The organism is Aliiroseovarius sp. B-4 (genome assembly GCF_056857795.1).
The window spans coordinates 113451-171121 of sequence record NZ_JBSXNV010000041.1 but is presented as its reverse complement, the minus strand read 5'-3'; the positions used below and the strand labels follow the sequence as shown (position 1 = coordinate 171121).

General features: G+C 60.2%; 50 protein-coding genes (2 of these 50 cut by a window edge). 30 read left to right on the top strand and 20 right to left on the bottom strand.

Annotation, left to right across the window (positions count from 1 at the left end; translation table 11 throughout):
* Nucleotides 1-3020, top strand: the 3' portion of a protein-coding gene (locus tag AC13C8_RS16245; RefSeq protein WP_482848334.1) for a hypothetical protein. The gene continues 781 nt to the left of window position 1, outside the view; 3020 of the gene's 3801 nt are visible here — the last part of the coding sequence; the start codon falls outside the window, past its left edge; the stop codon is at nt 3018-3020.
* The gene (locus tag AC13C8_RS16240) at nt 3020-6388 is read left to right on the top strand and encodes a beta propeller repeat protein (RefSeq protein WP_482848331.1); all 3369 of its coding nucleotides are present in this window, start codon (nt 3020-3022) and stop codon (nt 6386-6388) included. Before AC13C8_RS16245 ends, AC13C8_RS16240 begins: the two co-directional genes overlap by 1 nt.
* A gap of 320 nt (nt 6389-6708) precedes the next feature.
* On the opposite strand, the gene AC13C8_RS16235 is transcribed toward AC13C8_RS16240, so the two are convergent.
* A complete protein-coding gene (locus AC13C8_RS16235) occupies nt 6709-7323 on the bottom strand; it encodes a TetR/AcrR family transcriptional regulator (RefSeq protein ID WP_482848330.1) in 615 nt (204 codons plus the stop codon).
* A 111-nt stretch (nt 7324-7434) separates the two neighbouring features.
* Here AC13C8_RS16235 and AC13C8_RS16230 point away from each other — a divergent pair, with 111 nt between their 5' ends.
* The 4 genes from AC13C8_RS16230 to AC13C8_RS16215 all read left to right on the top strand — a co-directional run bounded on the left by AC13C8_RS16230 (nt 7435) and on the right by AC13C8_RS16215 (nt 11421).
* Nucleotides 7435-8286, top strand: coding sequence for a DUF6920 family protein (locus tag AC13C8_RS16230; protein ID WP_091429615.1), 852 nt, complete (start codon nt 7435-7437; stop codon nt 8284-8286).
* Between the two features lie 89 nt (nt 8287-8375).
* Nucleotides 8376-9008 (top strand): LysE family translocator, encoded by a 633-nt coding sequence (locus AC13C8_RS16225; protein ID WP_482848327.1) that lies wholly within the window; start codon nt 8376-8378, stop codon nt 9006-9008.
* Between the two features lie 285 nt (nt 9009-9293).
* Entirely contained in the window at nt 9294-9710 is a 417-nt protein-coding gene (locus AC13C8_RS16220; RefSeq protein ID WP_091429618.1) for a universal stress protein, read from the top strand.
* A gap of 43 nt (nt 9711-9753) precedes the next feature.
* Nucleotides 9754-11421 (top strand): BCCT family transporter, encoded by a 1668-nt coding sequence (locus AC13C8_RS16215; protein WP_091429620.1) that lies wholly within the window; start codon nt 9754-9756, stop codon nt 11419-11421.
* Nucleotides 11422-11485: 64 nt separating this feature from the next.
* Here AC13C8_RS16215 and AC13C8_RS16210 read toward each other — a convergent pair whose 3' ends face one another.
* Genes AC13C8_RS16210 through AC13C8_RS16195 form a run of 4 tightly spaced genes read right to left on the bottom strand, consistent with a single transcriptional unit; the run spans nt 11486 to nt 15705 of the window.
* On the bottom strand, nt 11486-12268 hold the full coding sequence (locus AC13C8_RS16210) for a dimethylarginine dimethylaminohydrolase family protein (protein WP_482848325.1): 783 nt from the start codon (nt 12266-12268) through the stop codon (nt 11486-11488).
* 16 nt (nt 12269-12284) lie between these two features.
* The gene (locus tag AC13C8_RS16205) at nt 12285-13877 is read right to left on the bottom strand and encodes a 5-guanidino-2-oxopentanoate decarboxylase (RefSeq protein ID WP_482848324.1); all 1593 of its coding nucleotides are present in this window, start codon (nt 13875-13877) and stop codon (nt 12285-12287) included.
* Nucleotides 13874-15061, bottom strand: a complete 1188-nt coding sequence (locus tag AC13C8_RS16200) for a pyridoxal phosphate-dependent aminotransferase (RefSeq protein WP_091429625.1) — start codon at nt 15059-15061, stop codon at nt 13874-13876. Before AC13C8_RS16200 ends, AC13C8_RS16205 begins: the two co-directional genes overlap by 4 nt.
* Nucleotides 15058-15705, bottom strand: coding sequence for a TetR/AcrR family transcriptional regulator (locus AC13C8_RS16195; protein WP_482848321.1), 648 nt, complete (start codon nt 15703-15705; stop codon nt 15058-15060). Before AC13C8_RS16195 ends, AC13C8_RS16200 begins: the two co-directional genes overlap by 4 nt.
* 89 nt (nt 15706-15794) lie before the next feature.
* Here AC13C8_RS16195 and AC13C8_RS16190 point away from each other — a divergent pair, with 89 nt between their 5' ends.
* From AC13C8_RS16190 to AC13C8_RS16175, 4 genes are read left to right on the top strand one after another with little or no spacing between them, the layout of a single operon-like run.
* The gene (locus tag AC13C8_RS16190; protein WP_091432176.1) at nt 15795-16589 is read left to right on the top strand and encodes an ABC transporter ATP-binding protein; all 795 of its coding nucleotides are present in this window, start codon (nt 15795-15797) and stop codon (nt 16587-16589) included.
* A gap of 32 nt (nt 16590-16621) precedes the next feature.
* On the top strand, nt 16622-17395 hold the full coding sequence (locus AC13C8_RS16185; protein ID WP_091429629.1) for a transporter substrate-binding domain-containing protein: 774 nt from the start codon (nt 16622-16624) through the stop codon (nt 17393-17395).
* Between the two features lie 8 nt (nt 17396-17403).
* The gene (locus AC13C8_RS16180) at nt 17404-18156 is read left to right on the top strand and encodes an ABC transporter permease (RefSeq protein WP_091429631.1); all 753 of its coding nucleotides are present in this window, start codon (nt 17404-17406) and stop codon (nt 18154-18156) included.
* Nucleotides 18153-18929, top strand: a complete 777-nt coding sequence (locus AC13C8_RS16175; RefSeq protein ID WP_091429632.1) for an ABC transporter permease — start codon at nt 18153-18155, stop codon at nt 18927-18929. The genes AC13C8_RS16180 and AC13C8_RS16175 overlap by 4 nt, the downstream gene beginning before the upstream one ends.
* On the opposite strand, the gene AC13C8_RS16170 is transcribed toward AC13C8_RS16175, so the two are convergent.
* The 4 genes from AC13C8_RS16170 to AC13C8_RS16155 all read right to left on the bottom strand — a co-directional run bounded on the left by AC13C8_RS16170 (nt 18926) and on the right by AC13C8_RS16155 (nt 22761).
* On the bottom strand, nt 18926-19840 hold the full coding sequence (locus AC13C8_RS16170) for an alpha/beta hydrolase family protein (RefSeq protein WP_143064305.1): 915 nt from the start codon (nt 19838-19840) through the stop codon (nt 18926-18928). The genes AC13C8_RS16175 and AC13C8_RS16170 overlap by 4 nt on opposite strands.
* Nucleotides 19841-19902: 62 nt before the next feature.
* Complete coding sequence (locus AC13C8_RS16165) at nt 19903-20922, bottom strand: TRAP transporter substrate-binding protein (protein WP_482848319.1); 1020 nt, start codon at nt 20920-20922, stop codon at nt 19903-19905.
* Between the two features lie 13 nt (nt 20923-20935).
* Complete coding sequence (locus tag AC13C8_RS16160; RefSeq protein WP_482848317.1) at nt 20936-22249, bottom strand: TRAP transporter large permease; 1314 nt, start codon at nt 22247-22249, stop codon at nt 20936-20938.
* Nucleotides 22246-22761, bottom strand: a complete 516-nt coding sequence (locus AC13C8_RS16155; protein ID WP_091429637.1) for a TRAP transporter small permease subunit — start codon at nt 22759-22761, stop codon at nt 22246-22248. Before AC13C8_RS16155 ends, AC13C8_RS16160 begins: the two co-directional genes overlap by 4 nt.
* A 261-nt stretch (nt 22762-23022) precedes the next feature.
* Here AC13C8_RS16155 and AC13C8_RS16150 point away from each other — a divergent pair, with 261 nt between their 5' ends.
* From AC13C8_RS16150 to AC13C8_RS16140, 3 genes are all read left to right on the top strand, one after another.
* Nucleotides 23023-24597, top strand: coding sequence for an inorganic phosphate transporter (locus AC13C8_RS16150; protein WP_482848315.1), 1575 nt, complete (start codon nt 23023-23025; stop codon nt 24595-24597).
* Between the two features lie 16 nt (nt 24598-24613).
* Nucleotides 24614-26446, top strand: a complete 1833-nt coding sequence (locus AC13C8_RS16145; protein WP_245744680.1) for a Na/Pi cotransporter family protein — start codon at nt 24614-24616, stop codon at nt 26444-26446.
* Between the two features lie 69 nt (nt 26447-26515).
* Nucleotides 26516-26770: a hypothetical protein gene (locus AC13C8_RS16140; RefSeq protein ID WP_482848314.1), complete on the top strand. Its 255-nt coding sequence runs from the start codon at nt 26516-26518 to the stop codon at nt 26768-26770.
* A gap of 54 nt (nt 26771-26824) precedes the next feature.
* Here AC13C8_RS16140 and AC13C8_RS16135 read toward each other — a convergent pair whose 3' ends face one another.
* Nucleotides 26825-27727 carry a LysR substrate-binding domain-containing protein gene (locus AC13C8_RS16135; protein WP_091429642.1) on the bottom strand — a complete coding sequence of 301 codons (903 nt, stop codon included), beginning with the start codon at nt 27725-27727 and terminating at the stop codon, nt 26825-26827.
* Nucleotides 27728-27969: 242 nt separating this feature from the next.
* On the opposite strand from AC13C8_RS16135, the gene ugpB reads away from it, so the two are divergent.
* From ugpB to ugpC, 4 genes are read left to right on the top strand one after another with little or no spacing between them, the layout of a single operon-like run.
* Nucleotides 27970-29238: a sn-glycerol-3-phosphate ABC transporter substrate-binding protein UgpB gene (gene ugpB, locus AC13C8_RS16130; RefSeq protein WP_482848637.1), complete on the top strand. Its 1269-nt coding sequence runs from the start codon at nt 27970-27972 to the stop codon at nt 29236-29238.
* 57 nt (nt 29239-29295) lie between these two features.
* Entirely contained in the window at nt 29296-30177 is an 882-nt protein-coding gene (gene ugpA, locus AC13C8_RS16125; protein ID WP_091432181.1) for a sn-glycerol-3-phosphate ABC transporter permease UgpA, read from the top strand.
* Between the two features lie 20 nt (nt 30178-30197).
* Nucleotides 30198-31034 (top strand): sn-glycerol-3-phosphate ABC transporter permease UgpE, encoded by an 837-nt coding sequence (ugpE, locus tag AC13C8_RS16120; RefSeq protein WP_091432182.1) that lies wholly within the window; start codon nt 30198-30200, stop codon nt 31032-31034.
* A gap of 3 nt (nt 31035-31037) precedes the next feature.
* Nucleotides 31038-32093, top strand: a complete 1056-nt coding sequence (gene ugpC / locus AC13C8_RS16115) for a sn-glycerol-3-phosphate ABC transporter ATP-binding protein UgpC (RefSeq protein ID WP_482848312.1) — start codon at nt 31038-31040, stop codon at nt 32091-32093.
* A gap of 4 nt (nt 32094-32097) precedes the next feature.
* On the opposite strand, the gene AC13C8_RS16110 is transcribed toward ugpC, so the two are convergent.
* Both AC13C8_RS16110 and AC13C8_RS16105 read right to left on the bottom strand, forming a co-directional pair.
* Nucleotides 32098-33774, bottom strand: coding sequence for a beta-N-acetylhexosaminidase (locus AC13C8_RS16110; RefSeq protein WP_482848310.1), 1677 nt, complete (start codon nt 33772-33774; stop codon nt 32098-32100).
* A gap of 103 nt (nt 33775-33877) precedes the next feature.
* The gene (locus AC13C8_RS16105; protein ID WP_482848309.1) at nt 33878-34633 is read right to left on the bottom strand and encodes a GntR family transcriptional regulator; all 756 of its coding nucleotides are present in this window, start codon (nt 34631-34633) and stop codon (nt 33878-33880) included.
* Nucleotides 34634-34854: 221 nt separating this feature from the next.
* On the opposite strand from AC13C8_RS16105, the gene AC13C8_RS16100 reads away from it, so the two are divergent.
* The 11 genes from AC13C8_RS16100 to AC13C8_RS16050 all read left to right on the top strand — a co-directional run bounded on the left by AC13C8_RS16100 (nt 34855) and on the right by AC13C8_RS16050 (nt 46125).
* On the top strand, nt 34855-35787 hold the full coding sequence (locus tag AC13C8_RS16100) for a carbohydrate ABC transporter permease (protein WP_091429652.1): 933 nt from the start codon (nt 34855-34857) through the stop codon (nt 35785-35787).
* Nucleotides 35788-36630, top strand: a complete 843-nt coding sequence (locus AC13C8_RS16095; RefSeq protein WP_091429653.1) for a carbohydrate ABC transporter permease — start codon at nt 35788-35790, stop codon at nt 36628-36630. It abuts the gene before it with no gap.
* Nucleotides 36631-36652: 22 nt separating this feature from the next.
* Entirely contained in the window at nt 36653-37858 is a 1206-nt protein-coding gene (locus tag AC13C8_RS16090) for an ABC transporter substrate-binding protein (protein ID WP_091429655.1), read from the top strand.
* A gap of 77 nt (nt 37859-37935) precedes the next feature.
* The gene (locus AC13C8_RS16085; RefSeq protein WP_091429656.1) at nt 37936-39036 is read left to right on the top strand and encodes an ABC transporter ATP-binding protein; all 1101 of its coding nucleotides are present in this window, start codon (nt 37936-37938) and stop codon (nt 39034-39036) included.
* Nucleotides 39033-40169 (top strand): Gfo/Idh/MocA family protein, encoded by a 1137-nt coding sequence (locus AC13C8_RS16080; protein WP_482848307.1) that lies wholly within the window; start codon nt 39033-39035, stop codon nt 40167-40169. The genes AC13C8_RS16085 and AC13C8_RS16080 overlap by 4 nt, the downstream gene beginning before the upstream one ends.
* Complete coding sequence (locus tag AC13C8_RS16075) at nt 40166-41170, top strand: SIS domain-containing protein (RefSeq protein WP_482848306.1); 1005 nt, start codon at nt 40166-40168, stop codon at nt 41168-41170. The genes AC13C8_RS16080 and AC13C8_RS16075 overlap by 4 nt, the downstream gene beginning before the upstream one ends.
* Entirely contained in the window at nt 41167-42219 is a 1053-nt protein-coding gene (locus AC13C8_RS16070; RefSeq protein WP_482848305.1) for an SIS domain-containing protein, read from the top strand. The genes AC13C8_RS16075 and AC13C8_RS16070 overlap by 4 nt, the downstream gene beginning before the upstream one ends.
* Nucleotides 42216-43127: an ROK family protein gene (locus AC13C8_RS16065; protein ID WP_091429679.1), complete on the top strand. Its 912-nt coding sequence runs from the start codon at nt 42216-42218 to the stop codon at nt 43125-43127. Before AC13C8_RS16070 ends, AC13C8_RS16065 begins: the two co-directional genes overlap by 4 nt.
* Nucleotides 43120-44361 carry a class II D-tagatose-bisphosphate aldolase non-catalytic subunit gene (locus tag AC13C8_RS16060; RefSeq protein WP_482848303.1) on the top strand — a complete coding sequence of 414 codons (1242 nt, stop codon included), beginning with the start codon at nt 43120-43122 and terminating at the stop codon, nt 44359-44361. The genes AC13C8_RS16065 and AC13C8_RS16060 overlap by 8 nt, the downstream gene beginning before the upstream one ends.
* Nucleotides 44358-45497: an N-acetylglucosamine-6-phosphate deacetylase gene (gene nagA / locus AC13C8_RS16055; protein ID WP_482848301.1), complete on the top strand. Its 1140-nt coding sequence runs from the start codon at nt 44358-44360 to the stop codon at nt 45495-45497. Before AC13C8_RS16060 ends, nagA begins: the two co-directional genes overlap by 4 nt.
* Nucleotides 45498-45642: 145 nt before the next feature.
* Nucleotides 45643-46125 (top strand): fasciclin domain-containing protein, encoded by a 483-nt coding sequence (locus AC13C8_RS16050; RefSeq protein WP_482848299.1) that lies wholly within the window; start codon nt 45643-45645, stop codon nt 46123-46125.
* 65 nt (nt 46126-46190) lie between these two features.
* On the opposite strand, the gene AC13C8_RS16045 is transcribed toward AC13C8_RS16050, so the two are convergent.
* Entirely contained in the window at nt 46191-46634 is a 444-nt protein-coding gene (locus AC13C8_RS16045; RefSeq protein ID WP_482848297.1) for a hypothetical protein, read from the bottom strand.
* 289 nt (nt 46635-46923) lie between these two features.
* Here AC13C8_RS16045 and AC13C8_RS16040 point away from each other — a divergent pair, with 289 nt between their 5' ends.
* The gene (locus tag AC13C8_RS16040) at nt 46924-48807 is read left to right on the top strand and encodes an SLC13 family permease (protein ID WP_091429688.1); all 1884 of its coding nucleotides are present in this window, start codon (nt 46924-46926) and stop codon (nt 48805-48807) included.
* 4 nt (nt 48808-48811) lie between these two features.
* On the opposite strand, the gene AC13C8_RS16035 is transcribed toward AC13C8_RS16040, so the two are convergent.
* The 5 genes from AC13C8_RS16035 to bcoG form a co-directional block, all read right to left on the bottom strand.
* Nucleotides 48812-49597, bottom strand: a complete 786-nt coding sequence (locus tag AC13C8_RS16035; protein ID WP_482848296.1) for a carnitinyl-CoA dehydratase — start codon at nt 49595-49597, stop codon at nt 48812-48814.
* Nucleotides 49598-51628 (bottom strand): acetate--CoA ligase family protein, encoded by a 2031-nt coding sequence (locus AC13C8_RS16030; RefSeq protein WP_482848294.1) that lies wholly within the window; start codon nt 51626-51628, stop codon nt 49598-49600.
* A 271-nt stretch (nt 51629-51899) separates the two neighbouring features.
* Nucleotides 51900-53060, bottom strand: coding sequence for an acyl-CoA dehydrogenase family protein (locus AC13C8_RS16025; RefSeq protein WP_482848293.1), 1161 nt, complete (start codon nt 53058-53060; stop codon nt 51900-51902).
* Nucleotides 53060-54454 carry a carnitine 3-dehydrogenase gene (locus AC13C8_RS16020; RefSeq protein WP_482848292.1) on the bottom strand — a complete coding sequence of 465 codons (1395 nt, stop codon included), beginning with the start codon at nt 54452-54454 and terminating at the stop codon, nt 53060-53062. The genes AC13C8_RS16025 and AC13C8_RS16020 overlap by 1 nt, the downstream gene beginning before the upstream one ends.
* Nucleotides 54451-55362 carry a 3-dehydrocarnitine:acetyl-CoA trimethylamine transferase BcoG gene (gene bcoG / locus AC13C8_RS16015; RefSeq protein WP_482848290.1) on the bottom strand — a complete coding sequence of 304 codons (912 nt, stop codon included), beginning with the start codon at nt 55360-55362 and terminating at the stop codon, nt 54451-54453. The genes AC13C8_RS16020 and bcoG overlap by 4 nt, the downstream gene beginning before the upstream one ends.
* Nucleotides 55363-55442: 80 nt before the next feature.
* Here bcoG and AC13C8_RS16010 point away from each other — a divergent pair, with 80 nt between their 5' ends.
* Nucleotides 55443-56417, top strand: coding sequence for a GlxA family transcriptional regulator (locus tag AC13C8_RS16010; protein WP_482848288.1), 975 nt, complete (start codon nt 55443-55445; stop codon nt 56415-56417).
* Here AC13C8_RS16010 and AC13C8_RS16005 read toward each other — a convergent pair.
* Both AC13C8_RS16005 and AC13C8_RS16000 read right to left on the bottom strand, forming a co-directional pair.
* Nucleotides 56392-57048 (bottom strand): NnrU family protein, encoded by a 657-nt coding sequence (locus AC13C8_RS16005; RefSeq protein ID WP_482848287.1) that lies wholly within the window; start codon nt 57046-57048, stop codon nt 56392-56394. The two genes, AC13C8_RS16010 and AC13C8_RS16005, sit on opposite strands and share 26 nt — an antisense overlap.
* A gap of 39 nt (nt 57049-57087) precedes the next feature.
* Nucleotides 57088-57671, bottom strand: partial view of a glucokinase gene (locus AC13C8_RS16000; protein ID WP_482848286.1) — the 3' portion only. The gene runs 376 nt beyond the window's last position; only the last 584 of its 960 coding nucleotides appear in the window; its start codon lies beyond the right edge, outside the window; its stop codon occupies nt 57088-57090.

Sequence of the window (57671 nt, the reverse complement as noted above, 5' to 3'; positions counted from 1 at the left end):
TCAACAGTGACACCGGCGGGCAGACGGCGGTTACAGAACAGGCGATGCTTTACCAAGCAGAGCTGACCAATTTCGGGGTAGAAAGCGCCACCCGCTTTTCACTGGTCGATACCGGTTCGCTCGCAAGCTCAACTGCGCTTTCTGGCGCTCAGGGAGCCGAGGTGTTCTTGCCCGAGGGCGGCCGGTTTGTGGCGGTGGAACCCAAACATATCTACTCCACTTTGTTGAACGGGATCGTTCATGGTGTGCCAGTCACAGGCCCGGTGCCCGCCGATCAGCGCCCCGATCCCCGCCGGGTTCGTGCAGCCCTTGGCCCGCAGGTGGAAGACAGTATCGCCGCACTGACGGCGGCAGCGATGGAGGGCGATGATCTTGACGCCCGGGCCGAAACCGAGCGGTTGATCGCGGCATTAACCAATGATCAGGTTGCGAAACTGGGCGAACGCAATGGCGCGGTCGAGATCGAAGAACGCGAACATGCCGCCCGGTTCGAGGCCGAGCGCGGGCGGGACTATTCGATCGAAAAGATCATAGATCGTGGCGGGCCGGAGAACCTGATCGCCGGTCGCGCGGCGCGCAATCGGGCCGGCAATACGGAACGTCAGGAAACCGAACGCACGCTGGCGACCGAACTGACGTGGTCGGCCACCAAACCCGGTGTCGTCAGTGTCGTGCCGGACCATCTTGGGTTCACTTCGAATTATTTCGAACGCGACGGCCGCGCACAGGCCGAACCGAAAGTGCGCAGCGTGCGCCGCCCCGGCCCGCGCTATTTCCGGGCTTTGGAACCTGTGGTGGCGATCCGCGATGCCAAACGCTCGCGTCGCCATCAAGAGGACGGTGTGGCGTCGCCCGACGGGACATTGACCTGCCGATGGCCGAGCCAGATACCAATTGTCATTCCAGGCGGCATATCGGGCCGTCAACATTTGGGACCCTTCCCGCATGGCGCGCTGCCGGACGAGGTCGTCAGGCTGGCGCAGAATGCTGTGATCACTGATCCGTTCACAACACCGTGGCTTGCTGAACAGGCCGCGCCGACAAGCCCGTTTCCACAAAGCGTTCTGGCCGCGAGGCTGCGGGGCGAAGTGGCGCTGCGTTATTCGCGCGACGGGCTTTACGACGGGACCGTGCCGGGTTTTTCCGCGCCGACCCGGACCGGCGAGGCGTCCGTGCCCGGCCCGATGGAGGCCGCTTTGGGCGATCAACTGCGCCGCCATTCCTTGCTGGACGGCGTGGATGCGGCGCCGTTGGGTGTGACCGTCTGGGCGCAGCCCTGGTCGCCGATCTGGTTGGAATGGGAAGTCGAGCTTGATCTGACTGATCGGCTGACAGGTTGGGCGCTGGGCCAGGTCGATTACGATGCGGCCCCACCGCCGGGCGGCTCCACCAGGGTCATTTCAGGCCGCAGCCCCATCAACAATGGCGCTGCCGAAAGCCTGACAGCGACCGTCACGAATTGGATGACCGCCGAGGATTTGCGCGATATCGACGATGAAGGGCAGCTTGACGAAGACGGCGAAAAAGAGGTGCGCGCGGTCTACAAGCACCTGACGAATGCTGATGTGATCTCGGCCACGTTAAGCGGTATTCACGAAGCCTTGTTGGGCTTGCCAGAAGCACCGGATGGGCAGGTCGAGCAACCAGATACAAAGATCGCACCGATTGATCTGCCACAGCTTTTGTTCTCGGGCCGGATCAGGATCAACACAGCGCGTTTGGTGGATGCGTTCGGCAGAGTGCTCGATGTGGAGCCGGGCAGGGTGGTGCATCCTGCGGCCTTGGTCCAACCCGGTCCGTGGTTGGAACTTCCCCCCCGTTTGACGCGGCCCGCGCGGATTGCGTTCCGGTTGGCCGATCCAGCGGATGGTGCAGCCCTGCCGCGAGAGGCGACGATCAATCAGGAACGCCCTGACCTGATGGTGAATCCGGTGGCCGGGTTCCTGTTGCCCGATCTGATTGACGAGGCGCTGGAAGTCTTTGATGCCGCTGGCACGCCCTTGGGGCAGTTGCAGCATGAACCCATCGGCGGTGGTGTCGTATGGGAGATCGCACCGGGACGCGAAGGGCCGGCAGATGCCGGACCGCTTTTTGACCTTCGCCCTGCCGCGCAGCCCCTGGGCCGGTTCGCGGCGGCGATGATCGAAGCCGATGCGCGCACCCGGGGTGGCACGGCGCTCAGCGCCAAGCGTGAAACGGCGCTTTCGGCTTTTCTGCGGGCGGTTGATACGACGCTTTGGTCGATTGACACATTCGCCTCGCTTGGCACGCCGCATATTGCAGGGTTGGTCGGTCGACCGATGGCGGTGGTGCGGGCGACGATCCGGATGCAGATCTATGACGATCTCGATCTCTTGGATCTGTCTGCGCCCGGCGCCCGTGACGCGCGCAAGGCGGTTTATGACGACCTGGCAGATCGCGCCTTTCATGCGCGTCTTGGCGAATTCACCCGCGATGATGACGGGGTATATGGCTATTTTATCAACGACGACTATCGACGCTTCCATGTGGTTGACAAGATAGTCAAAACCCGCGCGCTGGAAAGTGGACGGCGCAGGGGCCAGTTCGCTTCGTTGGGCGCATCGCGCATTCCCGCGCCGGACCCGATCGATCACCCCTATCTGGTCGGCGAGGATGAGTTCCCCATTCATCTGGGCGAGGTCATCCGACTGACGATCCTGATGCATCCGGCGGGCAAGGTGCACCTGACTTCGGGCATTGTGCCGCGAAAATCGCTGCAACTCGCGCGTGATTGGGTGGATCCGGGGCTGGGACGGATGGCACCGTCGGCCCGGATCGGCCCGGTGCTGATCGACCCTGACAAGGTGCGCCTGCCAAAGATCGCCAGTTTTGGAGAAGATCAGATCTGGACCCGACGCGACACGCCGTTTTCCTGGAAGGACGACCCCATTCTGGCGGCAACGCAAGCCGCGCTTCTGCCGGATGCGCCGGCGGCGATCGAAGAGGGATATGTGCGCATAGCCACCGCACCGATCCCCGGCAACGAGGAGGAGAGCTGATGCGATACAACTGGCCGGGTCGCGGACGCGCTGGCATCGACTTCGCCGCTCGTCGTCACGATTTCAATGCCTTCACCGACATCCATGCGCCAGAGGGATTGTTTGACGAAATCTTTGGCAATCGCGCGGATTATCTGCGCGTTCTCGAAGATCTGGGCGCTTTTACCGACGCCAATCGCTGGATTCCGCTTGGACCGACGGGAATGATCAATGGGCAAGCGACCGGCAACCCTGTCGTGGCCGGACGCGTCCGGGATCTGCAAGTCTCGCCAGATGGCAGCCGGGCCTATGCCGGTTCAGCCAATGGTGGGGTGTGGGTGACACTCGATGCCGGGCAAAGCTGGGCACCGCTTGGCAGTTGGGGGGTGAACCCCAGCGCGGCTTCGGGCACGGGCGGGCGTGTGCAATCGTTGACCATCGGCGCGCTTGATGTCGAGTTCGGCGCGACGCCGGATGACGATGTGATCTATGCCGCGACCGGCGAACTAAGGGCCATCACCGGGCGAACCCATGCTGATGATCATGCAGGAGTCGGCATATTGCGGCTTGATGGCACGCTTTCCAGTGCCTTGGGAAGCGTGGGATCAATCCCCTGGCTGCGCGAGGGGACCGCGCTGCGGGGCGCAGGCGTATTCAGGCTGACCCATGAGCCAGGCGTGTCGCTGTCGTTCGACCCCACTGGCAGCAATGTGATGATCGCGGCAGCGTCGTCCGGGTTGTATTTTCGCGATGGCCCGTTTGTGGCAGATGCAGCTTGGGACCGGATCGAACGCGCGCCCTTCGACTTTGATGCCGACACCTGGCCGCATGTTTCGGATGTGTTGTGGACCGGATCGACCCCGAAACGCATCTTTGCAGCCCTGACCCACAACGAGACCGGCAAGACGGCTGTGTATGTCACCGAAGGCGGCCCGGACAGCAATTACAGCAAGATCAGTTTGAATGGCGTACGACGCGGGGCGCGGCTGAGCATGGCCGTCGCGCCGTCCAACCCGGATGTGGTCTATGTGCTTGGCACCGGTGCACATAACCGCGCACGGCTGTGGCGGATCGAAGGCACCGGCCCCGCACGTGTCGTCGATGATGTCCCGCCCGGTCTGTTTGGCAAGCCGAAGATGGATGGCACCACTGTGAAGGTGGACGGCAATTCATCGCATTATAACAACTCTGTGGCGGTCGATCCGACGAATGAGAACATCGTCTATGTCGCCGGATCGACGATCCGGGTCAGCAATGTCTCGAACGCGAACATGCACAAGCTGACGATCAGCGGCACCCATGCCGCAAACGACTACAGCACGGATTTCAACACCGGTAACAACCTCGCGGCCGAGACAGACGCGACCTTTTTCGGCAACATGGCACATGCAGACGTTCACGCAATCCGGCCCGTCGGAAGCGAGGTCTGGATCGGGTGCGATGGCGGGGTTTTTGTGGATCGCGGTTCTGGCATGGTGTCGCTGAACTATGGGCTTGCCATTTCGGAACCCGGTTTTCTGGCGTGCCATCCCGACGTGCCAGGTGCGCTTATTGCAGGCACGCAGGACAATGGCCGGATTGAAAAGGTTGGCGGATCGCTCTGGCGGCTTTGGCGCAAGGGCGATGGCGGGGGCGTTGCGTATCACACGACCAACCCGGCCTACTATCTTGGCCAATATACCGAAGCCTCATGGCGGGAAAATCAGGGACGGTTCACGCGACCCGTCTTTCGGACCACGGTTGCTGCGGGCAGCGCTCCGCCTGAAAGCGAAACCAAAGAGAACGACGCCTCGCTGTTTTACAGCGGAATCGCTGCGGTGGCAGGCGAGGTGGATGAAACCCGCATCGCCATCGGCACGACGCGCGTGTGGTTTTCGCCCGATTGGAACCCGGCAAATGCAGACAATACATGGGTAACACTGCCATCGGGTGAAGATGCCCGCACGCCGGGATCGGAAAATGACGGGCAGGACAAGTTTGGCGACGATGAAATGGCGGTGACGATCCGCTGGGCACAGCGCGGCGACGCGACCAATGATTTCGACGGTGCGCGGCTTTTGATCCTGACCAACAAGAACATCTACCAATACAGCTTTGATAAGGCCGAGGACAAATGGACCGCTCACCGGTTCACCGAAAAGAAGATGAAGAACCGGATCCGCAAGAACGAAGATATCGAGACCGGTCCATCGGAAAAGCTGCCCTATATCGGCAAATGGACCGATGTCTTTTCCCATGACCGGACGCGCGGCAGCCACGGCTCGTTTTACGTCGCGACGACGTCCAAATCGAAGATGACAGATACGGGCGAGGTTGGGGAAGCAGACCGGATGGACACGCTGTGGTGGTTTGACGGCGAAGAGACCTGGCATCCCACCGGATTGCGCAATCAAGGGCTTGATCCGCTGGCTGGAACCTCGGGCACCAAAGCCCCACAGTTTGCGGTTGTGGTCCATCCTGACGATCCGAATATCGTTTTTGTCGGGGGAAGTGCAGGTGTGTGGCGCGGTGTATTGAGCTTTTCAGGCGACACGCCAAGTTGGAACTGGACCGGAGAACTGAACGGTCTGCCGCAGGCCGTCGTGCAGGATCTGGTGATTTTCCGAGAGGGGGATCTGAGGCTTCTGCGTGCCGCATTGGAAAGCCGGGGGATCTGGGAGTTGAATATCTCGGACTCGTCAACGTCAGTGGGCAATACCTACCTGCGCGTGACCAACCTTGACACCCGGCAGGCCGAGATTGATGCCGCGCCGATTGACCCGTTGAGTTCCACCAGCCCCCCTGCGACCTTCACGCTGGATATGAGCCCGGACATATATGTGCATGGTTCAGCGGCGCCGCCGCCCTGGGGCATGGGGGTCTTGCCCAATGAAGCGCAGATGTTCGATCGAACCGAGCGTGAGCGCACGCCGTTCAGGCTGAATTTTCGCCGTTCGCCCGGCACTTATCCGACCTATGTCATGGTGCATCACCGGGACACCGATCCATTGGCGGGCAATCAGGTCACGGTGGTCCTGCTGCGTCTTGCCAATGCGCCAGTTGATTTGACCACGGTGCCAATCGATACGCCGTGGCGTCAGGCTGTGTTGGCTTTGATGGACGGGTCGTCAAACACGCCGCCCGCGGGCTGGGCTTTGGCCGAACCAGGAGCACCCCGACGCAATCTAACCGGGCCGATTGAAGCCCGCGTGCCGCGTGCGGTGGAGTTCGCTGTCGATCTGTCCCACCCGGTGACGGACGCATCGGGACAAGATGACGAGTTGCTGGTGGCAATTGTAAACTCGACCCGAGATCCGCTTTCGCTGGCACAGCTCAATCGCAACAATCTGGCGATGCTTATTCGCCGCAGCCGCAAGGTGGCAGCGCGAAGATTCCGCCGCCGCAGTTGATCTGGCGCTTTTCGTGACAAGTCCGATCCAGCGATGACCTGACTGACGGCGACAACAAAATCGCCTGTTGCCGTCAGGTGCAGATTGCATATCCCGGTCACGAAGACATCATTTCAAAAAAAGTGAAACGGACAAGGCGCTGATACTCTCTGCGTGGCAATCCGATTGGTGCAGGCGGGCAGGCGAGGGCGGGTAGCAACCTTCTCAACCCAGAATCTAGCGGGAAAAAAGAGCTTATGTTGAAGCGTCGTCCCGCGACGCAGCTTCTTCCTGGTGCCATTGCGCAGCCGACCAAACAGTTTGTAAGCTCGCGACCATCATCATCCCGTGGCACCGTACAGCCGACTTGTCAGGTCAAAGGCGCGTTCAGCTCGCTGGGCGATCGCGGTCCGATCCAATACATCCATCCGGCCCAGTGCTTGCCGCAGTTGCACCTCTCCGAACAGTAAGCTGATATAGCTTTCGGCGGCATCGGCGGGATCGGTGTCATCGCGAAACCGGCCCGCAGCGACCAATTGCATCATGATGGCGGTGATCAAGGCCACCATCTCGTGGCGCGCGGCACTGTCAATTGCTTCGCCCAGAAGGCCAGTTTCGTCTGCATCTGCGATGGCTGCCCGGTTCATGATAATCGCCTTCTCGCCGGTGGTGAACGCCAGCAGCAGGGGGCCAAGGGCGCGCAGGGTGTCCTGTGGGTCGGAATGATTGTCCAGCGCATCCCGAAGCAGGTCTTTGACGTTTCGCGCGTTTTCTTCGATCAGGCTTTGAAACAGCGTTTGCTTGTTGCCATACCAGGCATAGAGCGTCTGGTTTGACGCCGCTGCTCGCTTGGCAATCTGCAACATACTGGTGCTGCGATAGCCCTTCTCGGCGAGAACGTCGAAGGCGGCGGCTTCGATCTGGCGCCGTCTTTCATCTTGTTTATCCGGAGTCATGGTGTGCTTTCTCGATCTGTCTTGACAGTAAATGTACATATGTATACTCCACAGTCAATGGCAGTACATAAGTGTACGATTGAAGCAGAAAACATCATAGTGGAGACCCTCATGAAGCCCCTCAAAATTCTTGCAATAGGTGCCGCTGCCGTAATCGCGGCAACCGCCAGCGTCGTCATCTATTCCTCGGCACAGACCGAAGCCGATATTGCCGCGTTTCAGTCCAGAATCGCAGATATTGGGGCAACCATTCCGGCTGTGGCATTCGACGCGGCGCAAATCGCCGACCTGCCCGAACCGGTGCAGCGCTATTTCGAGTTCGTCTTCACTGGACCCGTTCCGGTTTTCACAGCGGTCCAATTGAAAGCCGAAGGGAAGTTCCGCCGCCCGTTGACGGAGGGTTTCAACGATGCAACCGCTGAACAAGTGATTGCCGTGGGAACGCCAGCTTTGATGTTTTCCGCGACAACGCCTGTTCTGCCGGGGGTCCGGGCGCGGGCTTACGACTTCTTCGCAAAGGGACAAATGGAAATGAAGGCAAAGATCCTGTCCACCCTTACGGTCGTGGACGAACGCGAAACGCCTGAGTTGAACCGTATCTCGCTGCGCCGGTGGTTGCTGGAAAGTGCGCTTTTCCCGCAGGCTCTGCTGCCCGGGGGGCCGGTGACGTGGGATGCGATTGACAGGTCCAGCGCGCGGGCAACCGTGACCGCCGATGGCCTGTCCGCTTCGATGGTTGCGCATTTCGATGATGAGGGTCGCCTGACCCAAATGGCGGCCGAAGAGGATGGCGATCTGACAACGCCCTATCACGGTTCTGGCGAACACGTCACGCGAGGGGACTATAGGCCCGTAGGCAATCTGATGGTCCCCCATACGTTCACGATCTCCCGTTCGGCGGATGGTGCGCTTTATCCGTTCTTTGAAGGCCGGATCACAGATATCCGGTTTCTGACAGAGTAGGAGGCAGCCGTGACCAAATATGACCTTTACTTGATCATACGTGACCCTTTCGCCGTCGCCATAGTGACGATCGAAGAAATGGGCTCCCAATGGACCTGACACTTCTGGCTTTTGCAACCGTGGTGGTGATCGCAATCGCGACGCCGGGGCCAACTGTCCTTCTTGCCCTGTCCAACGGTTCGCGATACGGCGTGCTGATCGCTTTTTTTGGCATGGGGGGTGCGATCCTGTCCGATCTCGTGCTGATCGGTGCCGTGTCTCTCGGTCTCGGCGCACTGCTGGCAACCTCTCAGTTCTGGTTCAGCGTTTTGAAATGGCTGGGCGTGGCTTATCTGGTGTTTCTTGGTGTCAGTATTCTGCGCCGCAGGGGCAGGGCGGGTTCGAAAGCTGCCCGCATGGATGTATTTACACGCGTCGATCCGACATCCGTATTCCTGCGCAGCTTTCTGGTGGCCGTGACCAATCCTAAGGGCTATCTGTTTTTTACCGCGTTTCTTCCGCAGTTCGTTGATCCGTCAGCAGCCATATTGCCGCAATATGCCCTGCTGACGGCCATCTTCATAGCGATCGATTTCGCGGTGATGGCGGCCTATGCGGCTCTTGGTGCAACGACCGCACGAGCTCTGCGCGCCGATGGTTTGCGCTGGATTGAACGTCTCTGTGGATCAACCTTTCTGGCCCTCGCCGCTGGTCTGGCTCTCTATCGGCGCAACGGTGGTTGAACAACAATTACAGACCAGTGCTGTTCTTTGATGAGGGCAAGATGTTCATGCCGAATTGGTCGTCAACAGCACCGACCGGAACGCTTTCTGAGTGAATGAAAAATGGCATCTGGTGCTGCGGGTTGATTGGTTTTGCCATGGATGCAAGACTGTTCACGTCACTCTGGTCCACTCGACCTGCCTATCTTGAAAGTCGAGCGCACCCAGACGAGGACGGCCAGTTTCCGAATTGGCGCCACCCGGCAACAAGCGGCGACATGATGGCCGTCGGACACAGGAGGGAAGATGTTTAACAAGATTGTTTCACCAGTCGACCTTGCCCATGCAGGGAAACTTGAAAAAGCGATGGCTGTGACGGGCGATTTGGCCCGGTCGTATGGGGCCGAGGTCTGTTTTGTCGGTGTGACGGGGGCAACGCCCAGCGAATTGGCCCGGACCCCCGATGAATATCGCAAACAACTGGAGGCCTTTGCCGCTGAGCAGGGCACAAAATTTGGCGTGTCAACTTCAAGCCACGTGATCGTAAGCCACGACCCTGCGGTTCAGATGAATCAGGAACTTGAAGACGCCGTTACCGAAATTGGTGCCGATTTGGTCGTTATGGCGACACATCCGCCGGGCGTCAGCGACTACTTTTGGTCAGGCCACGGGGCGCATCTGGCAGCCCACAGCAAGGCTTCTGTGATGCTGATCCGTGGCTGATCGCGCGATAACAAGCGCCAAATAAAAACAGAAAGGACGCCGAATGGTCGACCAATCACCCAACACGGAGGAGCTTGAGGGCATACCAACGCCCGATGGCACCACCCAACTTATCGAAACCGAATACGAAATAGGAGAGGACAACGTCGAAGGCAGTGTCGGGCCCTTTGGGTTTGACATTCACAACCCGGTCTTCCTGATCTCGGGGTTGTCGATCGTGGCCTTCGTGTTCTACACGCTGGCCCTGCCTGAACAATCAAACACTTTGTTCAGCTGGCTTTTCGGGGCAGTCACGAAAGGTTTTGACTGGTTCTTTATCAGTGCGGCGAACATCTTTGTGCTGTTTTGTCTGGTGCTGATCGTCACCCCATGGGGCAATGTGCGCCTTGGGGGCACCGAAGCCACGCCCGATTACACCTATGTCGGCTGGTTGGCGATGCTGTTTGCCGCCGGGATGGGCATCGGGCTTATGTTCTATGGTGTGTCCGAACCGATGAGCCATTTCTCATCCTCGCTGGGCGGAACCGCGTCTGAAAATGGCGTGCGCACCGATTGGGCACCGCTGGGTGGCGCCGCGGGGGATCAGGACGCCTCAGTGCGCCTTGGTATGGCTGCGACGATTTTCCATTGGGGTCTGCACCCTTGGGCGATCTATGCCATCGTGGCGCTGTCGCTGGCACTGTTTTCCTATAACAAGGGTCTGCCTCTGACGATCCGGTCGGCGTTCTATCCGATCTTTGGTGATGCGGTTTGGGGCTGGGTCGGCCATATCATCGACACGCTGGCCGTGTTTGCCACGCTGTTTGGTCTGGCAACGTCGCTGGGCTTTGGCGCGACACAGGCGAATGCGGGCCTGAACGAGTTGTTCGGCCTGCCCGTCGGGTCTACAACCGAGGTGGTCCTGATCTCGGTCATCACCGCGATTGCGCTGGTGTCGGTGCTGCGCGGTCTGGATGGCGGCGTGAAAGTGCTGTCCGAGATCAACATGGGTCTCGCCTTCCTTTTGTTGATCTTCGTGCTGCTGGTCGGCCCGACAGTCTTTCTGGTGAAGCTGTTCTTCAGCTCATTGGGGGCCTATCTGCAATATCTTCCGGCCCTGTCCAACCCGGTCGGGCGCGAAGACGTGAACTTCATGCAAGGCTGGACGTCCTTCTATTGGGCGTGGTGGATCAGCTGGTCGCCCTTTGTCGGCATGTTCATCGCCCGCGTCAGCCGTGGCCGAACCGTGCGCGAGTTCATCGTCTGCGTTCTGTTGGTCCCGTCGATGATCAGTGTGTTCTGGATGACTGTCTTCGGTGGCACGGCGCTGTTCCAGGTGATCAATGATGGTTACACCGTGGCGCAGGACGCCGCTCTGGAACTGAAGCTGTTCAAGATGCTGGATGTTATGCCCTTGGCAAGTTTCACGTCCTTGGTTGGCATTGTTCTTGTGGTGGTGTTCTTTGTCACCTCATCGGACAGTGGGTCGCTGGTGATCGACACGATCACGGCAGGTGGCAAGATCGACGCCCCGGTGCCGCAGCGGGCCTTCTGGTGCATCTTTGAAGGGGCGGTGGCCATCGTGCTTCTGCTCAGCGCGGGCGGGCTGCAATCCTTGCAATCCATGGTGATTTCCACCGGACTGCCTTTCACATTGGTCTTGTTGCTGATGTGTATCGCGATCGCCAAGGGCTTGGCATCGGAACGACGTTCGATCAAAGACGCGAATTAAGGAAACGTCAAAGACCGCCTCGCCCGGGGCGGTCTTTTTCGTTTGGCTGCGGTGCACGCCGTGTTCAGAACCGCAGCGACAGACACGACATGCCACCGTCCAGTTTGGCGCATTCCGAGTTGTTAATCTCAACCACGTCATAACCGGCATTGCCCAGCATCGCGGCAGTGCGCGGAAAGCCCGCAGGCATCAGCACAAACTGATTGAACCTGATGCTGTTGGCCGCAGCTTCTTCGCCGTCTTCCACATGCAAAACCCTGTAGCCGTCAAAGCAATCCGAGGCGGCCAGACGCTTGGTGGACAGGATCGTCTCACCATCCAGAAGCGAACAATCGGTTTTGAAATGCAGGACACCGGGCGGCGTGAACACCTCTCGCAGACTGTGCCCCCAATCGCTGACAATCCCGGACAACTCAGCGACCCCGGCAGCATCCGTCCGGTCAGAGCGCCCCACAAGAATTTCGCGCCCCGTGACCAGAATATCCCCGCCCTCGATATGACCCGGCCCGGCGATTCCGCGCACATCGCCATAAAACTCGCGCAGGGCAGGGGCCATATGGGGCACTTCGCCCATGCGGCTGGGCGCGCCGGGTCGCATCAGGACAGCGCCTTGGGGCAGGCAAAGCGCCGTATCCTCGACAAAGACCGCATCTGGGAAGTCCTCCAGCGGTGGCAGCTCGATCACCTCGACTCCGGTCTTTTTCAACGTCGCGACATAATGGGCGTGATCCTTCAGCATCTGATCCAGATCGGGCGTGCCAATGTCCTCGGCGCGCAAACCGTCGGTGATGCTGGCGGATGGGCGGCGGGTGATGGCGCGGGAAAACTCAAAGGTCGGGTCGGTCATGTTTGATCTCGCTTGTTCAAAGGGATTGCGCAGAGTTGGGCGCGTGAATGTCGATCAGGGTCGGACCGCGTGCATTGCGTGCTGCGCGCAATGTGCCTGCGAGGTCGCCGGGATCGCAGCGCCAGAATGGCATCCCGCAGGATCGGGCGACGTGCTCAAAGTCAGGCGGAGTCGGGTCACAGCCCACCACCGTCACGTCGGCGTCCTGCATCGATGTCGCAATCTCCTGATACCCATGGTTGTTCCAGATCACGAAACTGATGGGCAGGTTTTCATCCACCGCGCACATCAGCTCGGGCAGGCTGAACTGCGCGCCACCATCGCCGGTGATGCAAATAACCGGGGCGGTCGGGTCTGCCAACGCGGCCCCGATCGCCGCCGGAATCCCGTAACCCAGCGCGCCGAACCCGGTTGCGGCGTTGAACCAGCCGCCGGGTCGGTCGTGGTCGTAATAGAGGTTCCCGGCATAGATCGGCTGTGCTGAATCTCCGACAAGGATCGCAGCAGGGATAGTGTCCCGGATCGTGTTCAGAACGCTATTTAACGCCTGCATCTCCGGGCCGATTTCGGCAAAGGCAGCGCACCGGGTTTGATCGGCGCGTGCGGCCCCGTTCCGGTCAACGTCAAAGTCCTTAAGATGCGTGTTCAACACCGTCAGCGCTTGGGTGGCGTCGCCAAGGATCGAGATTTCGGCGGGATGGCGGGCCAGTTGATCGGGGCACAGGTCGATGCGGATCAGGCGGTGCAGCTTGGGCATCTGCCCGGTGGCATACATGTCGTAATCGGTCGGCCCAAGCTCGGTGCCGATGGCCAGAACCATATCGGACGCGTCGATCAGATCGCGCACCGCGCCAAGGCTCGGGCTGGCAGGAACGCCCAACGGATGAGCGTGCAGGACACCGCGCGCATTTACGGTTTGGACGACGGGCGCATCAAGTTTCTCAGCCAGCTCGCGCAACGCCAGTGCCGCCGCTCGCGCGCCACCGCCCGCCAGAATGACAGGGTTGCGGGCAGTGCGCAAAAGATCAGCCGCGCGCGCAATCTGATCTGCGTCCAACGCACGCGGGGGCGCCGGAGATGGGGCAGGGGTGTCTGTTGTCATGTCCTGCCCAGCCACGTCCAGCGGGATTTCGATATGAGCCGGTCCAGGCCGCGCGGTCTGGAATGCAGCGAAGGCCTTATCCACGGCGTCAGCAAGCGCGCCCGGTGTCTCGACCCGTTCAGACACCAAAGCGACGGTGCGCGCCAAGGCTTGCTGATCGGGCAACTCGTGCAAATGACCCAAACCCTTGCCAAGCCCGGGGAGGGCATTCACGCCCGACACCACCAGCATTGGCACACTGTCGGCGCGCGCTTGGCCCATCGCAGTCAGCGTGTTGGTCAGCCCCGGCCCGGTGATCACGAAGGCCACGCCGGGTTTGCCCGACACCCGTGCGTAGCCATCGGCCATGAACCCGGCGCCTTGTTCGTGGCGAGGGGTGATATGACGAATACCCGAAGCCGCCAGCCCGCGATACAGCTCGATCGTATGCACACCGGGGATGCCGAAGACGCAGGTGATGCCACGGTTTTCCAGATCGGCGACAAGGGCTTCTCCGACACGGGTCATGCGGTTTCCAGTTGCAGTTGGGTGGCGTGTTGGATGATCCGTGTGCAGGCTGTGTCGAACGCGTCGTCATCGACGGTCAGCGCGATGCGCACCCACCCTTCCAGCGTGGTGCCAAAAGACGACCCCGGCATCACGGCGACACCCGCATGATCCAGCAAATGCAACGCATAGTCATGGCCGTTCAACCCGGTCGAGGACACATCGATCAGCGCAAACATGCCGGCTTGCGGTTGGTGCACTTTCAGATTGCAGCCTTGGCTTAGCCGGTGCTCAAGATGACGGGCGCGTGCGGCGAAACGGGTGCGCATCCCGTCCGCCACTTCCGATCCGTCGCACACGGCTTGCTCGGTCATGTCCGCGATGAAAGGCTGGTTGCCGAACAGCATGGTTTCCGACAGCGGCAACAGCGCCTCGGTAAAGGCTTGGGGGCCGATACACCAACCGCTGCGAAACCCCGGTGCCGCGTGCGATTTCGAGATCGAAGACACCACGATCACCCGATCCTCAAGATGCGGGCGTGACAGGGGCGAGATGAAGGTTTCACCGTCGAAGATCAGGTCTTCATACACCTCGTCCGAGATGATCCACAGGTCATGCTCCAGGGCCAGCTTGCCAATCGCGTCAATGTCGTCGGCGGTCAGGATCGACCCGGTGGGGTTGTGTGGCGTCGTCAGCAGGATGGCACGGGTTCTGGGTGTGATACGGGCGGCAAGGTCATCTGCGGCCAGCCGAAACCCGTTTTCGGGGTGCAGTGGCACAGGCACCATATCGGCACCGCTGGCGCGGATCACGCCTTCATAGGTTGCATACATCGGATCGCCCACCAAAACGTCGCACCCGGTGTCGGCAATGCCCATAAACACGGCAAACAGCGCGGTTTGCGTGCCGGGAAAGCACATCACCTGATCGGCGTTGATCGCGCGGCCCGTTCGTTGCGAATAACGCTCGGACAGGGCGGCCCGCAACTTCGGCTCCCCCCGCCCATCGGAATACCCCGTGCGACCGGCGTGCATCGCCGCCGTTGCCGCTTCGATCAAAGCCGGCGGGGTGGGGACGTCCGGTTCGCCAATTGTCAGTTCGATGATGTCACGTCCCTGCGCGCGCAGGGCTTTCGCCTTGACGTGAACCTCCCACTTCGCGCCACCCAATCCTGCGAGGCGCTGGATGATATCTGCATGTCTCATGACGGGTTTCCTGTTTCCTGCAAATCAATTCCGATGATCGCGCCGACCGATTGCAGCCCGATTTTGGGCAGCTCTCCCGGTTCAAACGCATTTGGCAGCGCGCCGCCTTCCATCCACAGCCCGTCAATCACCGCGTTACAGGCAATCGCCAGATGTCTCAACCGGGCGGGGGGTGCGACCATTTCCGCCTCGGCCAATGCGTCGGCAATCAACCCTTCCAGCCGGTCGCGGAAATCGTGATAGGTCTGTTCGTGGATCTGCCGCATCCGGGGGTCTTCGCGCACCTTGTTCAGAAAACTCGCCCACAGGGACACAGAGGCCGGATCGACCACCGGTGGGTTCAAACCCGCCGCCACGAAGGCCGCCAACCGCACACTGGCCGTCGCGCCATCGGGCACGTTTGGCGCGGCGGTCAGATTTGTCATATGGCTCATGTGAAACGCATAGGCGGCGGATATCAGGTCTTCCTTTGACGAGAAATAGTGCCGGATCAGACCCTGCGTGACATCCGCCCGTTCCGCGATGGCGCGCACTGTCGCCCCTCGCACGCCCCGCTCGGCGATCAGGGCAAGGGCGGCCAGGATCAACGCTTCTTTGCGTTGCTCGGCAGGTTCGCGCCTGAACTTGGGATGGCTCTGTGTCACCTGAGATCTCAGTCTTGCTAATTATACGCTTGCATAATTGCGGAAATCGCGGCTTACTACAAGCCGGAAATTGGGGGGCGATGATGGCGATGCCGGATATGACGGCCAGAGAAGTACAGGCACCAGCCGAAGACACCGAGGCCATTCGGGTGACGGATCTGCACAAGTCCTTTGGGACGCTTGAGGTGCTGAAAGGTGTTTCGCTGACTGCCCACAAGGGCGATGTCGTGGCGATTATCGGCGGCAGCGGGTCGGGCAAATCTACCTTCCTGCGCTGTATCAACTTTCTGGAAACCCCAAGCTCCGGTCAGATTGTCATCAGTGGGGAAGAGGTCGTGATGCGTCCCGACGGCACCCCCGTCAAGCGGCGCCAGATCGAACGTATCCGCACGCGTCTGGGCATGGTGTTTCAGGCCTTCAACCTGTGGACCCACCGCACGCTTCTGGAAAACGTGATCGAAGTGCCGGTGCATGTGTTGAAAGTGCCGCGCGACAAGGCGATTGAACGCGCGAAAGAGCTGCTGGAGCGGGTCGGGCTGGGCGACAAGGCGGACACCTTCCCGTCATACCTGTCCGGTGGGCAGCAACAGCGGGCCGCGATTGCCCGCGCGCTGGCCGTCGATCCAAGTGTTATGCTGTTTGACGAACCCACCAGCGCGCTGGACCCGGAACTGGTCGGCGAGGTTCTGACTGTGATCCGCGATCTGGCGGCCGAAGGGCGCACCATGCTTCTGGTCACGCACGAGATGAAGTTTGCCCGCGAAGTGGCAACGCATGTCGTGTATCTTTTTGAAGGACGGATTGAAGAGGAAGGCCCCCCGGCCGAAGTCTTCGGCAATCCGAAATCCGCACGGCTGCAACAATTCCTGAAAACAGTCGGCTAACAACCATGAAACCAACCAACGGGAGACGACACATGAAACTCAAGACATTGCTGGCCGCTGGCCTGGCCTCGACCTTGCTGGCCGCTGGTGCTGCATCCGCCCAAGAGGTCAAGATCGGCATCGCCGCAGAACCCTATCCGCCCTTCGCCTCGCTTGATGCGTCCGGCAACTGGGTCGGCTGGGAAGTCGAAATCATCGGTGCGGTTTGCGCTGCCGCCGAGCTGGATTGCGTGATCACACCCGTGGCGTGGGACGGGATCATCCCGTCGCTGACCGGACAGCAGATCGACGCAATCATGGCGTCCATGTCGATCACCGAAGAACGCATGAAAACCATTGATTTCAGCGATCCTTACTACAACACGCCTGCCGTGATCGTGGCGGACAAGTCGATGGACATCGAGCCGACACCGGAATCGCTTGCCGGCAAGATCGTTGGTATTCAGGCGTCGACCATCCACCAGACCTATGCCAACACCTATTTCGGGGATGCCGCCGAAATCCGGGTCTATCAGACCCAGGACGAGGCCAATCAGGATCTTGTTGCAGGCCGGATTGATGCCACGCAGGCTGACAGCATTGCCATGGCGGATTTCGTGAACTCTGACGCCGGTCAATGCTGTGAAATCAAAGGCGCGGTTGCCAATGATGAAGCCATCCTGGGCAAAGGCGTGGGCGCCGGCGTGCGCAAGGGTGACGATGCGCTGCGTGAAAGCCTGAACGCCGGGATCGCGGCTATCCTTGCCGATGGTACCCATGCCGAGATCACGTCGCGTTACTTCACGACCAGCATCTATAGCGAGTAAGCCCTGCCTTGGAACTGATCCTCGACTCGCTAGGCCTGGCCAAAAGCGCAGAATTGTTGTCGCTCAGCCCTCCGGGGTGGGGCGGCAACCTTCTGCGGGGCCTGGCCAATTCGCTACAGATCGCCTTTGGGGCGTTCGGGTTCGGATTGGTGATCGGGCTGTTTGGCGCGTCGGGCAAACTCTATGGCGGGGTGGTCGTTCGTGATCTCCTCGCCATTTACACGACGGTGATCCGGGCGGTGCCCGAGTTGGTGTTGATCCTGATCCTTTATTACGTTGGCACGGACCTGATCAATCAGGCCTCCAGCGCGTTGGGATATGGCCGCGTTGAAATCAGCGGGGTGGTGGCCGGGATCTGGGTCTTGGGCATCGTCCAGGGGGCTTATGCGACCGAGGTGTTGCGCGGTGCCATTCAAGCGATTCCGCATGGACAGATTGAGGCCGCGCGGGCCTTTGGTATGCCGCCCTTTATGCTGATGCGCCGGGTGACGATCCCGGCGATGATGTCTTTTGCCACGCCCGGACTGGCCAACCTTTGGCTGATCGCCACCAAGGACACCGCGCTTCTGGCTATTGTGGGCTTTAGCGAGTTGACGTTGGAGACGCGACAGGCGGCGTCCAGCACCCGCGCCTATTTCACCTTTTTTCTGGCGGCAGGCGCACTTTACATGATCGTGACACTGTTTTCCGGCGCGATCTTTGCGCGGATCGAAAAATGGGCGCGCCGTGGTCAGCCCTCGTTGCGGGGGGCGGGAAAATGACGGGATGGCGCAGCCTGATGCAGCCGCACAGAATTGTGCTGATGGCACTGTTTGCCGGGTTGGTGATCTGGTGCGCGGTTTCGCTGCGCTGGGACTGGATCCCGGAGTACGCACCGTTGGCCGTTGAAGGCGCGTGGCGGACGATCTGGATCCTGGTCGTGACCACCGTTGCCGGATTTCTTCTGGCCATCCCCTTGGGCCTCGCGCAGGCGGTTGGGCCATGGTATCTGTCCGCGCCCGCCAAGACCTTTTGCACCATCATTCGCGGAACACCGCTTCTGTTGCAAATCTGGCTGCTTTATTACGGGTTGGGGTCGCTGTTCCCGCAAATCCCGTGGATCCGTGGCAGCGAGCTGTGGCCTTATCTGCGGCAGGCCTGGCCCTATGCGGTGCTGGCGCTGACCCTGTCCTATGCAGGCTATGAAGGCGAGGTGATGCGCGGCGCGTTTGCGGGCGTCAACAAGGGGCAGTTGGAAGCTGCCAACGCCTTCGGGATGCCGCGGTTCACCATGTTCCGCCGCATCTGGTTGCCGCAGGCGATCCGCAATGTCCTGCCCACATTGGGCGGAGAGACCATCCTGCAACTGAAAGCCACGCCACTGGTCGCAACGATCACGGTGGTCGAGATTTATTCAGTCTCGTCCCGTGTGCGGTCGGACACGTTCATCGTTTACGAGCCTTTGCTGCTGCTGGCGGTGTTTTACATGATCATCGCCGGGATCATCGCGCTGTTGTTTCGGCGGTTCGAACTCAAGACCGGCAGTCGGGCTTAGACGCGGATTGCAGCCAGTGCTTCCAAGGCATTGTCCAAAACTTCAGCGTTGTTGGCGTCCATCATCATCATGTGGCTGTTGCCGGGTGTAAACGCGGACACACCAAGGAAACGCACAGTCTCCGCAGCCTGCGCAAACCGTTCCCAGCCGCGCGCGCGTGTCTGCCAGTCCGGGTTGGTATCAAGGAAATCACCGGCGCAGATCACGATGGGTTGCTTGGATGCGTGGTCCGCGTCACCCGGCAGGCTGGAGGGTTCAATCGCGATGATCCCCTCGAACAGGTCCGGGGCCGTGGACCGCGCGTCAAATGTGACCTCGGCCCCCTGGCTATGGCAGATGACCATCGCCGGACCTGTCCGGTTCAACACCGCCAGAAGGGCTGCGGATTGAAGCGAGGTGGTGCCCAACCAGCGCGGCACGAAGCACCGGGCGAATGCTTCGAACTGGTTCACCGGAAAAAGCTGTCCGGGGAAGGGGGTGCGCGTGGCAAAGCCGCTGGGGGGACCGATGCGGAACAAGGTCCACGCCTCGTCCAGACTGCGCAGGAAGGGATCGCCCTCCCACAGTCCCGGTGCAAACCCCGCGCGTCCCCGTTCGACATTGTCGACCACATGCACCTCGTATCCGCGCGCAAGCAGCAGGTGCAGCCATCCCGGTCGCCCGTCCGGCGTGGTCTCCCAACAACTGCCCGACAGGCCGCCACCATGGACCAGCACCACCGGCGGGCCGGGGCAGCGGTCTTGTGGCACGAAATACTGAACATAGGCGTGTTCGACGGCGAAATATCCGCGCGGATCGACGGTGAAGGACACGCTGCGGGTAAACTGCACCTCGCGCGGGGTGCCTTCGGTCACGTGCCGCAGACGCCCGCCCACGGTGTAAGAGCCGAAATCTTTCAGGGCGTAGCTCACGGCGCGGTCCTTGGGATGTGCCAAGCGCCGCGCCACCATGATCGGGGGCGCGGCCCGTCGGGTCAGTTGAGGTCGGTCAGATCCTGATATTCGCGATAATCGGCTGCATAGGCGCGGTAGCTGTCGATCACCCGCTTGAACATCTCGTCCTCGGCGGATTTCTCGGCATAGACCTCGTCGGCAGCAGCGCGCAGAGCATCCATCACGCTGTCTGGCAGGCGTGCGACATTCACACCATTGGCGCGGAAGCCCTCCAACACCTCGCTTTGCGCGCCAGCGGCGGACCCCAGTGCATACAGGTTGGCATCGGCACAGGACACTTCGATTGCGGTGCGCTGGCTGTCGGTCAACCCATCCCATTTTTCCTTGTTCATGTAAAACTCGATAAAGCCCGCCGGTTGGTGCCAGCCGGGGAAATAATAGTTCTTCGCCACCTTGTCGAAGCCCAGAAGTTTATCGACCAGCGGGAAACTTAACTCGGTCGCGTCCAGCCGTCCGGTTTCCAGTGATGTGGAAATCTCGCCCGTGGGCAGGGACATGGCATTGGCGCCCAGCTTGGCAAGAATGTCGCCGCCCAGCCCGCCGATGCGGATGTTCAGCCCTTGCAGGTCTTCGGGTGTGTTGATCTCTTTCGTGTACCAGCCGCCCGCTTCGGACAGGATCACGCCGCAGGCCATGGGCACGAGGTTGTAGGGGGCATAAATCTCGCGCCACAGTTCAAGCCCGCCGCCATGCTGCAACCAGCTGATATAGGACAGCGGATCGCCCCCGAATGGCACCGACCCGAACAGCGCGGCGGCTGGTTCCTTGCCGCTGGCGTAGGCGGCAAACGACCAGCCCGCATCAATTGCGCCGACGCTGACATTGTCGAAAATCTCGAACGGCGGAGACATCTCACCTGCCAGAAGATACTTGAACTCGACCTCGCCTCCGGTCAGGGCCGAGACATTCGCCACGAACCGTTTGGCGGTCGGGTCCAGCACTGGCAAGCCGCCAAAGGCGCTTTGCAGGTTGAATGTCTCGGCCGTTGCGCTTGATGCGACAAGGGTGGCGACGGTGGCCAGCATGTAGGTCGTTTTCATAAGGGTCCTCCCATTAATATGACGTCAGGCCGGTGATCAAACCGGGAAACAGGATCAGCAGCACCAGCACCAGCACCTGCAATGCGATGAAGGGCAGGACGCCGCGATAGATTTGCGGTGTCGTCAACGCCTCGCCCGCCGCGCCGCGCAGATAGAACAGCGAAAAGCCAAACGGCGGGGTCAGAAACGAGGTTTGCAGGTTTACAGCGACCAGAATACCGAACCAGATCAGAAGTGTATCGCCCGTCAGCCCATTACCGAAATCCAGCCCCGCCACGATGGGCGCAAAGATGGGCATGAGGATAAGCGTTATTTCCAGCCAGTCCAGCACGAAGCCAAGAAGGAAGATCGCGGCCATCACCACTGCCAGAACCGTGTAGGGTCCGGTGCCGAAGGCGGTGATGCCCGCTTCGACCAGATCATCACCGCCGATGCCTTTGAACACGGCGGAAAAGCAGGTGGCGCCAATCATCACGAACAGCACAACTGAAGTGGTGGTGACGGTGCGGCTGGCGGCCTCCATCAGCATGGCGAGGCTGAACTTGCGGTATAGCACGGTGATCAGGACCGCGCCGAATGCGCCAAGGCCGCTGGCCTCGGTCGGGGTGGCCAGCCCCGCGACGATCGAGCCGAGGACCGATATGACCAGCCCCAGAAGCGGCGCGAGGTCAAAGATCAGACGCAGCAATGAGATGCGGGTCTGCCGGGGTTGCGCGGGCAACCCCCGCGCGCGCCAGATGATGTAGGCGCCATAGGCCAGCACCAGCAAAAGACCCGGCCCGATGGCCCCAGCAAACATGTCAGGCACCGGGGTTTGCAACTGGTCGCCCAGCACGATCAGCATGACCGAGGGTGGGATCAGGATGGCCAATGTGCCGGATGCCGCGATCAACCCCGCCGAGGTTGGCTTGTCATAGCCGACTTCCTCTAACCGGGGCAGGGCGAGCAGGGCCAACAGCACAACCGACGCGCCGACAATGCCGGATGAGGCCGCCAGCAAGACCCCGATCACGAGGACCGAAAACCCCATACCTGCCGCACTGCCGCCCAAGGCCCGCTGCGCGGCCTTCAGCGAGCGTTCGGCGGCGCCCGAAATTTCCAGGATCAGCCCCATGAAGATGAACATAGGCACCGCGACCAGTAGCCAGTTGGACAGGACATTGGCGTAAATCCGGCTGATCAGCAGGTTGAAATAGGCAATGGGCAGGTCGGACAGAAGGATGAACAACGCGGCGGACCCTGCCAGCACCATGCCGACGCGATAACCGGCGAAGATCGCCGTCAGGGTCAGACCCGCCATCGCGAGGGGCAGAAAACTGTCGATCATCTGCTGGCCCGGATCAGGCGGATGGTTTCGATCAGGATCGCCACGGCCAACAGCGTCAATCCGAGCGGCAGCACCGCCTTGATCAGCCAAAGGTCGTTCAACCCGCCATTGCGCCCACCTTCATCCGATGCCCATGCGCGCATCATGAAGGACCATGCGGCGGGAAGCCCCAAGGCGAAGAACGGCACTGCGAAGATCAGGTTGCCCACCAGATCAATGCGCGCTTTCGTCCGGTTGCTGCGGTTTTGGTACAGGAAATCCACCCGCACATGCTTGTTTGCCTGCCAGACAAGCCCGGCGGGGATCAGCCCTATGATGACCAGCAGATGCCATTGGATATCGAGCAGAGAGTTCAGCGTGATGGCCTTTCCCAACAGGGGCACGGCCCTCATGAAGCTCAGGATCGGGTTGATGTCGAATGTGCTGAACACCACCTGCACAACAATCCCGCTCATCATCGCGATCAACGCGATGGCCAAGGCCTTCATCATGGCTGACTTCAGACGTTCCAACAGGCTCCCCCCAACTTGGGTCACAGGGAACGATAAATTTTCAGAAGGCGCAATGCCAGCCTGCGGAACTGTTGGGTCGAATGGAGCAGGCGTATCGAGAGAGCGTCACAATTATAGAACAGGCAGCGCAATAAGGGGCTGTCAATGATCCACCTCAGTTTGACCTGCGCTAGCGCGTGCAAATTTCACTGTGGCACAGCACCTTCCGCAACCTTTGGGCGCGCGGCATGGGCAAGTGTGCGCTTCTCGAATGGGGGTCCCATGAAAGTGAATGAATATCTTAAGATTGAAAGCGCGACGCATATCAGCCGCTCCGAGGTCGGGCGGCTGGGAACCGCCATCATCTTCGTTGTCGGGGTGATGATCTATACCGGTGCGCGGTTTGCGCATGTGGATCAGCTTTACCTGTTGGTTGCTGCCGCCGTTATCGGTGCTTACATGGCGATGAATATCGGTGCCAATGACGTGGCCAACAATGTCGGCCCCGCCGTCGGCTCTTTTGCGCTGAGCCTGACGGGCGCAATCGTGATCGCGGCACTGTTTGAAGCCGCAGGCGCCATCATCGCGGGCGGAGACGTGGTTTCGACCGTGAAGAAAGGCATTATCGACCCCGCCGACGTGCCCGACCCGGATGTCTTTATCTGGGTAATGATGGGGGCTTTGATCGGGGCTGCCCTTTGGCTGAATGCCGCCACATGGTTGGGCGCGCCGGTGTCGACCACCCATGCCATCGTGGGCGGCGTGATGGGTGCGGGGATCGCTGCGGTGGGCTGGGATGTCGTCAACTGGGATTCGATGGGCAAAATCGCCCTGAGCTGGGTGATCTCACCCGTGACCGGGGGCGTCATCGCCGCATTGTTTCTGTATGCGCTGAAAAAGATGATCTTTTTCAAACCGCAACCTGTGGAAGCCGCTCGAAAAGTTGTTCCTTTCATGATCGGTATCATGGCCTGGGCCTTCACCACCTATATCGCGCTGAAAGGGATCAAGAGCCTGATCAAGATCGACTTCACCAACGCCATTCTGATCGGATTGGTCGTGGGGTTGGTTGCTATCGTTGTTGTTCGCCCGATGATCAACAAGGTCGCACCCACGCTGCCAGACACACGCGAGGGGGTGAACAAACTTTTTACCACCCCGCTGATCATCTCGGCAGCTCTTCTGAGCTTTGCACATGGCGCAAATGATGTGGCGAATGCCGTCGGCCCGCTGGCCGGAGTGGTCGATGCTCTGACAAATACGCAAGGCGGTGCGTCCAAGGTGGCGATCCCGCTTTGGGTGATGGTGATCGGTGCGCTTGGAATCTCGGTCGGTCTGGCATTGTTTGGGCCGAAGCTGATCCGCACCGTTGGGTCAGAGATCACCGAACTGGATCGGTCGCGTGCCTTTTGTATTGCGCTCGCTGCTGCCATCACAGTGATCATCGCCAGCCAACTTGGGATGCCGATCAGCTCGACCCATGTGGCGTTGGGAGCTGTTTTCGGCGTCGGCTTTTTGCGCGAATTTCTGGAAACCCGGATGAGCAAAGTGGTCGAGGAGGTGTTGATCCAACACCGGGGCGAACAGGATTTCGCCACCGTCGAACAGGTGCTGATGTCTTTTCAGAACGCACCGCCTGAGGACAAGTTGCGTATTCTGGAAAAGCTGAAGAAAATGGGGCCAGATGCGGTGATTGACGCCGCCGAACGCAAGATGCTTCAAAAGGCGTTGAAGCGCCAATTGGTGCACCGCGCATCGCTTTTGAAGATCGTGTCGGCATGGATCATTACCGTGCCGGTTTCTGCGGTGCTTGCGGCCATGTTCTATTTCGTGCTGCGCGGCATGATGCTGCCATAGGAGTGGGCACCTCAAGATGATGAAGAAATCCCTTTTGCCGGTCATCCTTTTGGTGCTTGGCTTTGGCTTTTGGCTTAGCCGCGATTTTCAAGAGATCGCCGCCGGCGTCGCGATCTTCCTGTTCGGCATGTTGATGCTGGAAGACGGCTTCAAGCTGTTCAGCGGCGGCTTTTTGGAAACCGTGCTTGAAAAGACAACAGGCTCGGTCGCCAAATCCATGGGGTTTGGCATCCTGTCGACCACGATCATGCAATCCAGTTCGCTGGTGTCGGTGATCACCATCTCGTTTCTGTCCGCTGGCCTGATTTCGCTGATTGCAGGGGTCGGGATCATCTTTGGTGCCAATATCGGCACCACAACGGGGGCGTGGCTGGTGGCGGGCTTCGGGCTGAAAGTGAACATCGCGTCCTATGCGTTGCCAATGTTGGCCATCGCCATTGTGCTGGTGTTCCAGAAAAACAAGTATCTGCGCGGCGCAGGGTTGGTCCTTGCCGGGCTGGGGTTCCTGTTTCTGGGCATTCACTACATGAAAGAGGGGTTCGAGTCGTTCAAAGACCAGTTCGACCTGACCCGATTTGCCATGACCGGGCTTCTGGGGCTGCTGGTTTATACGCTGGTCGGGGCAGCGGCGACCGTGGTCATGCAGTCCAGCCACGCCACGATGACGCTGATCATTACCGCGCTGGCGGCAGGGCAGATTTCCTATGAGAACGCGCTGGCGCTTGCAATCGGGGCCAATATCGGCACCACCATCACTGCGATTATCGGATCTTTCACGGCGAATTATCAGGGCAAACGCCTGGCACTGGCTCATCTGATCTTCAACCTCGTGACTGCGGGGGTTGCGCTGGTGTTCATTGGGCCAATCCGTCAGAGCGTCGATCTCGTCTCGGCCGGAGTTGGTATAGCGGACACGGATTTCGCCCTGAAACTGGCGGTATTCCATACGATTTTCAACACGCTGGGGGTCGTGTTGATGCTGCCGCTTTTGAACCGTTTGATCCGCTTTCTGGAACGTGTGATCACGCCGCCAGAGGAAGACTTGAGCCAGCCCAAATATCTGTCCGAAGCGGTGGACGAATTTCCGCAGACCGTCGAGGTCGCCATGCGGCGCGAGGTCAAACACCTTTATGACAACGCCGTGGAATTGATCTTGCACGGGCTAAACCTGCACCGCGATGAGGTGTTTGCCTCGAAAGACATCGCCGCAACCGTTCGAGCCAGTCGCAAACCGGTCGAATTTGACATCGACGAACGGTATGAGGCGCGGGTCAAGACGCTCTATTCCGCGATTGTCGAGTTCGCCACGCGCATCGGGTCAAAGGACATGCCGGCGGATGTGATGGATGACATCTATACGCTGCGGGATGTGGCTGGGCGGATCGTCCGGGCCGTAAAGGCGGTCAAGCATTTGCGTCGCAACGTCAACCGCTACACGGTGCGCCGGCAGGGGGCCGCGACCGATCTCTATAACCAGCTTCGCACCGAAATCGCGCGCATCCTTGTCGAAATTCGACAACTGGATCTGGCAGACCCCGACGACCGCTCAAGCCTGTGGCTGGATCAGGAGAGGATGCAAGTAGAAACCGACGGACGCGAGACAAACACACGGATCGAGGCATTGATCCGCCAACGCGAGCTGGATGCGTCGGTCGCGACTTCGTTTCTGAACGATTCCAGCTATGCCTATTCGGCGATGCGCGATCTGCTTGGGGCCGCGCGGGCGTATTATATTGAAAGCGAGGACGCCATGGCCGAGGTCGAACGCATTCTCGCGCTTGATGATGACGAACTGATGGCCATCGTCCGGGACGCGATCAACGACAAACAGAAGGATATGGCGCAATGATTATAGATGGCAGTTACAGGCCCAGACCCATTGGGCCATATCAGGTGCTGTCGCAACCAGGGGGCCACCATGGGACTTGAAAGTAGCGTTGAGAAACTCGACAAATATTACGCTCGGCTTGAGCAGGGGAAGGCGCAGAAGATCAAGCCATCCCATGTCGACAAGATATTGTCGAAACTTGAGGCGAAAGCCCGATTGCTTCAGGCAGAACTTGATGAGACGACGAAGTCATCGAAAAAAGAACGGCTGGCGACAAAACTCGATATGGTGCGCGAGCAGCAGAAGCGCGCGCGCTGGCTGAAAGACAAGATCGGCGATGCCTGAGGGCATTATCTGACGTCTGGCCAACTCCGTGCTGATCGCGTGGGGCCGTCCGGATCAGCGCATTTTGTAGGGCGCAAGACTGGCCGAGAAGACCTCGATAAACTCAAGCGAGATCATTGAGGGCTGTTTCAGCGTCGGACGCACCAGCGATAACCGATGCGGAATGGCGGGCGTGAAAGGGCGATGATCCAGGCCCTGACCCACATATTTTGCCGCATCCAACGCGCTGACAACCGAGACACCGATCCCTTGGCAAACCATCTCGCAGGCGGCGGTGAACTGTCGCGATTCCACCAGTGAATTTATGGTGGTGTTGGCTTTCTGAAAGGCTTCGTTCAGATCGCGAAAAAATGTGCTGTCTCGGCGTGTGTGGATCAGGTTTTCATCGGCCAGATCGCTTGGGCCGATCTGTTTGAGTGCTGCCAGTCGGTGCCCTGTCGGAAATACGCAGACGGTGCGGATGTCGATATTTTCACTTTCGACGGCGGGATGTCCTTCGAACCCGTCAGTGATGCCGAAATCATACTGTTCACCCACCATCCATTCCAGAATGCGTTCAGGGCGGTCCGGTTCCAGCGTGACGCTGACACCGGGGCGGTCGCGCAGGAATGCCGCCACGACGCCGGGCAGGTGGCTGGTCGCAAAACCGGGCAGGCAGGCAATGCGCAGATGCCCGGCCTTCTTTTCGGTGATGTTCTGGCTGGCTTCCGAGATTTGGTGCATCATTTCAAGCACCCGCCGGATGTCGGGCAGCAGAAACCGGACTTCCTGGGTCGGCACCAGTCGCCCGTCACGACGATTGAACAGGTCGAAGCCCAGAACCTCGCGCAGATCGGACAGAAGGCGACTCACCGCAGGTTGGCTGATGCCCAGTTCCAGCGCGCCGCGTGTCATGGAACCGTGATGTGTGACCGCCATAAGGGCCTCTAACTGGCGCAGGCGCAGCGAATGTGACATGCGATCTTCCTTCCGGGACAGGGGCAGCGTAGCAGTATAATGCTGTGTTATAAAACTGTTACATCAAATATTCTTGCATTATGCCATGTGGGATGTAACCCTTTTGCCAGACACGCGGTTCGGGTCGGGCAACTCGGCTGATCTGACTGCGTGCCACACCTGGGAAACGCACCGCAGCTGGTGCAAGGGAGGATGAAGTGAAAAAGCTCGTGTTTGGCGCAATTGCTGCCGCAACCACCGCGATGTCCCCAATCGGGGCCTCCGCGCAAACCGAAATTCAATTCTGGCACGCCTTTACCGGACGTCTTGGCGAGCTTGTGGCCGCGCAGGTCGAGGAGTTCAACGCAAGCCAGAGCGATTACAAAGTCGTCGCCAGCCACAAAGGTAACTATTCCGAGACGTTGAATGCCGGCATCGCGGCGTTCCGCGCTGGTGAACAACCTCATGTTCTGATGGTGTTCGAGGTTGGCACGGCGACCATGATGGCCGCCGAGGGCGCCATCAAGCCAGTCTATGAAGTAATGGCCGAAAGCGGGGCCGAATTTGACCCCGACGCCTATATCGGTGCTGTGAAAGGTTACTACACCACCACTGACGGTCAGATGCTATCGTTGCCGTTCAACTCGTCAACGCCCGTTCTGTGGGTGAACCGTGACGCGATGGAAGCGGCTGGTGTGGACCCTGACACAGACCTGTCCACGTGGCAAAACGTGGATTCGGTGCTTGAGCAACTTAAAGCGGGCGGTGAAGATTGCCCGCTGGTTACGGCTTGGCAAAGCTGGATCCATCTTGAAAACTTCTCGGCCTATCACGACGTGCCGTTTGCGACCAAGGATAACGGTTTCGCCGGGCTGGACACCGAGCTTGCGCTGAACGGCGAAGCTCAGGTGGCGCATCTGGCGAAGATGGGCGAATGGGCCAAGGATGGAGAGTTCATCTATACCGGTCGCCGCAACGAAGGCGGTGCAAACTTCCGCGCCGGTGAGTGCGCATTGTTCACCGAAAGCTCGGCCGGTTACGCAGGCATCAAGGCCGAGGCAGAGTTTGCCTTCGACGTGCGTCCGCTGCCCTATTGGGAAGGTGTCGGAAATGCACCGCAGAACACCATCATCGGTGGTGCATCGCTTTGGGTCATGGAGGGCCACGAAGCCGAGGAATACAAGGGCGTGGGTGAATTCCTGTCCTTCCTGTCCTCGACCCCGGTTCAGGCAAAATGGCACCAGGATACCGGTTATCTGCCGATCACGGTTGCCGCTGGCGAAGCCACGAAAGAAGCTGGGTTCTATGAAGAAAACCCCGGCACCGATGTGGCCGTCAAACAGATGACAGCCAACCAGCCGACCGCCAATTCCAAAGGCATCCGTCTGGGATCGTTTGACCAGATCCGCGGCATCATCGACGAAGAGCTGGAAGGCATCTGGGCCGGTGACAAGACCGCGCAAGAGGCGATGGACAGTGCCAAGGAACGCGGCGACGCGCTGCTGCGCCGGTTCGAGCAAGCCAATATGTAAACCACGCATCAAAAGGGCGGGCCATCACGGCCCGTCTTTTCCGTTCCGGGGGATATGATGGAAAAACGCGTCACCTTTCGCGGCTGGCTTTTGCCCCTGTGCCTGATTGCGCCGCAGGTCATCATCTCGGCGGTGTTTTTCTTTTATCCGGCGGGGCAGGCAATCTGGCAGTCGCTGTTCATACCCGACCCGTTCGGGCTGTCGATGCAATATGTGGGTCTGGGCAATTTCGAATACCTGCTGTCGGACAGGTTTTATCGCGCGTCGTTTGTGACGACGGGAATATTCTCGATCCTTGTGACCCTCGCCTCGATGATCCCGGCGTTGTTTCTGGCGGTGCTAGCGGATCGGTTGATCAAAGGGTCGGGCGTCTATCGCACGCTTCTGATCTGGCCCTACGCGGTCGCGCCTGCCGTGGCCGGTGTGCTGTGGCTCTTTATGTTCAACACCCGCGTGGGCGTCGTGTCTTGGTATCTGGGGCAGTTGGGATATGACTGGAACCATGTGCTGAATGGCAGCGAGGCGATGGGGCTGGTCGTCGTCGCCTCGGCCTGGGGGCGGATAAGTTATAACTTCCTGTTTTTCTTTGCCGCCCTGCAAGCCGTGCCCCGTTCGGTGATTGAAGCCGCAGCGATTGACGGCGCCCGTTTCTGGCGGCGCTTTTTCACCATCGTCTTGCCGCTTCTGTCGCCCACCACGTTTTTCCTCTTGGTGGTCAACGTGGTCTATTCCTTTTTCGAGACGTTCGGCGTGATCCACACCATCACCTCGGGTGGGCCGCAGCAATCGACGACGATCCTTGTCTATAAAGTCTTTTCGGACGGGTTCGTCGGCCAGGATCTCGGGTCAAGCTCGGCGCAGTCGGTGATCCTTCTGATCGTGGTCGGGCTGCTGACCGTGCTTCAGTTCAAGTTCGTCGAAAAAAGGGTGCATTACTGATGGCCCGCGACATACATGGCATGGTCGAAAAACGCGGGGTGGGGCTGTGGCTGACCCATCTGTTGATGATACTTGGCGTGCTGGTCATCTTCTTCCCGATCTGGCTGGCCTTCGTCGCTTCGACCGTCTCGCAACCCGAAATCGTGCGCCCCCCCATGCCGCTTTGGCCCGGCGATCAGTTCTTTGAAAACTACAAGGCGGCGCTGTTGTCGGGCGTGAATGTGCCGGTCGCGACGATGCTGTTCAACTCGCTGGTCATGGCCGTTGGGATCGCCGTGGGCAAGATCGTGATCTCGCTTCTGTCCGCCTTCGCCATCGTCTATTTTCGCTTTCCCGGCCGAACGTTCTTTTTCTGGATGATCTTCCTGACCCTGATGCTGCCGGTCGAGGTGCGGATCGTGCCGACCTACGAGGTCGTGGCGGGGTTCGGGATGCTGAACAGCTATTCCGGGCTGATCTTCCCGCTGATTGCGTCGGCCACGGCGACCTTCCTGTTTCGCCAGTTTTTCCTGACCATCCCCGATGAACTGGCCGAGGCCGCGCGCGTCGACGGTGCCCGCCCGATGCGGTTTTTCTGGGACATCGTCGTGCCGATGAGCCGCACGAATGTGGCTGCCCTGTTCGTGATCCTGTTCATCTATGGCTGGAACCAATACCTTTGGCCGCTGCTGATCACCACCGACCCGGAAATGAACACCATCGTCATGGGCATCAAGCAGATGTTCCCATCAGGCGATGATGTGGCGGATTGGCCGGTGATCATGGCGACCTCGATCCTTGCGATGGTCCCGCCGGTGATTGTCGTTGTGTCGATGCAGAAACTGTTCATCCGCGGCCTAGTAGATAGCGAGAAGTGATCCATGGCGACTGTCACGCTGAAAGATATCAAGAAAAGTTTCGGGTCCACCGATGTGATCCACGGCATCAGTGCGGAAATCGCCGATGGCGAGTTCATCGTGATTGTCGGCCCGTCGGGTTGTGGCAAGTCCACGCTGTTGCGCATGGTGGCGGGGCTTGAGACGGTCACCTCCGGCGAGGTGTTGATCGGGGGCGAACGCGCCAACGAGAAAGAGCCGATGGACCGCGATATCGCGATGGTGTTTCAAAACTACGCGCTTTATCCGCATATGTCGGTGGCGCAGAATATGGGCTATGGGCTGAAGATCGCCGGGCTGCCGAAGGACGAGATTTCGCGTAAGGTGCGTGAGGCGGCCGAGTTGTTGCAGCTAGAGGCGCTGCTGGATCGTCGCCCCAAGCAATTGTCAGGCGGTCAGCGTCAACGTGTGGCCATGGGCCGCGCCATTGTCCGCGAACCGGCTGTGTTCCTGTTTGACGAGCCGCTGTCGAACCTCGACGCCAAACTGCGCGTCCAGATGCGGTTGGAGATCAAGGAGCTGCAATCCAAGCTGGGCATCACTGCGCTTTACGTGACCCATGATCAGGTCGAGGCGATGACCATGGCCGATCGGATGATTGTCATGAATGGTGGAGTGGCTGAACAGATCGGCACCCCGCTTGAGGTTTATGAAACGCCCCGAACGCTGTTCGCCGCGCAGTTTATCGGCAGTCCTGCGATGAACATTCTGGACGCAGAAGTGGTGCGCGGTGGGGTGCGGCTGGGCGATGCCATTGTTGTCAAGACCGACCATCAGGATGGTGCCGTGAAACTCGGCATCCGCCCCGAACACCTTGCGCCGGATGACAACGGCCCGCTTGCGCTGGCGGTACAATTGTCCGAGCCGCTGGGGGCCAACACTTTACTGCATGGTCATCTTGAAGGCACAGGGGTCGCGTTTACCGCAAGCCTTCCCGGCGTGCATTTGACTCAAAACAAGGGGCAGGTGATGCGCCTGTCGGTTTTGCCCGACCATGCGCATCTGTTCGACCCCAAGACCCAGCTTCGGATCGACATATAGGGCGTCACAATGACGTTTCGACCGGCCAGATTGCGCGATAGCTGACGGCAAGGCGCGCCAGGTCATCGGCATGTATGTCATTGATCTGCCATGCCTTAACGGCCACGCCCAGTATCCGAGGCATCAACATCGGCCAGATCTGATTGTCCTCGGTGGTGAATTCGGACCAGAACGTGCCCTGCACGCCGATGATCTTGTCGGCCAACGCCGGATCGGGGACGGGATCCCAGTCGATCGTGTCGGCCAACGAGATGAAGGCGGCCCAACTGGCCCCCCAATCGTCGGGGTCAGCACTGTGCGCCATGTCCAGATAGACATGTTGGGCGGGCGTCATCACCACGTCATAGCCGGCCCGCGCCGCCTCCAGCCCCGGCCCTTGCCCGGTCCAGCTGAACAGGATGGCGCCATGCCCGATGCCGCCGTTCGACCCCTGCGCGGCTTCCTCCCACGCGGCGGGGCGCTGGCCGTTTCGCGCAACGATCCCTGCCAGTTCGGCGATGGTCCAGCCTTGCAGGTCTTGCGTTGTTTCTAACCCTTCTTCTGCCATAAGCGCGCGCGCTTTGGGGGACCCCATCCAGGTGTCTTTGGGCAGTTCATCGCAACCCAGATGCAGATGGCCGAACGGAAAAAGATCGCCAACTTCCTTCGCGATAGCCTTCAACACCTCCCACGTTTTGGGCATGGCAGGGTTCACGCAATTGCCCTGATACCCCTGAACCGAAGTCTCTGGCCCGTTGTCCCCCGGATCACGTGTGTCGGGAAAGACCTGCGTGATGGCGATGGCATGGGCGGGGGCTTCGATTTCCGGCATCACCTCGATATTCAGCGCCGCAGCATGGGCGATGATCGCGCGAGTTGTGTCCTTGGAATAGCTGCCGCCGGCTTCGATCGCTCCTGCGAACAGGGCAGGCAACAGATGGCCTTCACCACAGATTTCGGTCTTGCGCCAAAGCTCTGGATAGCTGTCGATTTGCAGCCGAAACGCCTCGTCATCCGCGAAATGCCAATGGAAGCGGTTCAGCTTCAACAGCGCCATCAGGTCCAGAAGATCCAGAATGGTTCTCGGCTGGTAATAGTGTCGGGCCGTGTCCAGATGCTGCCCGCGCCAGCCGAATCGGGGGGCGTCCGTGATCACACCACAGCGAAGCGGCCCGGCCTGCATCAGCGTTAGCAGTGTGATCCCGGCATAAAACCGGCCGCCATAGCTGCCCGCAGTGATGTGAATGGAGTTTGGCGTGATCTCCAGCTGATAGGCGTCCAAGTCCATGTCAGCGGTCGCGATCTTGACGGGGAAACGCCCGTCGAAACGCCACCCCCGTCGCGTGGCCAGATCGGCAACGGCATTCAGCGCCTTGTCGGCATACTGCACGCCGGTCACAACGACCGTTCCGCCGCTTGGAGCCCAGTTCTGCGGTTGCGGCACAAGGGGCAAGCCGTCAAAGGGGCCAAGGTCGGGCAGGGCGGGCGGCACGCAGCCCAAGGGCTGATAGGGCAGGTCGATCACCTCGTCCCGCGTGCGCAGATAGGGGCCGAGTGGCAACCATGCCCGGTTCGTCGCCCTGTGCCCATGGGTGTATTCCACCACCACGTCATGCGGTTGCCCGGCTTTCAGATCGGGTAGAGCAACCTCGGTGAAACTTCCCTTGCCGCGCAGCCGTTCACCGCCTTCTGTGGCTGTCATCGGCGACATGCCGGAAAAACAGAAGATCGGGGCCGAAAGGTCCCGATCCGAAGTGATGGTGCAGATTATTTTTGTGCCGTCGAGGCGACAGGCGTAATCCATGTCAATCCAATCTCAGTTCAGACACAAAGTCATAGATATCATAGCGATAAAGGCCGCTTGTAAACTCGATCGGGCGACCGGTGCCCAGGTATCCTGTGCGTTCGATTTTCAGGACGGCAGCACCTTCGGGCAGGCGGAACATCTGCGCGTCCGTGGTGGTCAGGTTGGTTGCCGTGACCCGCTGAATGGCGCGGGTGGGCGCCTGGCCCGTCTTGCGCAACAAAGCATATAGCGACACGTCGATCTGTTCGGGATGGGGCAGGATATCTCCTGGCAAGGACGAGCGTTCCAGAGCCATTGGTGTCCCGCTGGCACTGCGCAACCGGTCGATGCGGGCCACCCGGTCGCTGGCGGACAGACCCAGCGACATCATTTCTTGGCTGGTGGGGCGGAACAGTCCCAGCGACAGGGTTTCGCTGGTCGAGGTCATACCACGCGCCTGCATGTTCTCGGTAAACGACACGAGCGAGGACAGCGACTGCTCTAACTTGGGCGCGGCGGCGCGGACGAACGATCCGGCACCCTGCCGCTGCTCGATCAACCCGTCCTCGACCAGTTTCGCGATGGCCTTGCGGACGGTGACGCGGCTGACATCGGCGGCGTCGGCCAGATCCCGTTCCGGCGGCAATTGATCGTCCGGGGCCAGATCGCCTGACTGGATCGCGGCACGGATATGGCGGTGCAATTGCAGGTAACGCGGGCCACGGCCCTGTTGAAACCATGCGGTTGGAGAGAGCCAGTGAAACGGCGCTTGCATGAGATTTCCACTCTGTTTGGTATGTAAAAGTAATACCAAAACAATCAGAATGGCAACAGACAATTCTTGCTATGCCCGGAAATACCACCGTAAAATATTGATTTTATGCAAGAACAGGCGTAATCGGAAAAGTTGGTATTATAATGGTAGTCAAAAAAGGTCTGTAATGATAAAAATTGGTATACGCTCCGATTCGCTTGGGGTGCCACTGGGGGAAATCAATGGCAGACGTGATGCACGCTGAAGGTTCTGCGGCCAGCAAACGGGCGCGTAAATCCATTTCTGAAAGCCTTTTCGCGTGGCTTCTTGTCGGGCCAGCCATGATCTTCATCGCGGTGATCGTCGCCTGGCCATTGGCCGAAACCATCCGGCTGTCCTTCATGGAAGCCGGATTGGGTGGTGAAAAATTTATCGGGTTGGCCAACTATGAAGACCTTGCCGGCAGCCGGAAGTTCCACCAGACCATCGTTCGCACCTTCTATTGGATGTTCCTGTCGGTCGCCTTGAAGCTTGTGCTTGGACTGATCGGCGCGACGCTTCTGAACGCAGCCATTCCGGGGCGGGCGCTGTTCCGGGTGCTGGTCATGCCGCCCTGGGTCATTCCGATCGCCATCGGCTGTATTGGCTGGCTGTGGCTCTACAACGGCTATTTCGGGGTGTTGTCTGGGGTGATGATGCGTCTTGGCATCACCGATGTGCCGTTCGAATTCCTCGCTCAGAAGCAATCGGCGTTCTATTCCGCCATTGCAACCGATGTCTGGGTCGGTGTCCCAATGGTCACGCTGTTCTTTCTGGCCGCCATGCAGGGCGTCAGCCGCGACCTGTACGAAGCTGCATGGGTCGACGGAGCAGGGCGCTGGTATCGCTTCCGCCGCATCACCATCCCGCAAATCATGCCGGTGATCGTGTCGATGTCGCTGCTGTCCGCCATCTTCACCTTCAACAGTTTCGAGATCATCTGGATCCTGACCGAAGGTGGCCCGCGTGGCGCGACAACGACTTTGATCGTGGACACCTACAAGACCGCCATCGGCAACTACAAGTTCGGAGAAGGGTCCGCCCGTGCCGTGATCATCGTGTTGCTGCTCGGCCTGTTCTCACTCGCCTATCTGTTCTTCCTGAACAAGGTGAACAAGAAATATGGAGTGAAGTAGATGATGGATCGCTACACAAAGCTGCAAATGGTCGGGATCTATGCCTGCCTCGCCGTTTTTCTGACCTTCATCCTCTTGCCGTTTTTCGAGATGTTCATGGCCTCACTGCGCCCGCTGGAGCACCTGTTCCGCAGCCCCTATCAGTTCTGGTCGGACGATTTCAGCTTCGATGCCTACAAGCAGATGTGGGTGACGGTGCCGTTGCTGGGCCGCTATATTTTCAACTCGATCTATATCTCGTTCATGGTGACGGGGCTGACGATGATCTTCGTGGTGCCGGCCGCCTATGCCTATGCCCGGTTGAAGTTTCCGTTCAAGAACCTGTCACTGGGCATCTTTCTGGGTGTCAACATGTTCACTGGCGCGGTGCTTTTGATCCCGCTTTACCGGGTGCTGCGCACGATGGGGCTTTTGAACACCTATTGGGCGATGATCGTGCCGGGCGTGGCGTTTTTGATCCCGACCGGCATCTGGCTGCTGCGCTCGTATCTTGAGAAGATCCCGCGCGAGCTTGAGGAGGCCGCCTTCGTGGACGGTGCCTCGCGCCTTTATACCCTGCGCCGCGTGGTGCTGCCGCTGGCGACACCGGGGCTGATCGTGGTCGGCGTGGCTGTCTTTATCGGTGCCTATGCACAGCAATTCCTGTTCGCAATCACTTTCAACCAGACCCGCGAGCTGCAACCGCTGCCCGCCGGTCTTTACGAATTCATCGGCTATCAGTCGGTGACCTGGAACGAGATGATGGCCGCGGCCCTGGTGGGGGTTCTGCCGGTCATGGTCATCTTCCTGTTCCTGCAAAAATATCTTGTCGCGGGTCTGACGGCCGGGGCGGTCAAGGAATAATCCAACCAAGGGAGAGACCAAAATGTATGTAACCAAACTGTCATTGGCAGCACTGCTGCTGTCAGGCTCGGCGATAAGCGCCGCGGCTCAGACAACTGAACTGCACTTCATCATGTGCGGCGGAGAGGTGCGGGAAGCGGATCAGAAAACCGTTGACGCATTCGAAGCGGCCAACGAAGGCGTGACCGTTAACCTGGAAGCCGTCCCATGGGGCACTTGTCAGGACAAGTCGCTCACGCTGGCCGCAGCGGGCGATCCGCCTTCGATTGCCTATATGGGGTCGCGCACTTTGCGTCAGATGGCCAACAATGACCTGATCGTTCCGGCCCAGATTTCCGCCGATACGCCGTATCAGGACGGTGTTCTGAACACCGTCACCATCGAAGGGCAAGCCTGGGGTTATCCGCACGCGTTCTCGACCAAGGCACTGTATATCAACTGCGGCATCATCGAGGAATCCGGCCAGGAATGCGTCGCGCCCAAAACCTGGGACGAGATGTATACCATGGCCAAAGGTGTGGTCGACAACACCGATGTCGCAGGTGTTGGCCTTGCCGGCAAGGACTTCGACAACACGATGCACCAGTTCCTGAACTATCTGTATTCGAACGGTGGTGTCGTGATTGACCCGGCGACCGGAGAAAACAAACTGGACAGTCAACAGACCCGTGAAACGCTGGAGTTTTACGGCAAGCTGGTCGACGTGGCACAGGAAGGCCCGACCGCGTGGGAACGCGATCAGTTGAAAGACCTGTTCAACGACGGCAAGATTGCGATGTATGTCCAAGGCCCATGGGGTTATGGTCAACATAACGAGGACATCAACCAACTGGTGGCCCCGGTGCCCGCAGGTCCGTCGGGTAAAAGCGGCACGATCCTGATCACCGACAGCATTGTAGTGTTCAAGGGCACGGGTCACGAAGACCTGGCCCATGAACTGGCACAGATGATCACTTCGGGCGACAGCCAGTATGATCTGGACAGCAGCTGGGGGCTGACGCCGATCCTTGACTATGCCGCACTGGGCAAGACGGATCTCTATTACGAATCCGGCATCTGGCCGAACTTCACCTCGACGATCTCGACAGGTGGCCCAGAGCCGCTGGTCGAAGACTTCAAATCGTTGCAGTCGGTGTTTACCAACATGGTTCAGGGCATCATCCTGAAGGATGACACCGTGGACAATCTGGTGACGATCGCCGGTGAAGAGCTGGACGAAGCGCTTTAAGCCAATCCTCCCTGGTTCGGGCGGCGCTTTGCCGTCGCCCGAACCACCTTTGACCTGAACAAAAGGATGCCCAGACCATGGCGACCCTCGATCTGAACGCGATCAGCAAATCCTTTGGCTCGGCCAAGGTGTTGCACGACATCAGCCTTGCGATTGAAGACAAGGAATTCGTTGTCTTTGTTGGCCCGTCAGGCTGCGGCAAATCCACCCTGCTGCGCATCATCGCCGGGCTGGAAGAAGCCACATCGGGCCAGATCATCATTGGCGGCGAGGATGTCAGCAATGCGCATCCCGTGGACCGCGGCATCTCGATGGTGTTCCAGTCCTATGCGCTTTATCCACATCTGAGCGTTTATGAAAACATCGCCTTCCCGCTGCGTGTTCAAAAGCTGGACGCCGCAGATCTGGACAGCCGCGTGCAAAAGGCCGCTGCGATCCTGCAACTGTCGGACAAGTTGCAGTTGAAGCCGGGCCAATTGTCGGGTGGCCAGCGCCAGCGGGTCGCCATTGGCCGCTCGATCGTGCGCAACCCCAAGGTGTTCCTGTTTGATGAACCCTTGTCGAACCTCGACGCTGCATTGCGTGGCGATATGCGGGTTGAGCTAAGCCAGTTGCACCGAGAGCTGGACGCGACCATGGTCTATGTGACCCACGACCAGGTCGAGGCAATGACCATGGCCGACCGGATCGTCGTGCTGAATGGCGGGCGGGTTGAACAATTTGGCTCTCCGATGGAGCTGTATCACCACCCCGCCACCAAGTTCGTGGCGTCTTTCATCGGCCAGCCCAACATGAATCTGATCCCGGCCCGCGTGGCGGGTGTTGACGCATCAGGCGTCATGGTCGAGATGGATGGCGGCCACCGCATGGCGCTGCCGGTCGCATCTGACACCGTCAGCAAGGGCGACAAGGTCGAGGTCGGCATTCGCCCCGAACATGTGAACATGGGCGACAGCGGTCTGGATATTTCGGTCAACGTGCTGGAACGTCTGGGCGGCACCTCGATCACTTATGGCACCATTGGCAATGGCACGCGGTTCTGTGCCGCCCTGCCGGGTGATGCGGCGATCGAAGAAGGCAGAAACCTGACCCTGAGTGTAGCCCCCGAAAACTGTCATGTCTTTGACGCCAATGGTGACGTGTTGCGCCGCCAGGCCGCACCGGAGATGGTTGCATGAAAGTTGTTACCGCCGGGATCGGCCTGCGCGCAGGCCATGTCCTTTCGATCCTGAAAGAGACCATGTCCGAGGTCGAGTTTGTTGGGTTCCATGACCCGCAGCCGGCCCATCTGGACATGATCGGCGCGGATGTGCCGCGCTTTGACGATGTGGCCGGAATGCTGGCTGATACCAAACCCGACCTGTTCTTTGTTGGTTCGCCCAATGTCTATCACCTTGAGCATATCAAGCTGGGGCTGGAAGCGGGCGTGCGGATATTCACCGAAAAACCGGTGGTGACGACGCGGGCGGACACATTCGAACTGGCGCGTCTTCTGGCCGAGTATGGGACCGATCAGGTGATGGTCGGGCTGGTGTTGCGCTATTCGCAGCATATGGTCGATCTGCGTGCGGTGCTGGATCGGCTTGGCCCCATTGCCTCGCTTGAGGCAAACGAACACATCCCGCCCTATCACGGCGCATTTTTCATGCGCGACTGGCGGCGTAAAAGCGCGCTGTCCGGCGGGTTCATGCTGGAAAAATGCTGCCACGATCTGGATATCTACAACATGGTCACCCGCTCACGGCCCATGCAGGTGGCGAGCTTTGGAGGCAAGAAATCCTTCCTTCCGGAGTTCGCCCCAACAACAAACACCGAGGTCGAGATTGCACAGCGCAAATCAAGCGTGTGGGACAGCGCCCCGGACCCCTACAACTCGGACGGCGACATCATCGACTTCCAGACGGCGATCCTGCGCTATGAAAGCGGGGCATCAATGGCGTTTCACACCAACCTGAATGCGCCCGACGATCACCGCCGGTTCTGCGTCTTCGGCGCGCTTGGCATGGCCGAGGGCGACTTTGTGCGCGGCTATCTGAAAGCGACGGCGCGCGACGGCTCGGTGATTGCCGACCATGACTACACGAAGATGGATCAGAAACACGCCTCGGCCCATTACGGGGCGGATCACATGATGGTTGCGGATATTGCCGATTTCCTGCGCGGCAAGTCAGACAGCCTGCCGGTTGGTGTCGTCGACGCGCTGGAGGCCGGTCTGGTCGCCATGGCGCTGGACGAGGCGCGGATCAATGGCGGTGTGGTCGATCTGCGAAGCACATGGGAAGAATTTGACAGCTATGGATTGCGCGCATGAGCATCGAGACAAAGACCCACGGTCATCTGATGGCCACGGAGAGCGCCGAGGCGATGGACGTGTTCTGCCGCGCGGCCACGCAATCGGTCGATGCGGGCAAGCTGGCGGATGCGAAAGCGATCTTTACCATCGCACGCGGATCGTCGGATGCGGCGGCGAATGTTCTGTCCTACGAGTTCATGCGCGAACTGTCGGTGCCTGTCACATCGTTGCCGCCCTCGGTGTTTTCACTGGGCAAGGGGGTATGCTTTGATGGATTCGGCGCGCTGGTGATCAGCCAATCGGGCGCCAGCGAAGACCTTGTGCGCGCCGCAAAGGGGGCTGGCATCAATGGAGCGAGCGTGATGGCGATCACCAACCAAACGGGCAGCGCAGTTGAGGCGGCGTCGGAAGCCACTGTCCCGATCGGGGCTGGGCCGGAACTGGCGGTGCCTGCCACCAAGACGGTGATAGGTTCGATCGGCGCAGGTATGGCGCTGTTGGGCGGGATCGTGCCGGATTACAAGGCGCGAACCGCGAAATCGGTCGCCGCATTGAAGGGCGTATCCACCAACCATCCGCGCGCCAAAGCACTCCAGTCAGCGTTGTTGCGGGCGCGCAATGTCTATGTGATCGGGCGTGATACCGGGTATGGCGCGGCGCATGAGGTTGCGTTGAAACTCAAGGAATGTTGTTCGCTTCACGCCGAGGCGTATTCGGCATCCGAGGTGTTGCATGGCCCACTGCAACTGGCGACCAATCCGTTGATGGTGTTGATCCTCGATACTGGGTCGGACCGCATTCAGGACAGTCTTGATCAGGCCGAGGTCCGGTTCAAGGGCGTAGGCTGTGATGTGCATCGCATTTCGCCCACCGACATCGACCTGTCCGATCTGGTGCCCGCCGCTGCCGCTGCGGTTCTTCTGGCGGTGATCTATCCGGTCATCCTGAACACGGCGCTCGCGTTGGGGCTGGACCCTGACACGCCTGAAACCCTTTCGAAAGTGACACAAACGACATGATCAAATCAGTGGAACACTGGGCGACATGGGCTGAAATTCATCGCCAACCCGAGATCTGGTCTGGGTGGGGCAAGGTGCTTGACGTGGACGGGTTGCGCGGCTGGATCGGCAGCCTTGGCCATGACGAGGTGTGGTTTTGCGGCGCAGGCACATCGGCCTATATCGGTGACATTATCGCGGCGGGGGTGCCAGGAATGCGCGCGGTGCCCAGCACCGATATCGTGGCCACACCGAAAGCCTTTTTGAACGGCGTGAAGCCGCTTGTGGTCAGCTTCGGGCGGTCAGGCAACAGCACCGAAAGCATCGGCACGCTGGATGCGCTGGACGCGTTGGCACCGGGTGCGGCACGTCTGCATATCACGTGCAACAAGGATGGCGCGCTGGCGACGCGCGGCTCGCACGGACCGCTCAAAGTGATCGTGTTGCCGGACGCCACCCATGATGCAGGCTTCGCGATGACCAGCAGCTTTTCGACCATGCTTCTGACTGCGCTGGCCCTGTTTGACGCGCCGTGTGACGTGCCTGCGCGCATGGACGCTCTGGCGGGGCAAATGGCGGCGTTGTTGCCCAAGCTTCGTGGCATGCCCTGTCCTGAACGTGCCGTCTATGTCGGTTCCGGCCCGTTGTCCTTTGCAGCCCGCGAGGCGGCGTTGAAGGTGATGGAGCTGTCTGCCGGTCAAATCCCGGCGCTTTGGGACAGCACATTGGGATTTCGCCACGGTCCGAAATCTTTTGTGACCGCCGACACTGCGGTCACTGTTTTCACCAGCCCCGATGCACCGACGCGTGACTATGACGCCGATCTGGTGGCCGAGTTGCGGGCACAGTTCCCGTCCGCGCGTGTCACCTCGGTCGGGCCGGGCGGCGATATCGACATTCCGATGCCCTTCGGCCCCACATGGGCGGCCCCGCTTTGTGTCGCTCTGGCGCAGGTGACAGGGGTTGAATGGGCGGGCGCGCTTGGGTTGAACGTGGACGATCCGTTTTCTGGCCAGGGCACACTCAGCCGCGTCGTGTCCGGGGTGAAGCTCTATCCGGTGGCGTCATGATCGCAACCGGCATTGACCTTGGCGGCACCAAGATCGAGGTGCAACTGTTCGGCGATGACTGGGCCGTTGCCCATCGCCATCGTGTTCCGACGCCTTCCGACTATGACGATCTGGTCACGGCAATTGCCGATCAGATCCGCTGGGCGGATGAGATTGCAGGCGGTGCCGTACCCGTGGGCGTCGGGGCCGCCGGGCTTTTGCACCCGGTGACAGGTCTTGCCCTGACCGCGAACCTTCCGGCATCGGGCAAGCCGTTCCAGCGCGACATCGAAACCGCGATCGGGCGACCGATTACCTATGTCAACGACTGCCGCGCCATGGCCTTGTCCGAGGCGGTGTTTGGTGTCGGGCAGGGGCAGCGCACGGTCGTTGCCCTGATCCTTGGCACCGGCATTGGCGGCGGCATCGCCGTGGACGGCACCATTTTGCAAGGTCCGACCATGACCGGTGGCGAGTTCGGGCATACTGCGGCCCCCGCGCATCTGGTTTCCAAATATAGCCTGCCGGTCGTGACCTGTGGTTGCGGTCGTCAGGGCTGCACCGAGACTTACATAGCCGGGCCGGGGATGCGGCGACTGGCCAAGGCGCTGACCGGCCAAGACATCGAACCACCCCAGATTGCCGCCCGTCGCACAGGCGATATGGCGCAGGTCTGGTCGGTCTGGTGCGAAATGACCGCCGAGCTTCTGCACACGCTGACCATGATGGTCGATCCCGACCTGATCGTTCTGGGCGGTGGGCTGAGCCGGATTGACGGTGTGGTCGATGGCCTGACCGCTGCCGCCCAGCGGGCGCAAATCGGCGATTTCGGCACCGCGAAACTGGTTCTGGCTCAGGGCGGCGACACCAGTGGCGCCCGTGGTGCGGCCTATGCGGCGTGGCAGGCGGAGGGTTCGCAAGATGGCTGATGTGCTGCGCGACACTATCGACCGCAACCGGGCGGGCAGGCGGGCGGCGATCCCGTCCGTGTGTTCGGCGCAACCGGATGTGCTGCGCGCCTCGCTGATGCGGGCACAGACCCTTGATCGCCCGGTGGTGATCGAGGCGACCAGCAATCAGGTCAACCAGGATGGCGGCTATACCGGGATCACCCCGGACCGGTTCATTGGATATGTTCACGGTATCGCCGACAAGGCAGGTGTGGATCGCGACCGCATCATTTTCGGCGGCGATCATCTTGGCCCACAAGCCTGGCGGTCGATGCCTGCCGAGGCCGCAATGGAGAAGGCCCGCGTCCTGGTGCGCGATTACGTCAAGGCCGGGTTTCGCAAGATCCATCTGGACTGCTCGGAAGGGTGCGCGGGCGAACCGATGCAGCTTGACGACGCGCAGACCGCCGCACGCTCTGCCGATCTGGCGCGGGTCTGTGTCGCGGCCTGCGATGGTGACGCCACAGGGCTGCTTTTTGTTGTCGGCACCGAAGTGCCCCCGCCAGGCGGTGCGCGGATGGATGAGGATGGGGATATCCCTCCCACAGACCCGGCGGCCGCCAAGGCCACGCTGGCCGCGCATGGCGACAGCTTTGGCGAACTGTCCTCGATGATCGGGGGGCTGGTCGTGCAACCGGGCGTCGAATTCAGCCCGACCGCCGTGCATCACATGCCGCTGGAGCGCGATCCCGGCCTGTTGGCTGCACTCAACGGCTGGCACGGTGTCTGTCTTGAAGCACATTCGACCGACTATCAGTATCCCGCCGTCTTTCCGCGTCTGGCCGAACTAGGCTTTGCCTTCCAGAAGATCGGACCGGCGCTGACCTTTGCCTATCGTCAGGCGCTCTATGCGCTGGATCAGATCAGCACTGCGCCCGGCGCGCTGCAATCTGTAATGGAGCAGGTGATGACCGAAAACCCCGGCTATTGGCAGGGGCATTACCACGGCGATGCCAAGGCGCTGTATCACCAGCGCCATTTCGGGCTGGCCGACCGCATCCGCTATTCCTGGCCCCATCCTGCCGCTCAGGCGGCGGTGGCGGGATTGCGCGGCGGGTTTGACTGCCCGATCCCGGACGCAGACCTGCACGGCGTTTTTCCCGACGAGGTGCTGACCCGCGCTGAGCACCTGACAGGCGATCAGGTGCAGCGACTAATAGACGCGCAGATACAACTTGCGCTCGATCCCTATTTCTTTGAAGAGGCGGCATGATAGATCACTGGATCACCCCCGACCGCCTGTTTGATGGCCGCGATTTGCACGATGGAAAAGCCGTGCTGATCCGGGACGCACGCGTGGTCGACATCGCCGACACCCCGCAGAAGGGTGTGCCTGTGAAGGGTTTGCTGACCCCCGGTTTCGTGGATTTGCAGGTCAATGGCGGGGGCGGGGTGCAGTTGAACTCTACCCCGACACCTGAGGGGATGCAGATCATCGCAGATGCTCATCGACGCTTCGGCACCGTCGCGCTTTTGCCCACTGTGATTACGGATCTGCCAGAGGTCCTGGACAGCGCCGCCGATGCGGTGATCGCGGCGCGGGGGCAGCCTGGGATCATCGGGCTGCATATCGAAGGGCCACATATCGCCATGGCGCGACGTGGCACCCACTCGCCCGATCTGGTGCGCCCACTGGACACGCGCACAATGAACACGGTGACACGGCTTCGCGAAGCAGATGTGTCTGTGATGATCACCCTGGCCCCGGAGGCCGCAACGCTGGACCAGATCGCGCAACTGGCGAGGTTGGGAGCCGTCGTCTCACTGGGTCACACAGATGCCACATCCGAGATGATGGCGGCCGCCTTCACCGCCGGTGCAAGCTGCGCCACCCACCTCTTCAATGCCATGTCACCGATGGTCGGGCGTGCGCCCGGCGCGGTCGGGGCGGTGATCAACTCCACCTGCTACAGCGGGATCATCTGCGATGGCCACCATGTGGCGGACGAGATGGTCGGGCTGGCCATCCGCGCGCGCCCCGTGCCGGACCGGATGTTTCTGGTGTCAGACGCGATGGCAACCGTTGGCGGGCCTGAGCATTTTGACCTGTATGGGGAACATATCGCGCTGAAGGAAGGCCGTCTGATCAATGCCGAGGGCAGCTTGGCTGGGGCGCATGTCACGCAGGCCGAAGGGATCAAGCGGTTGGTGGATTGCACCGGCACGTCGCTGACGCAGGCGTTGCGGATGGCGACGTCGATCCCTGCCGATTGTATTGGGCAGCCGGAAATCGGGCGGTTGCAGGGTCGGTCGGTCGACGATGTGATCTTGCTGAACGATGATCTGCTGCTGACAGGCACATTGACGGCGGCAATTGGTGATCTGGATCGCGTCACAGCCGCTGGCTGACAGCGTTGTTTTGCGCAACAATACCCTGAAATCCCTGGGTTTGGGTGTGTTTCGGAAAAAATAGTTCTGCCGAAAGTGATCTGCGTCGCACCGCTTTCCGTATCCTTCATACAACTTCCAACTGGGACTCAGAAAAGGATACACCATGCTTCGCAGAACCTTTCTTTCGATCACCACCGCAGCGCTTCTGGCCACACCGGCCATGGCGGACAGCCACTCGATGGACATAGTTGACACCGCTGTTGCGGCGGGCAGCTTCACCACTCTCGTCGCGGCTGTCGAGGCCGCAGGCCTTGTCGAAACCCTGAAGGGCGAGGGTCCGTTCACCGTTTTCGCTCCGACGGACGAGGCTTTCGCGGCCCTGCCGGAGGGCACTGTTGAAACGCTTTTGATGCCCGAGAACAAGGATCAACTGACCGCGATCCTGACTTACCATGTGGTTCCGGGCAAAGTGATGTCCGGTGACATTGCGGGCAAGAGCATGGACGTGGAAACCGTGAATGGCGCAATGGCTATGGTGGATGCGACCGAGGGCGTCAAAATCGACGGTGCGAACGTCGTTCAGGCAGATATCGAGGCCTCGAACGGGGTGATCCACGTGATCGACGCGGTGATCATGCCGAAATAAGCCAACCGGCTTATGTCAGGAACCCGGCGGCGATCCCCTCGCTGCCGGGTTTTCTTTTGCGTCCGTCAGTGGAAATCGGTCGCGTATTCCGGTCCGAATTCTGGCCGTGTCTGTAAATCTGCCTGCGAGACCTGTGCCAGGACGATGGTTTCACCCGCTGTCGGATGAACCACCGTAAACTCGGCGGCCTCTGCCGACACCCGTTTGACACCATTGGTGTCGTCGTCGGGCACAGCGAGCACCATGCCGTGCACGTCACCCTCGGTATTGACCATCAGTTCGGCGACATAACCCGCGACGTTGCGGTCGTGGTCATAGACAGGTGCGCCCAGAATGGGGTTCAGATCGTTTTCATAGATGTTCAGTTGATCGGCACCATACCCAACCGTGTTGGGGTTGATGGCAGCAAGGGCTGTCACATCACCGCCCCCATCTTCGTCAGGCAGAGATTGCAATGCCATTGCCGACAAGGCCGAGGCTGTTGTGATCGCCAAAGCGACCGGGATCATCTTATTTGCACGTTTCTGTTTCATACGTTGATAACGCTGATGGACACGGAAAGTTCCTACAGTCTGGAAAATCAATATTTGACAGATGCTTGTCAGCCTTTGTTTCCATAGACCTGATCCCATGAATGGGCAGATATCCGCTCCACAAACCGCGCTGAGTGACGCTGTGCAACGCTGTGCAACGCGTGGATTTCCCTTAAAAAATTGATTTTTGGCGGAAGTTCACTCTAAGCTGAGACATGGCTGATGATCGCGGCAACTGATCGTGACGCAGCCAAAGGGGGACAGGATGGAACCGATTGTCTTTTCGCTGGAAATGGGCGTCGTGAGCGCGATGCTGGCGTTCACCGTGTTCCTGTTCGTGTCCGAGATCGTGCGCATTGATCTGGCCGCAATCCTGATCCTCGTCATCCTTGGTATCCTGAGCTACATTCCCGCGCTGTCCAATCTGGCCGAGGTCAATCGCCTGTTCGACGGGTTTGCCTCGAACGCGGTGATTTCGATCATCGCGGTGATGATCGTGGGGGCAGGTCTGGACAAGACCGGGCTGATGAACAAGGTGGCCGCGACGATCATGAAACGTGGCGGCGCAACCGAGGCGCGCATTCAGCCGATCGTGGCAGCCACGGTCGGTGTGATTTCCAGCTTCATGCAAAACGTGGGGGCGGCCGCACTGTTTCTGCCGGTGATAAGCCGTATTTCGACACGCTCAGGCATTCCTCTGAACCGTCTGGCCATGCCGATGGGGTTCTGCGCCATTCTTGGCGGCACGATGACAATGGTGGGCTCGTCACCGTTGATCCTGTTGAACGATCTGATCCAGACGGCGAATAACAGCTTGCCGGACGGCCAGAAGATGGCCAGTTTCGGCCTGTTCTCCGTCACCCCGATCGGTGCCGTTCTTATCCTCAGCGGGATCCTGTATTTCCTGCTGCTTGGCCGTTGGGTGTTGCCCGAAGGCGGTTCTGCCAGCAGTTCGTCGGTCGGGCAGGGGATGTCGGCCTATCTGAAGCGGGTCTATGGCATCAGGGCCAGTGTCCATGAGGTCGACGTGCCTGCCGACAGCCCCTTGGTGGGGCAGATCCTTGCGGATGTGAACCTTGAAAACAACCTCTACATCATCTCGACATTCTATCGCGGCAAGACCTCTATGGTGCAGGTTCTGACCGCCGAGATCGCCGCACCCTGTCGGCTGGCGATCATCGGCAAGAAAACAGTGGTCGAGGCGTTCGCCGAAAAATATGGCCTGACAATTTTCCCCGAGTTGGACGTTTTCGTCGAGGAGTTTGCCCCCACCAATGCAGGCATCGCCGAGATTGTCATTCCGCCGGAAAGCAAACTGATTGGCAAATCCCCGCGCGATCTTCTGTTGCGCAAGACCTATGGATTGTCGCTGTTGGCGATCCACCGGGGAGAGGAAACGCTGAGCCATGTGGAAACCGAGGAACACAAACCGACGGCCATCGGCTTGGTCAAGTTTCAGGTCGGCGACATGCTGGTCGCCCACACCCGCTGGGACAATCTGACTCAACTGAAAGACAACCGGGATTTCGTCATCATCACGTCCGATTTCCCGCAAGAGGAGTTGCGCCCGCACAAGGTGGGCTGGGCACTTTTGTTCTTTGCGATCTCGATCTCGATGATCCTGTTCACCGACATTCGCCTGTCGCTGTGCCTGCTGACCGGGGCCGTCGGGATGCTGCTGGCGCGGGTGATTTCGATAGACGAAGCGTATCAGGCTGTCGGGTGGAACACCGTGTTCCTGCTGGCGAGCCTGATCCCCTTGGGGCAGGCGGTGCAGAACACCGGCACCGCAGAATGGATTGCCCAGCAGATTCTATCCATTCTGGACGGCTGGCCGCTCTGGTCGCTGCAAACCGGCATTGCGATCCTGTCCACTGCCTTTTCTCTGGTCATGTCGAATGTGGGGGCCACCGTGCTCTTGGTGCCGCTGGCAGTGTCGATCGCGGTGGCGGCGGGCGGCGACCCGGCGCTGTTTGCTTTGACCGTGGCGATCTCCACCTCGAACTCGTTCATCATCCCGACCCATCAGGTGAATGCGCTGATCATGGGACCGGCGGGCTACAAGGTGAAAGACTTTGTGAAAAGCGGAGGGATCATGACCGTGATTTTCCTCGTGGTGTCACTCGTGATGCTGAACGTGGTCTTCTGATCGCTCACTTACCCTTCCACACGGGGTCGCGTTTTTCGGCGAATGCGCGCGCGCCTTCCACCTGATCTTCCGAGCGGTAAAGTTTCTCGACCGTTTCAAACTGGCTTTTGGTGATCCGGTTCATCGCGTCTTGAAACTTCATATCCTCGGCCTCGCGCACAACCTCCTTGATCGCGGCATAGACCAGCGGTGGGCCAGAGGCGAGCAGGGCCGCCATCTTGCGCGCCTCGGCCATCAGGTCGGCGGCGGGATAAATGTGGTTGATCATGCCCCAGCGTGCCGCCTCGTCCGCGTCCAGCCAGCGACCGGTGAACAACATCTCCATCGCGATGTGATAGGGAATGCGCTTGGGCAGTTTGATGCTGGCGGCATCGGCCACGGTGCCGGACCGGATTTCCGGTAGCGCAAAGCTGGCATGATCGGCGGCCAGAATGATGTCGGCAGACAGGGCCAGTTCCAGCCCACCGCCGCAGCAAATACCGTTCACGGCGGCAATCACCGGCTTGTTCAGCCCGCGCAACTCCTGTAAGCCGCCAAACCCGCCCAGCCCGTAATCGCCATCGACCGCGTCGCCCTCAGCCGCCGCTTTCAGATCCCAACCGGGGCAGAAGAATTTTTCACCCGCGCCTGTGACGATCGCCACGCGCAGGTCGGGGTCGTCGCGAAACGCGGTGAACACCTCGCCCATGATGCGGCTGGTGGCTAGGTCGATGGCGTTGGCCTTGGGGCGGTCCAGCGTGACCTCAAGCACTTGACCGTCGCGGTGGGTCTTGATGGGGGTGTCGGTCATTCAGATGTCTCCTGTCCGGATAAGGGCGTCGGCGGCGATTGCGCCGTCTGGCATAACGATCAGCGGATTGATCTCAACCTCGTCAGCGGGCGCGGCCATCACATGGGCCTGCACCGCCATCACATTGTCAAGCACCGCCTTGATGTCGGCAGCGGGCGCGCCACGGTATCCGCGCAGCAGCGGCGCGATACGAAGACGCATCAGGGCGGCATGAATTTCCTCTCGAGTAGACGGAACCAAAAGCGATTGGCTGTCTTGCAGGATCTCTGTCAGCACGCCGCCAGCGGCAAGCGTCAGGACATAACCATGCGCCGGGTCGCGGGTGACGCCGATCAACAGCTCAACAATGCCACCGGTGATCATTTCCTCGACCAAAAAGCTCTCGCTTTGCATGGCGCGCGCAGCCTCGACGACGTGGGCCGCGCTTGTCAGGTTCAGCCGGACCGCGCCCGCCTCGGATTTATGCGCATGTCCTTCGCCCTTCAGAACCACGGGAAAGCCGATCTCTGCCGCCGCGCGTGCGGCCTCTTCCGGCGAAACGGCAGGGCGCGACTGTGGGACCCGCACGCCATGCGCTGCCAAAGCCCGTTTGGCGGCCCGTTCCGTCAGCAGGCCGCGACTCTGAGGCGGTGCAAGAAAAATGGGCGCCGGCGTGTCAGGGTTGCCCCCAAACGCAGCAGCCACCTCGATCGCATCAATCGCATGGTCCAAACCGCAAAGCGGCACGATCCCTGTCGCAAGCAATCGGTGTGCGGTCGCCTCTGGCATTGTCTCAGGCAGTGACGAGACGATGCCCATCGGCACACCGCTGACGTCACGCGCCCGCTCGACCGCGTCAATCACCAGATCCCAGGCGGGCGAGGTGCAGCGATCAGAGCGCGGAAAGTCCAGCACGACCATGCCGAACCCAAGATCGGCGCGCATCATGGCGGTGAACGTGTCCGTCATCGCCTGAAGATTGCCCCAGATATAGGTGTGGTAATCCAAGGGGTTGGCCAGCGCCACCATGGGGCCGAGAGCCGTGCGCAGCGCTTTGATCTGGGCGGGGGTCAGCGCCGGAAAGCTCACATTCCTGCCATGTGCGCTGTCGGCCACAAGACTGGCCTCGCCGCCCGAACAGGACATGGAGGCGACCCGGTTGGACCTGAGCGGCCCCACGGTATGAAGCAGCTTCAGCGTCTCAAGCAATGCTGGCAGAGAGGACACTTGCCCAATCCCCAATCGCGCCAACAAGGCCCGCGCACCCACGTCACTGCCTGCAAGTGACGCGGTGTGGCTGATCGCGGCGGTGCGCGCGTGATCAGATTGACCGACCTTGAGCGCGACGATGGGCTTGCCAAGTGTGTGGGCTTTTGCGGCCAAGGCCTCCAGCGCGCGAAGATCACCTACGCCCTCGATATGCAGACCCAGGGCGGTCACGCGCTCATCGTCCAGAAGCGCCGCGCCGATCTCGGCCAGCCCGGTCTGCGCCTGATTGCCAACAGTCACCACATAGGCAATCGGCAGGCCGCGTGTCTGCATCGTCAGATTGATCGCAATGTTCGAACTTTGTGTCACCAGCGCAACACCCGTGTCACAAGACACCCCGCCATGCTGGTCGGGCCACAGGATTGTCCGGTCAAGATAGTTAAGATAACCGTAACAATTGGGACCAATGATGGGCATATCGCCCGCCGCCGACAACAATTTTCCCTGCATATCCGCGCCGTCATTGCTTTCCGCCGCTGCTTCTGCAAACCCGGATGCAAAACAGATCGCGCCGCCCGCACCTCGTGCGGACAATGCGGCTACCACTTCGACCGTGGCGTCGCGATTGATACCGACGAAAACGGCATCAGGGGCAGCAGGTAATGCGTCGACAGAAGTGAATGCCGGCAGGCCACAAACGCTGGGAAGCGTCGGGTGCACAGGCCAAATCCGACCCCGATAGCCGATCTTCTGACATTGCTCGATGACCTGGGCGCACCACGCGCCGCCGCCGATGACTGCGATGGTGCGTGGACGAAAAAGGCGCTCAAGCTCACGCGACATGGCCCGGACCTGTCCATTTGGCTCCGCCAGGGAAAGGGCGCAAGGGGCGCTGCCCCTCTTGGCCGTTGGCCAATTCACCCCGGGATATTTTGGGCCAGAAGAAGAAACGACTTGTTAACCAGTTTGGGTCAGTATCGGAGTGCGGTACAGGCGGGGACGCCGATGGCCGCGCCAGGAGAAGCACGAACAGGTGTTTCAACGCGCGGGGGGATCCAAGCGATCCTCCCGCGTTTCTTCTGGCTGAAAATATCCTCGCCGAAGGCATTGAATCTCATGCTCCCAAGGGGCGAAACAGGTCGCGGCTGATGATATGGCGCTGAATTTCCGAGGTGCCGTCCCAGATGCGTTCGACACGGGCGTCGCGCCAGAACCGTTCCACGGGGAAGTCGTTCATCAAGCCCATCCCACCGAAAATTTGCAGCGTGGTGTCGGTGACGCGGGCCAGCATTTCCGAAGCGTAGAGCTTTGCGGATGCAATCTCGCGGTTGGCGGGCAGGTTTTGGTCCAGCCGCCACGCGCCGGACAGGGTCAGCCAGTCGGCGGCGTCAATTTCGGTGATCATGTCTGCGACCTGAAAGCTGACACCCTGAAATTTCGCGATGGGCTGGCCGAATTGCTTGCGTTCGGCCGCATAATTCAGGGCCATGTCAAAGCAGCGTCGCGCGCGGCCGACGCAGAAGGCGGCGACGGTCAGGCGGGTGGCGTAGAGCCATTCGTTCATCACTGCAAAGCCGCCGTCGACTTCGCCCAGAACCTGAGCGTCGGGCAGGCGGCAATTGTCGAAATCGAGGATACAGTTCCTGTAGCCCTTGTGGCTGACCGAGGCGTATCCGTCCCTGACGTCGAAACCGGCTGTGCCACGGTCAACGAGGAAACAGGTGATACGTTTCTTCGGCCCGCGCGGTGTGTCATCAACGCCGGTTGCGATGAAAACAATAAAGAAATCAGCATGTTCCGCACCAGAGATGAAGTGCTTGGAGCCGTTGATGACCCAATCGCCCCCATCACGCACCGCCGAACATTTCATGCCCCTTACGTCCGATCCAGCGTCGGGTTCGGTCATGGCAAGGGCGTCCATCTTCTCGCCCCGCACGGTGGGCAAAAGGTAGCGGTCGCGTTGATCGCCCTCGCACGCCATCAGGATGTTCTGGGGACGTCCAAAGAAATGGGTCAGCGCCATCGACCCGCGCCCCAATTCGCGTTCGACCAGCGTGAAATCGAGATGTGACAGGCCCGCGCCGCCGACTTCTTCGGGGAAGTTGCAGGCGTAGAAGCCCAGGCCGATGACCTTCTGCTTGATCTCTTGCCCCAGTTCATGCGGCACCTGGCCGGTGCGTTCAACCATGTCCTCGTGGGGGTAGATCTCGTTCTCGACGAAGCTGCGCACGGTCGAGACGATCATTTTCTGCTCTTCACTCAGTCCGAAATCCATCAGGTGGCTCCTTTCGCGTGCAGGGCGGCGAGTGCGTCGATGCGGGCCTCGACATCGGCGCGCGGCGGGCAGGATTTGCGGGTGATCAGGTCCACATGCAGCAGGAACTGGTCGCAGGTCGCCAGCAGCCCGCCATCTATCGCGCGCTTCATCTCGTGCCACAGGCGCAGCTTTTTGCCTTCGCCCAAGGTGACGGTCGTATCGACATAGACTGCGTCGCCCGCATGGCATTCGTCGATGTATCTGATGTTGGTTTCAGCGGTGAAATAGCTGAGGCCAGACGCGATGTAACCCGCGTCAGCACCGACATGGATCATGATGCGGTCGGCGGCGTCCGAGAACACCTGACCATAGCGCCCTTCGTTCATATGGCCGTTATAGTCGGTCCAGTCCACCGGCACGTCACGGGTGACTGTGCGCAGGGGGACGGCGTCGGTCATGGCGGGCCACAGGTCCACCTCGTGTTCGCGGATCACGCGGCCTGCGCCGGAACCAGCCCCTCGCGTTTTCAGCGCGCGCAGCATCGAGACCAGGTTGTCGTCGCGCAGGCGCTCCAACTCGCGGATCGACATATGGCCGGATTGGGCATCGGACTGGCCGGCGATCAGGTCAACCAGTTCATCGGTGAATTCCGGCACGTCCATCAGCTTGGTCCAGGGCCAGGACAGGCAGGGGCCGAACTGCGCCATGAAGTGCTTCATGCCAGCTTCGCCCCCCGCGACTCGATAGGTTTCAAACAGGCCCATCTGCGCCCAGCGAAGGCCAAAGCCCATGCGGATCGCCTCGTCGATTTCCTCGGTTGTTGCGATGCCGTCCTTGACCAGCCACAGCGCTTCACGCCAGACAGCTTCAAGGAAACGATCGGCAATATGGGCGTCGATTTCCTTGCGAACTTTCAGGGGGAACATACCAATGCCACTTAAGATAGCGGCGGCGCGGGTGCAGGTGTCGGCGTCGCCCACAAGCTCGATCAAGGGCAGAAGATAGACCGGGTTGAACGGATGCGCGACAATGGCGCGCGCGCCTTTTTCGTTCAGTTCCGAGGGTTTGAAGCCCGATGTTGATGAGCCGATGATGGCGCTGTCCGGTGTGTGACGGATCAGGTCTGCAAAGACCTTGTGTTTCAGTTCCAGCCGTTCCGGCACGCTTTCCTGAACCCAGTCGGCGCCCGTGACGGCTTGGGCCAGATCACGGTGATAGGTCAGTTGCCCCTCGGCAGGCAGCGCGGTTTCGTAGAGGCCCGGCAGCGCGCGGCGGGCGTTGGTCAGGACTTCGCCGATCTTGCGTTCGGCTTCGGGGTCGGGGTCGAATACGGCCACGTCCCATCCGTTCAGCAGGAACCGAGCGGCCCAGCCGCCGCCGATTACGCCGCCGCCGATGATCGCCGCCTTCATTTGGGCGCCCTTTTCACAAGGCCAAGCTTCTTGCGCACGTCCTCGGGGCCGATCACGCGGGCACCCATGCTTTCGATGATGCCACGCGCGCGGGTCACAAGCTGTTCGTTGGTCGCAAGCTCTCCCTTGCCAAGCCACAGGTTGTCCTCAAGCCCCACACGCACATTCCCGCCCGCCAGCACGGCCGCCGCGACATAGGCCATCTGGTTGCGCCCCAGCCCGAAGGCCGAGAAGGTCCAGCCGTCCGGCACATTGTTGACCATCGCCATGAAGGTGTTCAGGTCGTCCGGCGCCCCCCACGGCACACCCATGCACAGCTGCACAAGGGCGGGGCTGTCCAGCACGCCTTCCTTCACCAACTCCTTTGCGAACCACAGATGGCCGGTGTCGAAGGCCTCGATCTCGGGTTTCACGCCAAGATCGGTCATCATCTGCCCCATGGCGCGCAACATGCCAGGGGTGTTGGTCATGACATAATCGGCCTCGGCGAAATTCATGGTGCCACAATCCAGCGTGCAGATTTCAGGCAGGCAGTCGGCCACATGGGCGACCCGTTCGGCGGCGCCGATCATGTCTGTGCCAGCTTTGTTCACCGGCATGGGCGCGTCGGTCGGGCCGAAGGTGATGTCGCCACCCATACCCGCGGTCAGGTTCAAAACCACATCCACATCGGCGTCGCGAATGCGTTCGGTCACTTCGCGATAGTATTTCAGGTCGCGCGATGGGGTGCCGGTATCGGGGTCGCGCACATGACAATGCACAATGGCAGCGCCTGCTTTCGCGGCGGCAATCGCGCTGTCGGCGATCTGTTTCGGGCTGCGTGGCACATGGGGCGAGCGGTCTTGCGTGCTGCCCGATCCGGTAACGGCGCAGGTGATGAAAACATCGGTGTTCATGGAAAGCGGCATGGGATCCTCGCAGAATGGTTCGCGTGTTGGTTCATGATGTCCGGGATTGACGCGCGTGATGTGCGGAATTATGCAAAACTATGCAGAGTTGGTCGAAATCCTACACGAAACCCCACATCATCAGCTTTTTGCTGTTCGACCGCTTTTCCAACCTCGCGCTTGCCAACCTGCTGGAGCCGTTGCGGGCGGCGAATATGTTGTTGGGTCGGAACGCCTATGAATGGCAGATTTGCACACCAGGTCACGGCGTCGTTCATAGCTCCAGCGGGTTGCCGGTGATGCCCACGGCGCGGCTGTCGGATATGGGGCGTGGTGATCTTTTGTTAGCTGTGGCCAGTTATGACTATCCAAGCCATGTCACGCTGGACAATGCAAAGATACTGCGCGGACTGGCGGCGCGGTTTAAGACCATGGCAGGGGTCGATACCGGCGCGTGGCTGCTCGCGGCGGCGGGGCTTCTGGACGGGTGCCGCGCCACCATTCACTATGATCTGCTTGATGCGTTCGCCGAGCGGTTTCCCAACATCGAAGTTGAACGGGCCCGCTGGGTGCAGGATCGCAACCGCATCACATGCAGCGGCGGGATGGCGGCCTATGAACTGACCTGTGATCTGATCAAAGAAGATCACGGGGCGGCGCTGCTCTTGGAGATCACGCAATTGTTCATGTCCGACAGCATGGCCACGCCACACGCCTTGACACAGGTGCGTGGGGATCGACGGGTCGAGACCTGCCTGCGCGAGATGGAAGCCCATATCGAAGCGCCATTGACGATACCGCAATTGGCGCGCCGGTCGGGTTGTCGTCAGCGCGATCTGGAACAGCGGTTCGACCGTCATTTCGGCGCCTCACCACAGCAGGTCTATCGCCGTTTGCGTCTGAATGCCGCCCGACGAATGTTGGCCGATGGAGGGTTGTCGATTTCAGAGGTTGCGTTGCGCGTAGGCTATAGCGACGCCAGCGCCTTCAGCCGCGCCTTTCGGGCAGAGTTCGGAAAGACACCGCGTGACATTGCACGCAACGCTCCGGTCAGGGCAGAGGTTCGACACCGATGATCGGGCCGTGCAGCGACAATAAAAGAGCATAGACAGCCACCGCAGCAGCGATGCGGATCAGACCGTTTTTTGTCACTGTGATCCCGCGTCTTGTATCTGCCAGCCGTGCCCATTGCGCTTGTCCCATGACGCGTTTCTTGCGCCGGTCAATGATCCACATTCCCAAAAGTGCAAAGCCTGCGAACACGCCGAACAGGATCACGTGGGCAAGATTTCCGTTTGGGATCATGTGCCCCAAGGCCCAAAGGAACAAGGCAACCAGCAACGGATGGCGCATCCAGCCGATCAGGCCGGGGTGGTGGGGATCGAAGCGGTCGTTGTTCGCGCCACCAAACGACAAGGGGTTGGGGCGGCCGATGGCCAGTGCGGCAATTACGCAGACCAGAAACATCACGGTCAGCGTCACGTGGTTTTGCCACGGTGCCCAATCCCACAAGCCGACAAAGGGCGCGCGTCCGGCGGCCACGATCACCAGTGCCAGAACGGCAATGGACAGGACCGAATAAGCGGCTGTGAAGCCGCGCGGCCCAAACGCCTTGACCAGCCGCGATTTCACCGCCGGGCGCACCGGGATGGAATGCGTCAGGAAGAACACGGTGAATGCCAGGATATACCCGCCCCATCCGATCATGGCTGTCTCCGATTGCTGCTGTTTTCGGTTGGCCTTTTATTACTGATTGTCGGAACGTGCCAGAAAATGCGCACAGCCCGACAGTGCGGCATAATCGTCTTCGACCAGACGGACCGAGAAGGCGTTCAGGAAATCGCCGAACCGGCCCTTGTCGGTCATGGCGGCATCAAACCCGCACCGGTCAAACCAAGGGGCCACCGCGCGGGACATGCCACCGATCAGGTAGATGCCACCAAAGGGCAGAAGGGTCAGGGCCAGATCGCCTGTCACACTGCCCAAGGCGGTGACGAAGGCCCCTATGGCACGCACCGCCACTGGGTCGTCAGCGTCGGCGGCGGCAAAAATCTCGGCGGCGGTGGCGGTCTTGTTGTCCCCCGATCTGGCCGACGCCCAGGCATAGCACCGCTCCAACCCGCGGCCGGACAAGATGTCCTCGACCCCGACATGGCCAAGTTGTGCCTCAAGAAACTGCGACAGATCCCATTGGTCCGCGCCCCGTGCGGCGAATGTCAGATGTCCGGCCTCGGAGGGGGGCACGAACCGTCCTTTGGCGGTCTGAAACACCGGGGCGCAGTTGAACCCGGTGCCAACGCCGATCACCAGCATCGCGGCATTCGGGTTCT

What these genes read in the sequence shown, in the direction of transcription:
- AC13C8_RS16190 (WP_091432176.1), top strand. Translation starts at nt 15,795, where the DNA reads ATGCCGGATATGACGGCCAGAGAAGTACAGGCACCAGCCGAAGACACC.
- AC13C8_RS16100 (WP_091429652.1), top strand. Translation starts at nt 34,855, where the DNA reads ATGGCAGACGTGATGCACGCTGAAGGTTCTGCGGCCAGCAAACGGGCG.
- AC13C8_RS16235 (WP_482848330.1), bottom strand. Translation starts at nt 7,323, where the DNA reads ATGACTCCGGATAAACAAGATGAAAGACGGCGCCAGATCGAAGCCGCC.
- AC13C8_RS16210 (WP_482848325.1), bottom strand. Translation starts at nt 12,268, where the DNA reads ATGACCGACCCGACCTTTGAGTTTTCCCGCGCCATCACCCGCCGCCCA.
- AC13C8_RS16110 (WP_482848310.1), bottom strand. Translation starts at nt 33,774, where the DNA reads ATGACAGCCACAGAAGGCGGTGAACGGCTGCGCGGCAAGGGAAGTTTC.
- AC13C8_RS16005 (WP_482848287.1), bottom strand. Translation starts at nt 57,048, where the DNA reads ATGATCGGATGGGGCGGGTATATCCTGGCATTCACCGTGTTCTTCCTG.
- AC13C8_RS16205 (WP_482848324.1), bottom strand. Translation starts at nt 13,877, where the DNA reads ATGACCCGTGTCGGAGAAGCCCTTGTCGCCGATCTGGAAAACCGTGGC.
- bcoG (WP_482848290.1), bottom strand. Translation starts at nt 55,362, where the DNA reads ATGCCGCTTTCCATGAACACCGATGTTTTCATCACCTGCGCCGTTACC.
- AC13C8_RS16215 (WP_091429620.1), top strand. Translation starts at nt 9,754, where the DNA reads ATGGTCGACCAATCACCCAACACGGAGGAGCTTGAGGGCATACCAACG.
- AC13C8_RS16065 (WP_091429679.1), top strand. Translation starts at nt 42,216, where the DNA reads ATGATCGCAACCGGCATTGACCTTGGCGGCACCAAGATCGAGGTGCAA.
- AC13C8_RS16230 (WP_091429615.1), top strand. Translation starts at nt 7,435, where the DNA reads ATGAAGCCCCTCAAAATTCTTGCAATAGGTGCCGCTGCCGTAATCGCG.
- AC13C8_RS16010 (WP_482848288.1), top strand. Translation starts at nt 55,443, where the DNA reads ATGCAGAGTTGGTCGAAATCCTACACGAAACCCCACATCATCAGCTTT.
- ugpE (WP_091432182.1), top strand. Translation starts at nt 30,198, where the DNA reads ATGGTCGAAAAACGCGGGGTGGGGCTGTGGCTGACCCATCTGTTGATG.
- AC13C8_RS16160 (WP_482848317.1), bottom strand. Translation starts at nt 22,249, where the DNA reads ATGATCGACAGTTTTCTGCCCCTCGCGATGGCGGGTCTGACCCTGACG.
- AC13C8_RS16145 (WP_245744680.1), top strand. Translation starts at nt 24,614, where the DNA reads ATGATGAAGAAATCCCTTTTGCCGGTCATCCTTTTGGTGCTTGGCTTT.
- AC13C8_RS16070 (WP_482848305.1), top strand. Translation starts at nt 41,167, where the DNA reads ATGATCAAATCAGTGGAACACTGGGCGACATGGGCTGAAATTCATCGC.
- AC13C8_RS16140 (WP_482848314.1), top strand. Translation starts at nt 26,516, where the DNA reads ATGGGACTTGAAAGTAGCGTTGAGAAACTCGACAAATATTACGCTCGG.
- AC13C8_RS16200 (WP_091429625.1), bottom strand. Translation starts at nt 15,061, where the DNA reads ATGAGACATGCAGATATCATCCAGCGCCTCGCAGGATTGGGTGGCGCG.
- AC13C8_RS16240 (WP_482848331.1), top strand. Translation starts at nt 3,020, where the DNA reads ATGCGATACAACTGGCCGGGTCGCGGACGCGCTGGCATCGACTTCGCC.
- AC13C8_RS16035 (WP_482848296.1), bottom strand. Translation starts at nt 49,597, where the DNA reads ATGACCGACACCCCCATCAAGACCCACCGCGACGGTCAAGTGCTTGAG.
- AC13C8_RS16105 (WP_482848309.1), bottom strand. Translation starts at nt 34,633, where the DNA reads ATGCAAGCGCCGTTTCACTGGCTCTCTCCAACCGCATGGTTTCAACAG.
- AC13C8_RS16080 (WP_482848307.1), top strand. Translation starts at nt 39,033, where the DNA reads ATGAAAGTTGTTACCGCCGGGATCGGCCTGCGCGCAGGCCATGTCCTT.
- ugpA (WP_091432181.1), top strand. Translation starts at nt 29,296, where the DNA reads ATGGAAAAACGCGTCACCTTTCGCGGCTGGCTTTTGCCCCTGTGCCTG.
- AC13C8_RS16135 (WP_091429642.1), bottom strand. Translation starts at nt 27,727, where the DNA reads ATGTCACATTCGCTGCGCCTGCGCCAGTTAGAGGCCCTTATGGCGGTC.
- AC13C8_RS16150 (WP_482848315.1), top strand. Translation starts at nt 23,023, where the DNA reads ATGAAAGTGAATGAATATCTTAAGATTGAAAGCGCGACGCATATCAGC.
- AC13C8_RS16020 (WP_482848292.1), bottom strand. Translation starts at nt 54,454, where the DNA reads ATGAAGGCGGCGATCATCGGCGGCGGCGTAATCGGCGGCGGCTGGGCC.
- AC13C8_RS16045 (WP_482848297.1), bottom strand. Translation starts at nt 46,634, where the DNA reads ATGATCCCGGTCGCTTTGGCGATCACAACAGCCTCGGCCTTGTCGGCA.
- AC13C8_RS16050 (WP_482848299.1), top strand. Translation starts at nt 45,643, where the DNA reads ATGCTTCGCAGAACCTTTCTTTCGATCACCACCGCAGCGCTTCTGGCC.
- AC13C8_RS16075 (WP_482848306.1), top strand. Translation starts at nt 40,166, where the DNA reads ATGAGCATCGAGACAAAGACCCACGGTCATCTGATGGCCACGGAGAGC.
- ugpC (WP_482848312.1), top strand. Translation starts at nt 31,038, where the DNA reads ATGGCGACTGTCACGCTGAAAGATATCAAGAAAAGTTTCGGGTCCACC.
- ugpB (WP_482848637.1), top strand. Translation starts at nt 27,970, where the DNA reads ATGTCCCCAATCGGGGCCTCCGCGCAAACCGAAATTCAATTCTGGCAC.
- AC13C8_RS16025 (WP_482848293.1), bottom strand. Translation starts at nt 53,060, where the DNA reads ATGGATTTCGGACTGAGTGAAGAGCAGAAAATGATCGTCTCGACCGTG.
- AC13C8_RS16165 (WP_482848319.1), bottom strand. Translation starts at nt 20,922, where the DNA reads ATGAAAACGACCTACATGCTGGCCACCGTCGCCACCCTTGTCGCATCA.
- AC13C8_RS16040 (WP_091429688.1), top strand. Translation starts at nt 46,924, where the DNA reads ATGGAACCGATTGTCTTTTCGCTGGAAATGGGCGTCGTGAGCGCGATG.
- AC13C8_RS16085 (WP_091429656.1), top strand. Translation starts at nt 37,936, where the DNA reads ATGGCGACCCTCGATCTGAACGCGATCAGCAAATCCTTTGGCTCGGCC.
- AC13C8_RS16175 (WP_091429632.1), top strand. Translation starts at nt 18,153, where the DNA reads ATGACGGGATGGCGCAGCCTGATGCAGCCGCACAGAATTGTGCTGATG.
- AC13C8_RS16225 (WP_482848327.1), top strand. Translation starts at nt 8,376, where the DNA reads ATGGACCTGACACTTCTGGCTTTTGCAACCGTGGTGGTGATCGCAATC.
- AC13C8_RS16220 (WP_091429618.1), top strand. Translation starts at nt 9,294, where the DNA reads ATGTTTAACAAGATTGTTTCACCAGTCGACCTTGCCCATGCAGGGAAA.
- AC13C8_RS16185 (WP_091429629.1), top strand. Translation starts at nt 16,622, where the DNA reads ATGAAACTCAAGACATTGCTGGCCGCTGGCCTGGCCTCGACCTTGCTG.
- AC13C8_RS16095 (WP_091429653.1), top strand. Translation starts at nt 35,788, where the DNA reads ATGATGGATCGCTACACAAAGCTGCAAATGGTCGGGATCTATGCCTGC.
- AC13C8_RS16030 (WP_482848294.1), bottom strand. Translation starts at nt 51,628, where the DNA reads ATGTCGCGTGAGCTTGAGCGCCTTTTTCGTCCACGCACCATCGCAGTC.
- AC13C8_RS16090 (WP_091429655.1), top strand. Translation starts at nt 36,653, where the DNA reads ATGTATGTAACCAAACTGTCATTGGCAGCACTGCTGCTGTCAGGCTCG.
- nagA (WP_482848301.1), top strand. Translation starts at nt 44,358, where the DNA reads ATGATAGATCACTGGATCACCCCCGACCGCCTGTTTGATGGCCGCGAT.
- AC13C8_RS16060 (WP_482848303.1), top strand. Translation starts at nt 43,120, where the DNA reads ATGGCTGATGTGCTGCGCGACACTATCGACCGCAACCGGGCGGGCAGG.